49 protein-coding genes, 1 tRNA gene, 2 pseudogenes and 1 riboswitch (2 of these 53 running past the window's edge) are annotated in these 56,271 nt (G+C 62.9%); of the genes and pseudogenes, 30 read left to right on the top strand and 22 right to left on the bottom strand.

The genetic code is table 11. The annotated features are described in order from the left end of the window. A riboswitch (SAM riboswitch) is annotated at positions 1-73 on the bottom strand; it reaches 7 nt to the left of the window's first position. 99 nt (positions 74-172) lie between these two features. Next, a complete protein-coding gene (locus tag ASC80_RS14560) occupies positions 173-1,279 on the top strand; it encodes a 2'-deoxycytidine 5'-triphosphate deaminase (protein WP_056298346.1) in 1,107 nt (368 codons plus the stop codon). 133 nt (positions 1,280-1,412) lie between these two features. Continuing rightward, positions 1,413-2,849, top strand: a complete 1,437-nt coding sequence (locus tag ASC80_RS14555) for an MATE family efflux transporter (protein ID WP_056298343.1) — start codon at positions 1,413-1,415, stop codon at positions 2,847-2,849. A 13-nt stretch (positions 2,850-2,862) separates the two neighbouring features. Here the strand turns inward: ASC80_RS14555 and ASC80_RS14550 are convergent, their stop codons facing one another. From ASC80_RS14550 to ASC80_RS14525, 6 genes and pseudogenes are all read right to left on the bottom strand, one after another. Further along, positions 2,863-4,074, bottom strand: a complete 1,212-nt coding sequence (locus ASC80_RS14550; RefSeq protein ID WP_056298342.1) for an EAL domain-containing response regulator — start codon at positions 4,072-4,074, stop codon at positions 2,863-2,865. Between the two features lie 303 nt (positions 4,075-4,377). After that, positions 4,378-4,785 carry an SRPBCC family protein gene (locus ASC80_RS14545; RefSeq protein ID WP_056298339.1) on the bottom strand — a complete coding sequence of 136 codons (408 nt, stop codon included), beginning with the start codon at positions 4,783-4,785 and terminating at the stop codon, positions 4,378-4,380. Between the two features lie 191 nt (positions 4,786-4,976). After that, positions 4,977-5,336, bottom strand: a complete 360-nt coding sequence (locus ASC80_RS14540; RefSeq protein WP_056298336.1) for a VOC family protein — start codon at positions 5,334-5,336, stop codon at positions 4,977-4,979. A 22-nt stretch (positions 5,337-5,358) separates the two neighbouring features. Then, positions 5,359-5,721, bottom strand: a pseudogene (locus tag ASC80_RS14535) (helix-turn-helix transcriptional regulator); the annotation flags it as partial. An 80-nt stretch (positions 5,722-5,801) separates the two neighbouring features. Then, on the bottom strand, positions 5,802-6,389 hold the full coding sequence (locus ASC80_RS14530) for a methylated-DNA--[protein]-cysteine S-methyltransferase (RefSeq protein ID WP_056298335.1): 588 nt from the start codon (positions 6,387-6,389) through the stop codon (positions 5,802-5,804). Positions 6,390-6,460: 71 nt separating this feature from the next. Beyond that, positions 6,461-6,736 carry a hypothetical protein gene (locus tag ASC80_RS14525; RefSeq protein WP_502690969.1) on the bottom strand — a complete coding sequence of 92 codons (276 nt, stop codon included), beginning with the start codon at positions 6,734-6,736 and terminating at the stop codon, positions 6,461-6,463. A 128-nt stretch (positions 6,737-6,864) separates the two neighbouring features. Here ASC80_RS14525 and ASC80_RS14520 point away from each other — a divergent pair. The 4 genes from ASC80_RS14520 to ASC80_RS14505 all read left to right on the top strand — a co-directional run bounded on the left by ASC80_RS14520 (position 6,865) and on the right by ASC80_RS14505 (position 9,784). Beyond that, a tRNA-Gly gene (locus ASC80_RS14520) sits at positions 6,865-6,938 on the top strand. Between the two features lie 59 nt (positions 6,939-6,997). After that, positions 6,998-8,182 carry an NADH:flavin oxidoreductase/NADH oxidase gene (locus tag ASC80_RS14515; RefSeq protein WP_056298332.1) on the top strand — a complete coding sequence of 395 codons (1,185 nt, stop codon included), beginning with the start codon at positions 6,998-7,000 and terminating at the stop codon, positions 8,180-8,182. Between the two features lie 52 nt (positions 8,183-8,234). Next, the gene (locus tag ASC80_RS14510; RefSeq protein WP_056298328.1) at positions 8,235-9,242 is read left to right on the top strand and encodes a 2-dehydropantoate 2-reductase; all 1,008 of its coding nucleotides are present in this window, start codon (positions 8,235-8,237) and stop codon (positions 9,240-9,242) included. A gap of 179 nt (positions 9,243-9,421) precedes the next feature. Beyond that, on the top strand, positions 9,422-9,784 hold the full coding sequence (locus tag ASC80_RS14505) for a PRC-barrel domain-containing protein (RefSeq protein WP_056298326.1): 363 nt from the start codon (positions 9,422-9,424) through the stop codon (positions 9,782-9,784). 25 nt (positions 9,785-9,809) lie between these two features. Here ASC80_RS14505 and ASC80_RS14500 read toward each other — a convergent pair whose 3' ends face one another. Then, a complete protein-coding gene (locus ASC80_RS14500; RefSeq protein ID WP_056298323.1) occupies positions 9,810-11,468 on the bottom strand; it encodes an FAD-binding dehydrogenase in 1,659 nt (552 codons plus the stop codon). Positions 11,469-11,746: 278 nt separating this feature from the next. Here ASC80_RS14500 and ASC80_RS14495 point away from each other — a divergent pair, with 278 nt between their 5' ends. Beyond that, on the top strand, positions 11,747-12,202 hold the full coding sequence (locus ASC80_RS14495; protein ID WP_056298322.1) for a hypothetical protein: 456 nt from the start codon (positions 11,747-11,749) through the stop codon (positions 12,200-12,202). Between the two features lie 154 nt (positions 12,203-12,356). After that, the gene (locus ASC80_RS14490) at positions 12,357-12,947 is read left to right on the top strand and encodes an SCO family protein (RefSeq protein WP_056298319.1); all 591 of its coding nucleotides are present in this window, start codon (positions 12,357-12,359) and stop codon (positions 12,945-12,947) included. On the opposite strand, the gene ASC80_RS14485 is transcribed toward ASC80_RS14490, so the two are convergent. Then, positions 12,944-15,010 carry a glycosyltransferase gene (locus ASC80_RS14485; protein WP_082512579.1) on the bottom strand — a complete coding sequence of 689 codons (2,067 nt, stop codon included), beginning with the start codon at positions 15,008-15,010 and terminating at the stop codon, positions 12,944-12,946. The genes ASC80_RS14490 and ASC80_RS14485 overlap by 4 nt on opposite strands. An 81-nt stretch (positions 15,011-15,091) precedes the next feature. Between ASC80_RS14485 and ASC80_RS14480 the strand changes: the two genes are divergently transcribed. The 4 genes from ASC80_RS14480 to ASC80_RS14465 are packed head-to-tail and all read left to right on the top strand — an operon-like array spanning position 15,092 to position 18,743. Continuing rightward, entirely contained in the window at positions 15,092-16,024 is a 933-nt protein-coding gene (locus tag ASC80_RS14480) for a transporter substrate-binding domain-containing protein (protein WP_056299000.1), read from the top strand. Between the two features lie 7 nt (positions 16,025-16,031). Next, positions 16,032-16,685 (top strand): Pr6Pr family membrane protein, encoded by a 654-nt coding sequence (locus tag ASC80_RS14475; protein WP_056298316.1) that lies wholly within the window; start codon positions 16,032-16,034, stop codon positions 16,683-16,685. Positions 16,686-16,737: 52 nt separating this feature from the next. Then, the gene (locus ASC80_RS14470) at positions 16,738-18,384 is read left to right on the top strand and encodes a lysine--tRNA ligase (protein ID WP_056298313.1); all 1,647 of its coding nucleotides are present in this window, start codon (positions 16,738-16,740) and stop codon (positions 18,382-18,384) included. Between the two features lie 35 nt (positions 18,385-18,419). Continuing rightward, positions 18,420-18,743 carry a YbaK/EbsC family protein gene (locus ASC80_RS14465; protein ID WP_056298310.1) on the top strand — a complete coding sequence of 108 codons (324 nt, stop codon included), beginning with the start codon at positions 18,420-18,422 and terminating at the stop codon, positions 18,741-18,743. Positions 18,744-18,752: 9 nt separating this feature from the next. Here ASC80_RS14465 and ASC80_RS14460 read toward each other — a convergent pair whose 3' ends face one another. Beyond that, on the bottom strand, positions 18,753-19,379 hold the full coding sequence (locus tag ASC80_RS14460; RefSeq protein ID WP_056298307.1) for a LexA family transcriptional regulator: 627 nt from the start codon (positions 19,377-19,379) through the stop codon (positions 18,753-18,755). Positions 19,380-19,583: 204 nt separating this feature from the next. Here ASC80_RS14460 and ASC80_RS14455 point away from each other — a divergent pair, with 204 nt between their 5' ends. Further along, a complete protein-coding gene (locus ASC80_RS14455; RefSeq protein WP_056298303.1) occupies positions 19,584-19,928 on the top strand; it encodes a DUF952 domain-containing protein in 345 nt (114 codons plus the stop codon). After that, complete coding sequence (locus ASC80_RS14450) at positions 19,925-21,019, top strand: quinone-dependent dihydroorotate dehydrogenase (RefSeq protein WP_056298300.1); 1,095 nt, start codon at positions 19,925-19,927, stop codon at positions 21,017-21,019. The genes ASC80_RS14455 and ASC80_RS14450 overlap by 4 nt, the downstream gene beginning before the upstream one ends. A gap of 16 nt (positions 21,020-21,035) precedes the next feature. Here ASC80_RS14450 and ASC80_RS14445 read toward each other — a convergent pair whose 3' ends face one another. Together ASC80_RS14445 and ASC80_RS14440 are read right to left on the bottom strand one after the other, a co-directional pair. Then, positions 21,036-22,292, bottom strand: coding sequence for an MATE family efflux transporter (locus tag ASC80_RS14445; RefSeq protein ID WP_056298998.1), 1,257 nt, complete (start codon positions 22,290-22,292; stop codon positions 21,036-21,038). Positions 22,293-22,349: 57 nt separating this feature from the next. Continuing rightward, the gene (locus ASC80_RS14440) at positions 22,350-22,652 is read right to left on the bottom strand and encodes a DUF6460 domain-containing protein (RefSeq protein ID WP_056298296.1); all 303 of its coding nucleotides are present in this window, start codon (positions 22,650-22,652) and stop codon (positions 22,350-22,352) included. A gap of 190 nt (positions 22,653-22,842) precedes the next feature. Here ASC80_RS14440 and ltnD point away from each other — a divergent pair, with 190 nt between their 5' ends. The 4 genes from ltnD to otnC are packed head-to-tail and all read left to right on the top strand — an operon-like array spanning position 22,843 to position 26,497. Continuing rightward, positions 22,843-23,766 (top strand): L-threonate dehydrogenase, encoded by a 924-nt coding sequence (gene ltnD / locus ASC80_RS14435; protein WP_056298294.1) that lies wholly within the window; start codon positions 22,843-22,845, stop codon positions 23,764-23,766. Between the two features lie 44 nt (positions 23,767-23,810). Continuing rightward, positions 23,811-24,584, top strand: coding sequence for a 2-oxo-tetronate isomerase (gene otnI, locus ASC80_RS14430; RefSeq protein WP_056298291.1), 774 nt, complete (start codon positions 23,811-23,813; stop codon positions 24,582-24,584). Between the two features lies 1 nt (position 24,585). Further along, positions 24,586-25,851 (top strand): 3-oxo-tetronate kinase, encoded by a 1,266-nt coding sequence (gene otnK, locus ASC80_RS14425; protein WP_056298287.1) that lies wholly within the window; start codon positions 24,586-24,588, stop codon positions 25,849-25,851. Positions 25,852-25,858: 7 nt separating this feature from the next. Beyond that, the gene (otnC, locus tag ASC80_RS14420; protein WP_056298285.1) at positions 25,859-26,497 is read left to right on the top strand and encodes a 3-oxo-tetronate 4-phosphate decarboxylase; all 639 of its coding nucleotides are present in this window, start codon (positions 25,859-25,861) and stop codon (positions 26,495-26,497) included. 214 nt (positions 26,498-26,711) lie between these two features. Here otnC and ASC80_RS14415 read toward each other — a convergent pair whose 3' ends face one another. Both ASC80_RS14415 and ASC80_RS14410 read right to left on the bottom strand, forming a co-directional pair. After that, complete coding sequence (locus ASC80_RS14415; protein WP_056298283.1) at positions 26,712-28,391, bottom strand: cisplatin damage response ATP-dependent DNA ligase; 1,680 nt, start codon at positions 28,389-28,391, stop codon at positions 26,712-26,714. Continuing rightward, positions 28,388-29,422 carry a ligase-associated DNA damage response exonuclease gene (locus ASC80_RS14410; protein ID WP_056298282.1) on the bottom strand — a complete coding sequence of 345 codons (1,035 nt, stop codon included), beginning with the start codon at positions 29,420-29,422 and terminating at the stop codon, positions 28,388-28,390. The genes ASC80_RS14415 and ASC80_RS14410 overlap by 4 nt, the downstream gene beginning before the upstream one ends. A 43-nt stretch (positions 29,423-29,465) precedes the next feature. On the opposite strand from ASC80_RS14410, the gene ASC80_RS14405 reads away from it, so the two are divergent. From ASC80_RS14405 to pdeM, 3 genes are all read left to right on the top strand, one after another. After that, positions 29,466-30,389: a class I SAM-dependent DNA methyltransferase gene (locus ASC80_RS14405; RefSeq protein WP_056298279.1), complete on the top strand. Its 924-nt coding sequence runs from the start codon at positions 29,466-29,468 to the stop codon at positions 30,387-30,389. Between the two features lie 63 nt (positions 30,390-30,452). After that, on the top strand, positions 30,453-32,999 hold the full coding sequence (locus ASC80_RS14400; RefSeq protein WP_056298997.1) for a ligase-associated DNA damage response DEXH box helicase: 2,547 nt from the start codon (positions 30,453-30,455) through the stop codon (positions 32,997-32,999). A gap of 115 nt (positions 33,000-33,114) precedes the next feature. Continuing rightward, a complete protein-coding gene (gene pdeM, locus ASC80_RS14395; RefSeq protein WP_056298994.1) occupies positions 33,115-33,813 on the top strand; it encodes a ligase-associated DNA damage response endonuclease PdeM in 699 nt (232 codons plus the stop codon). Between the two features lie 148 nt (positions 33,814-33,961). On the opposite strand, the gene ASC80_RS14390 is transcribed toward pdeM, so the two are convergent. Further along, complete coding sequence (locus tag ASC80_RS14390; protein ID WP_056298278.1) at positions 33,962-34,825, bottom strand: LysR substrate-binding domain-containing protein; 864 nt, start codon at positions 34,823-34,825, stop codon at positions 33,962-33,964. 97 nt (positions 34,826-34,922) lie between these two features. Here ASC80_RS14390 and ASC80_RS14385 point away from each other — a divergent pair, with 97 nt between their 5' ends. Beyond that, entirely contained in the window at positions 34,923-35,843 is a 921-nt protein-coding gene (locus ASC80_RS14385) for a DMT family transporter (RefSeq protein WP_056298275.1), read from the top strand. Positions 35,844-35,846: 3 nt separating this feature from the next. On the opposite strand, the gene ASC80_RS14380 is transcribed toward ASC80_RS14385, so the two are convergent. The 3 genes from ASC80_RS14380 to ASC80_RS14370 all read right to left on the bottom strand — a co-directional run bounded on the left by ASC80_RS14380 (position 35,847) and on the right by ASC80_RS14370 (position 40,948). Next, a complete protein-coding gene (locus ASC80_RS14380; protein WP_056298270.1) occupies positions 35,847-36,632 on the bottom strand; it encodes a TIGR02186 family protein in 786 nt (261 codons plus the stop codon). Then, entirely contained in the window at positions 36,629-37,555 is a 927-nt protein-coding gene (locus ASC80_RS14375) for a sulfite exporter TauE/SafE family protein (RefSeq protein WP_056298268.1), read from the bottom strand. The genes ASC80_RS14380 and ASC80_RS14375 overlap by 4 nt, the downstream gene beginning before the upstream one ends. Before the next feature lie 198 nt (positions 37,556-37,753). Continuing rightward, positions 37,754-40,948 (bottom strand): SEL1-like repeat protein, encoded by a 3,195-nt coding sequence (locus ASC80_RS14370; RefSeq protein ID WP_056298265.1) that lies wholly within the window; start codon positions 40,946-40,948, stop codon positions 37,754-37,756. A gap of 353 nt (positions 40,949-41,301) precedes the next feature. Here ASC80_RS14370 and ASC80_RS14365 point away from each other — a divergent pair, with 353 nt between their 5' ends. The 3 genes from ASC80_RS14365 to ASC80_RS14355 all read left to right on the top strand — a co-directional run bounded on the left by ASC80_RS14365 (position 41,302) and on the right by ASC80_RS14355 (position 46,598). After that, positions 41,302-43,092 carry an acyl-CoA dehydrogenase C-terminal domain-containing protein gene (locus ASC80_RS14365; RefSeq protein WP_056298262.1) on the top strand — a complete coding sequence of 597 codons (1,791 nt, stop codon included), beginning with the start codon at positions 41,302-41,304 and terminating at the stop codon, positions 43,090-43,092. Positions 43,093-43,165: 73 nt separating this feature from the next. Beyond that, positions 43,166-44,374, top strand: a complete 1,209-nt coding sequence (locus ASC80_RS14360) for an acetyl-CoA C-acetyltransferase (RefSeq protein WP_056298261.1) — start codon at positions 43,166-43,168, stop codon at positions 44,372-44,374. A 10-nt stretch (positions 44,375-44,384) separates the two neighbouring features. Beyond that, positions 44,385-46,598 (top strand): 3-hydroxyacyl-CoA dehydrogenase NAD-binding domain-containing protein, encoded by a 2,214-nt coding sequence (locus ASC80_RS14355; RefSeq protein WP_056298258.1) that lies wholly within the window; start codon positions 44,385-44,387, stop codon positions 46,596-46,598. A gap of 202 nt (positions 46,599-46,800) precedes the next feature. Here the strand turns inward: ASC80_RS14355 and gstA are convergent, their stop codons facing one another. Beyond that, positions 46,801-47,415: a glutathione transferase GstA gene (gstA, locus tag ASC80_RS14350; RefSeq protein ID WP_056298255.1), complete on the bottom strand. Its 615-nt coding sequence runs from the start codon at positions 47,413-47,415 to the stop codon at positions 46,801-46,803. Between the two features lie 141 nt (positions 47,416-47,556). On the opposite strand from gstA, the gene ASC80_RS14345 reads away from it, so the two are divergent. From ASC80_RS14345 to ASC80_RS14335, 3 genes are all read left to right on the top strand, one after another. Beyond that, positions 47,557-48,045, top strand: a complete 489-nt coding sequence (locus ASC80_RS14345; protein ID WP_056298253.1) for a MarR family winged helix-turn-helix transcriptional regulator — start codon at positions 47,557-47,559, stop codon at positions 48,043-48,045. Between the two features lie 90 nt (positions 48,046-48,135). Next, positions 48,136-49,506, top strand: a complete 1,371-nt coding sequence (locus tag ASC80_RS14340; RefSeq protein WP_056298249.1) for a glutamate--cysteine ligase — start codon at positions 48,136-48,138, stop codon at positions 49,504-49,506. Positions 49,507-49,652: 146 nt separating this feature from the next. After that, entirely contained in the window at positions 49,653-50,228 is a 576-nt protein-coding gene (locus ASC80_RS14335; RefSeq protein WP_056298246.1) for a PAN domain-containing protein, read from the top strand. 28 nt (positions 50,229-50,256) lie between these two features. Here ASC80_RS14335 and ASC80_RS14330 read toward each other — a convergent pair. The 4 genes and pseudogenes from ASC80_RS14330 to ASC80_RS14315 form a co-directional block, all read right to left on the bottom strand. Next, a pseudogene (locus ASC80_RS14330) lies at positions 50,257-50,591 on the bottom strand (MmcQ/YjbR family DNA-binding protein). 11 nt (positions 50,592-50,602) lie between these two features. After that, complete coding sequence (gene lepB, locus ASC80_RS14325; RefSeq protein ID WP_056298243.1) at positions 50,603-51,370, bottom strand: signal peptidase I; 768 nt, start codon at positions 51,368-51,370, stop codon at positions 50,603-50,605. Beyond that, complete coding sequence (tldD, locus tag ASC80_RS14320; protein WP_056298240.1) at positions 51,367-52,809, bottom strand: metalloprotease TldD; 1,443 nt, start codon at positions 52,807-52,809, stop codon at positions 51,367-51,369. Before tldD ends, lepB begins: the two co-directional genes overlap by 4 nt. Positions 52,810-52,990: 181 nt before the next feature. Beyond that, positions 52,991-53,551 (bottom strand): invasion associated locus B family protein, encoded by a 561-nt coding sequence (locus ASC80_RS14315; protein WP_056298237.1) that lies wholly within the window; start codon positions 53,549-53,551, stop codon positions 52,991-52,993. Positions 53,552-53,945: 394 nt separating this feature from the next. Between ASC80_RS14315 and coxB the strand changes: the two genes are divergently transcribed. Both coxB and ctaD read left to right on the top strand, forming a co-directional pair. Then, the gene (gene coxB, locus ASC80_RS14310) at positions 53,946-54,785 is read left to right on the top strand and encodes a cytochrome c oxidase subunit II (protein ID WP_056298234.1); all 840 of its coding nucleotides are present in this window, start codon (positions 53,946-53,948) and stop codon (positions 54,783-54,785) included. Positions 54,786-54,850: 65 nt separating this feature from the next. After that, a protein-coding gene (gene ctaD, locus ASC80_RS14305; protein ID WP_056298231.1) for a cytochrome c oxidase subunit I crosses the window boundary here: on the top strand, positions 54,851-56,271 show its 5' portion. It continues 205 nt past the right edge of the window; 1,421 of the gene's 1,626 nt are visible here — the first part of the coding sequence; it begins with the start codon at positions 54,851-54,853; the stop codon falls past the right edge of the window.

The following is a 56,271-nucleotide window of genomic DNA, read 5'->3' as shown; positions in this document are numbered from 1 at the left end:
TGTCCCCGGCCTGTTTAGCGACTTATTTTACGTGGCTGCAAGCCGGCCGGCTCAAATCACCACGGGATAAGTCGTAGCCATAATCCGCCATGGTCTTTCCGTCAAGCGACCCATCGGATAACCGGTTAGGGGATTGTCCTGCGCCAGGCGCGGGACGTATGAGGATCCACACGTGACTTTCTCGATCGCGCCGGATGCACGGGGAATTCTGCCGGACCGCATGATCGCGGCGATGGCCGACGCCGGTTTTATCCTGCCGGCCTATCCGTTCGTGGAGAGCCAGATCCAGCCTGCCAGCCTCGACCTGCGGCTGGGAGACATTGCCTATCGCGTTCGCGCCAGTTTCCTGCCCGGCCCCGACACCACGGTGGCGGAGCGTATCGACGAACTGAAGCTGCACGAAATCGATCTGTCCGATGGCGCGGTGCTGGAAACCAATTGCGTCTACATCGTACCGCTGCTGGAGAGCCTCGCGCTGCCGCCGTCGATTGCCGCCGCCGCCAATCCCAAAAGCTCGACCGGCCGCCTCGATGTGTTCACCCGCGTCATCGCTGACGGTACACGTCGCTTCGACATGATCGACGCGGGCTATCATGGGCCGCTCTACGCCGAAATCAGTCCCAAGACATTTCCGGTGTTGCTGCGCGAGGGATCGCGATTGTCGCAGATCCGTTTTCGTGTCGGCCATGCGTTGCTCGACGACGCGGCCTTGATCGACCTGCATGCGCGGGAGCGGCTGGTGGACAGTGACGCGGCCGATCTCACCAGCGGCGTCGCGCTTAGCGTCGATCTGTCGGGCGAGGGCTCCGATGGGTTTGTCGGCTATCGCGCCAAACGTCACACCGGCGTGGTCGACATCGACCGGCGCAGCGGCTATTCCGCCGGCGAATTCTGGGAGCCGATCCGTGCGCGGCCCGACCGCAGCCTAATCCTCGATCCCGGCGAGTTTTATATTCTGGCGTCGAAGGAGGCGGTGCAGGTGCCGCCGGATTTCGCCGCCGAGATGGTGCCGTTCGATCCGCTGGTCGGCGAATTCCGGGTCCACTATGCGGGCTTTTTCGATCCGGGCTTCGGATATGCCGGCGCGGGCGGGCAAGGCTCACGCGCGGTGCTGGAGGTGCGTTCGCGCGAAGTGCCGTTCATTCTCGAGCACGGCCAGATCGTCGGACGCCTGGTCTATGAGAAAATGCTGTCGCCGCCGGATTCGCTTTATGGGGTCCGTATTGCCTCGAACTATCAGGGCCAGGGCCTGAAGCTGTCGAAGCATTTCCGGCTCTGACCGCTCTGCGGAACGTTCAGCCAATTTCGCCGTGAGCCCATGCGCAGCGCAGGTCTGGCGTGCGCTTTGGGCAATGCTAGTGTCGCCCGAGGCGCGCTCCTGAGAGCCGGAAATTGCCGCGCCGGGGAGACGCATGTCCGAGGTTGGTGTCGCAGAAATTCCCGTGGTTCAGGGCGGACCGCCACCGCTGCCACGAATCGATGCGTCTGTGAAAAATCCACTGCTCGATGGCCGAATTCTGCCGACGCTTCTGAAACTCTCGGCGCCGAACGTGGTCGCGCTCAGTGCCGGCACCTGCGTGGCGATCGCGGAGACATCCTATATCGGCCGTCTCGGCACCGAACCGCTGGCAGCGATGGCGCTGGTTTTCCCGCTTGTCATCCTGACCATGACCATGTCCGGCGGTGCGATGGGTGGCGGTGTCGCCTCGGCGATTGCGCGCTCGCTCGGCGCGGGCGATGTGCAGCGCGCCTCGACGCTGGCGATTCATGCGCTGATGATCGGCTTTTGTTTCGGCCTGTTCTTCACGGCCGGTATCCTGATTTTTGGTCCGTATCTGCTGGCATTGCTCGGCGGACGGGGCCGCGTGCTGACCGAGGCGGTCGGCTACAGCGAGATTTTCTTCGGCGGTGCGACAATCCCGTGGCTGATGAACACCATGGCGGCGGTGTTGCGCGGCACCGGAAACATGAAGCTTCCGTCGGCAATCGTGCTGTGGGCGGCATTCTGCCAGATCGTGCTCGGCGGCATTCTCGGTCTGGGTCTCGGGCCGATTCCGCAATTCGGGATGCGCGGCGTTGCCGCCGGAACGTTGGTTGCATTCGCCAGCGGTCTTTTGATCATGAGCTGGTACGTGTTGTCGGGACGCAGCCGCCTGACCCTCGAACTCAAGGGCTTCCGGTTTCGCGGCGCGATGTTCTCCGACATCCTCAAGGTCGGTGCAGTGTCGTGCTTTTCTCCCCTGCAAGTTGTGCTGACCGTGACCATCTTCACTCATATGCTCGCCCAGTTCGGCAATGAAGTGCTTGCCGGTTACGGCATCGGCGCCCGGCTTGAATTCATGCTGACCTCGCTGGCCTTCGCGGTCGGCATCGCTTCGGTGCCGATGATCGGCATGGCGATCGGCGCGGGACGTATTGCGCGCGCGCGGCGGATCAACTGGATCGCAAGCGGCGTCTCGTTCGGCGCGGTGGGGCTGGTCGGCGGCTTCATCGCGATCTTTCCGGACCTCTGGGTCAATCTCTTTACCGACGATCCCGGTGTGCGCGACGCCAGCCGCCGCTATCTCTCGACCGCCGCGCCGATGTTCGCCTTCATCGGCGTATCGATTTCGCTGTACTTCTCGTCGCAGGGCGCCGCCAAGGTGCTGGGACCTGTGCTGGCGCAGTCCGCGCGGCTGGTGTTCGTGATCGCCGGCGGCTGGGTGCTGACGAAGCAGGGCGCATCGAGCCAGAGTTTCTTCTGGCTGGCGGCGATTTCGATGATCGTGCTCGGAGTGCTGGCGGCAGCGGCGGTTAAGCTGACCCGATGGGCGCCGAAAGCGGCGGTGCTGACCGTCCCCGCCGCGTGAAGGCAACGATGCGTTACTGCGGCATCGACACCGGGCGGGCGAGCGTGGAGCGCGCGAATTTCTTCACACCGGCCGGCTTGCCGAACAGGTAGCCCTGGGCGAGATCGAAGCCCATCTCGAGCGCAGCCAGGAAATCGGTTCTCGATTCCACTCCCTTTGCCACAGTGCGGGCGCCATAGCTGTTGGCGAGGTCGACGATCCGTCCGCAGACTGATCGCTTGAGCCGGTTGTCGGCGCAGTCGGTGACGAATTCGCGATCGACCTTGATTTCGACGAACGGAAAGACCGGAAGGTCCATCAGCGCCGGCCAGTCCACGCCGAGATCGTCGATTGCCAGTGCGATGTTGTGGAAGCGCACCCGTTTGGCGACATCGATCGCGAAATCGAGATTCTGGATAATCTCGGTGCTTTTTATTTCGACAATCAATCCGCCGAAAGCGGGGTGGTCCGGAATCTGCCGGCACAGATCGCTCACCGCGGCCGGATCTTCCAGATAGGACAGCGGCAGATTGATCGAGATATCGACAGGACCGTGCTGACTGACGAAGTAGCGCCAATCGTCAAGCGTACGGCCGACTACGAATTCCGACAGTTGCCGGAAGTGCGGGTCCTTGATGTCGGGAATGAATGATGACGGCGGTACGACGCCCCATGCCGGATGGCGCATCCGCACCAGTGCCTCGGCGCCGCGCGGCGCCAGCGTGCGAATGTCGATCTTCTGCTGATACCAGAGCTCGAGCCAGCCGGCCTTGAGTGCCTCGGCGACGTCGACCGCCGGACTCGGCGGAGCCTCAGCCGGAAGCAGCATGGCGAGGCTGGCGCGCAGGCCGTCCGCGCTGAAAGGCGTGGCCAGGGGCGGCAACATCGGGATGCCGAATTCGTCTCCAAGCTGCCTGACGGCGGCGACCAGGATCGAATCCCGGGGGCCGATCAGCAGCACCTTTCCGTTGAATTTTTTCTCGGCAAGAACCTTCAGATTCTTCCCGACCTCGACGCCGTCGCTGGACAGGCCAAGAATCACCAGATCGGGAACCTGAAAGTCGAGAATCGGACCCAGGTCGCTGGACGATGACGATTCTGCCGTAATGAATCCAAGCTCATCAAGAGCGTCCACCAGGAACATCCGGATGTGTTTCTTGCCGTCGGCGATGCACGCGCGCGGCGCGATTTTCCGTTGGCCGAAAGTTGTAACATGGTCGGCTTCCGCCAGCTTCGCTTTGATCATTCTCACCTCCGAATAGTCGAGGCGGAGTCTTAGCTTTGTGACGTGGATGCAAATAAGGAATCTTTGAAACATCCAAGTGGAAGGTCAGGTAAGGTTAAAGCGGCGAAATTTCATAAAACTTGAAGGAGTTTTGCTGACGACTTGCTGTTATCCAATCGACGGCGCCAGTTGCTTCTTTCATAACCGGAAAACTCTCCCGAGACGCTCGCCGATCAGGTCGGCGTTGTGACGCGATTGCAAATTTACCCGACGGAGTGTTTCGCATCATGTCCCGTTTTTGACGGTTGTACACAGAGGGGACGATCAATTGTTCGTTGTTGATAACGCGAACGTCTTTGTCATCGCCGTTGCTGCGGCATCCATCTGATTCCCGATGTAGGGCGCGATCTCGTTCGGCAGCACATCGACGATCCAGACCAGTTCGCTTCGTCCCTTGCCGTTGGCAAACACCTGCACGGAGGCGCTGTAGTGTTTGACCCGCTCGCTGATCACTGCATAGACCAGCCTCCTCGCGTCATCGTTGCAATCGACCAATAACTCGCGGGCAACGGTCTCGTTTGCAAACGTCACGATGCGCGCATCGCCGTCCATTTTCACGTCAAGGACGAAGCCGGGAACCAGCCGCTGATGGACGGCGCCGAAATCGCGCACCGCGTCCCAGACGTGTTCGGCAGGTGCGTCGAGAGGAATTCGTCGTGTAAGCGAAGCCATGATGGTTCTCCCTCGGGGCCTGAGAACTGGTCTGCTGGTGTGTTGGTTCGAAAATTCGTTTCATTGCGACCGCGTGTTTATCATGCGAATTTCCGAACCCGAACCACGCCAGAACTGTAAGTTACTGGTGTCCCTTCGATCCGAAGTTCGCTGTGGAAGGTGCAAAATGAGCGAACTCCGGATTCGGGACACTAGGTGCAGACCGCCTCGATGTTGTTGCCATCGGGGTCGATCAGAAACGCCGCGTAGTAGCTCGGGCTGTAATCGGCGCGCGGGCCGGCGCCGCCATTGTCGCGGCCGCCTGCTTTCAGTCCAGCAGTGTGAAATGCCTTGATGGCGGCATGGTCGGGGGCCCGGAAGGCGATGTGTGCACCGTCACGCTGTCCGTCCTGCACCGGATATAGCCAGAGTGCGGGGGCGTCCTTCGGGCCAAAGCCTGCACTGCTGTCGTCGCGCGAGCATAGCACGTGGCCGAGCGGCGCGAGCGCCGCAGTATAGAAACGCACGGCGGCATCGAGGTCTTTTACGCGTAGTCCGATATGGTCGTACATGGGGTCTCTCCTTGATGGAGGATCACCCTACGCGGCCGATCATTAGCCGATCTTGGAGAATCTTGCGGTCGCCCTTGGCCGCCGCCCGGAAATGGCGTGGCGACACGCCGGCGGCGCGATGGAAGGTGCGGACGAAGTTCGATAGGTCGCCGAACCCGACGTCGAATGCGACATCTGTAATTGTCCGCGTGTCGTCGGCAAGCAGTCGTGCCGCGTGGCGCAATCGCGAGCGGACCAGATACTGGTGCGGCGTCGCGCCGAGGACCGCCGAGAACAGCCGCAGGAAATGAAACGGGCTCAGTCCGGTTTCACGCGCCGCATCCTCGAGCCTGATATCGTCATGCGCATTGGCCTCGATCCACAGCGCAGCCTCGACGGCGCGTCGTCCGGCCCCATGCTGCAGCGGTAGTCGATCACTGATAGCGCGTCGGACTGGAACACGACGGTTGCGGACATGACGGAATCCTAGCGACGGCGATGCGGTGGAGCGACAGAGAATTCCGGCTCGAACAGCATCGGTGAATCGTTGGTGTCGTGCCCGATCCGCGCCCGCTCGATGGTGAGCATCTTGAATTTGGTGGTCACGCCGCCATTGGCGGAGAAGCCGCCGGTCTTGCCGTTGGCCGCCAGCACGCGATGACACGGCACCACAATGGTGAAGGGATTTTGTCCGAGCGCCTGGCCGACGGCGCGCGACAGGGTCTTGTCGCCGAGGCGCTGCGCGATTTCGCCGTATGTCATCGTTTCGCCGGGCGCGATGGCGCGTGCGATGTCGTAAACGCGGCGGTTGAAATCGGGGACATCCCCCATGTCGAGCTCAATGTCGGCGAGGTCGTTCGGCTCGCCGTCGAGCAAGGCGATCATGGCTTCGCAAGCGCGCCGGACGGCCGGGGGCGGCGGCATCTCCTGTGCATCGGAATGTTTCCGCAGAAGCCGCGTTCGCGTCTTGCCGTCGTCAGACTCGGGCAGTTGAACGGCGACAATGCCGCGCTCGCCCCAGGCGATGGCGCAGCGCCCGATGGCGGTATCGAACAGCGAGAATCCGATGGTCATGAACGCAATATAGGCGTCATCGGCTGTCCGTGCACCGGTCCGATCGGAAATCGGGTGCCCGGGAGTAGCCGCTATTTCTCGCTCTCGTCCTGATCCTTGGGTTGATCCTTTGGCAAATCCTTGGGGCAGAACGAAATCGTGCTCACTGCAATTTTCGCGCTCTTTTTTGAGCTGTATGGCCCGTCGCCGAAAAAGATATCGCCATCGATCACCGGATTGCTGCGCACGATGTCGCAACGGCCGGTCTTGCGGTTGCCGACCACCCAGTAGTTCGCCAGCGAGGAGCCGGTCATCAGGATGAGGCCGAAAAGGGCCAGGCCAATGCGCATCATCGGATCGTCCTCCAATCCACGCCCATAAAGCCGATTATAGGGGTTGGTTCCGTCGCAGGCGTGTGATCTCGGCCGTGGTGGTTAACGGGTGGGGCCATCACGTTGCAAATTCGGGGCAATTGGGCGATGGTGCGCCACGGCGCGCGGGCGTAGTTCAATGGTAGAACGGCAGCTTCCCAAGCTGCATACGAGGGTTCGATTCCCTTCGCCCGCTCCAAGCCGTTCCGGACAAATTCGGACACCCGAAAGACCCCCAAAATTTCAAAATGAGGCCCGATGTCACAGCCCCGCCTGTCTTCGCCGATCACATTGCGCGGTGTCACCGCCAAGAACCGGATCGTGATTTCGCCGATGTGCCAGTATTCGGCGACCGACGGGCTGGCGGACGACTGGCATGTCGTTCATCTCGGCAAGTTCGCGCAGGGCGGCGCCGGCATCGTGATGACCGAGGCCACCGCAGTGACCGCCGAAGGCCGCATCACCCATGGCGATCTCGGTCTGTGGCATGACGGCCAGATCGCGCCGCTGGCGCGCATCGCCGCCTTTCTTCGTGCGCAGGGCTCGGTGCCCGCGATCCAGCTCGCCCATGCGGGACGCAAGGGCAGCATGCAGCGCCCATGGTTCGGCAACGCGGCGCTGACTGCCGAGGATCATGCGCGGGGCGATATACCGTGGCGGATCGTGGCGCCCAGCGCGATTCCGATGGAACAGGGCTGGCTGATGCCGCACGAGTTGAACGATGCGGACTTAAAGAAACTGCGCGAGGACTGGCGGCTTGCCACTTTGCGCGCGGTGAAAGCCGGCTTCGATGTGCTCGAGATTCACTGCGCGCACGGCTACTTGCTGCACGAATTTCTGTCGCCATTGTCCAACAAACGGACCGATAGCTATGGCGGCGATCGCGCCGGGCGGATGAAATATCCGCTCGAGATCATCGAAACCGTGCGGGCGGTGTGGCCGGAAGATCGGGCTTTGTTCGTGCGCATTTCGTCGGTGGACGGCGTCGACGGCGGTATCGACATTGCGGACTCGGTGGCGTTCGTGCGCGAAGCCAAGGCGCGTGGTGTTGACGTCATTGATTGCTCCTCGGGCGGACTGATGGGCTCAGCGACCGCGGCGCGAATTCCGCGTGGTTACAGTTTTCAGGTGCCGTTCGCCGAACAGATTCGCCGCGAAGCGGACGTCAAGACGATGGCGGTTGGACTGATCCTTCATCCGCAGCAGGCCGAGGATATTCTCGTCGAGGACAAGACCGATCTCGTCGCCATCGGCCGCGAGGCGCTGTTCGATCCGAACTGGCCATTGCACGCCGAAATGTCGCTGACCGGCAAGGCGGTCGCCAGCGAAGGTTTCGGCGACGTGTTCGATGCCTGGCCCAAGCAGTACGGCTGGTGGCTGGAACGCCGCGAGCCCGGCTTGCGTAAGCTCGACGGCCCGCCATTGCCATTCCGCAGGGCTTGAACGAAGCTCCTTCGCCACGTTTGTCCAACGAGAGCGCGAAGGGGAGCATCGGGTGTCCGGACCGTCCATTTGCATCGCCGGTGCCGGCTCCATTGGCTGTTTCGTCGGCGGCATGATGCGTGCGGCGGGCCGCCCGGTCTCGTTGCTGGCGCGGCCGGGCCTGATCGATGACATTCAGGCTCACGGCCTGAAGGTGACCGATTTCAGCGGAATCGAACATAAGCTGTCCGCCGGTGAGCTCATGCTCAGTGCCGATCCGTCGATTCTCGCGAGCGCCGATATCGTTCTGGTCACCGTCAAAAGCGATGACACGACGGCGATGGCCGATCTGATCGCGCGCCACGCGCAGCCGCATGTAACAATCGTCAGTCTGCAGAACGGCGTCGGCAACGTGCCGGTGCTGCGCGCGCGATTGCCGGGCCGCACGGTTCTTGCCGGTATGGTGCCGTTCAACGTGATCGCGCTTGGCGATGGCCATTTTCATCGGGCAACATCCGGCGACATTCTGATGGAGAAGGACAACAGCGGTGTCGCCGCGCGAATCTCGGTCCCCGGTCTGCAAATCAGGCCGACGGACAACATGATCGGAGTGCAGTGGGGCAAGCTGCTGCTCAACCTCAACAACGCGCTCAATGCATTATCGGGTCTGCCGCTGCGGGATCAGCTTGCGCAGCGCGCATGGCGCACGCTGTTCGCTGATCAGATGCGCGAAGCGCTGGCGGCGATCAGGGCGGAGGGTATCGTACCGGTGGCTTCGACGCCGTTGCCTGCGGGACTGACGCCTTACATTCTCAAGTTGCCGGATTTCGCTTTTCGCGTGGTGGCTGCACCGATGGTGAAAATCGATCCCAAGGCCCGGTCGTCGATGTGGGAGGACCTCCAGCGCGGTCGGCGCACCGAGATCGATCACCTGCAGGGGCTGATTGTCGCACTCGCGGACAAACACGGCCTGAAGGCGCCGCTGTCGGCGGCCACCGTTGCGCTGATCCGAAAGGCCGAGCAGGTTGGTGCCGGTTCGCCCGGTTTAACTCCGGACATGGTCCGCGCCGCCGTGACTTGAAGCCGCCTCCGGCGCGTATATATTTCAACAGTGCCAATGCTGTCGCCGGGTCTCGCCGGCATGAGTTGCGTTGAGCGAGCCGGCAAACCGGATTCTTGGCTGCGAGGGTGTGACGCCGTCGCTGGAACGATGCCGCGGCGAAACGCTTTCCAGACGAAATCCAAATTCTGGAGGCTCAGATGCATGCGGAGATGACCAACTTCAAACCTCACCGTCTGATCGCCAGCGACAGGGTGGAGGGAACACGCGTTTTCAATGCCGACGGCAAGAAGATCGGGTCGGTCAAGCGGTTGATGATCGACAAGGCCAGCGGAAACGTCGCTTACGCCGTGTTGTGTTTCGGTGGAATTCTCGGGATGGGCGAAACCTACCGGTCTCTGCCGTGGGCGAGCATGAAGTACAATCCGGAACTCGAAGCCTATGAACTCGTCACCCTGATGACCGACGAGGAGCTGCAGAGGGCGCCCGCCTATACGGCGGACGGCGACGTGGATTGGGGCTATCGGGAGCGCCCGTACGAGAATTACTGGATGGGCTTCTGAGGCCGGGGCTATACTTGTGTCGCTGCTAAATGACCGCCTTGGCGGCGGCGCGTCCGGCGTTGCGGCCGGAAAACAGGCAGCCTCCGAGGAATGTGCCTTCGAGCGCACGATAACCGTGGACGCCGCCGCCGCCGAAGCCCGCCGCTTCGCCGACGGCATAAAGCCCGGGAATGATGCGGCCGTCGGCGCCGAACACACGGGCATCGAGATCGGTTTCGAACCCGCCTAGCGTCTTGCGGGTCAGGATGTTGAGCCGCACGGCGATCAGCGGCCCGTGCGCGGGATCGAGAATCTTGTGCGGCTTGGCGGTGCGGATCAGTTTGTCGCCGATGTAGCGGCGGGCATTGTGGATGCCCATCACCTGCGTATCCTTGACATAAGGATTGTCGATTTCGCGGTCGCGCGCGGCGATCTGGCGCTCGATCTCCTCGGCGTCGAGCAAATTCTCGCCACTCAGGTTGTTCATGGCCGCGACGAGATCGTTCAGGTTGTCCCGGACGATGAAATCGACGCCGTGCTGCTTGAAGGCTTCGACCGGCGCGGGCGCGCCCTTGTTCAGCGCGCGGCGCAGGGTCATGCGCCAGCTCTTTCCGGTGAGGTCCGGATTTTGTTCGGAGCCTGAGAGCGCGAATTCCTTCTTGATGATGCTCTGGGTCAGGATGAACCACGAATAGTCGAAGCCGGTCTTCATGATGTAATCGAGCTGGCCGAGCGTGTCGTAACCGGGATAGAGCGGCGAGGGCAGGCGCTTGCCGGTTGCGTCGAACCACATCGACGACGGCGCGGGCAGGATGCGAATACCGTGACCGGGCCAGATCGGATCCCAGTTCTGTACGCCTTCGACATAATGCCACATGCGGTCGCGATTGATGACCCGTCCGCCGGCGGCTTCAGTGATGCCGATCATGCGGCCGTCGACATGCGCGGGCACGCCGCTGATCATTCGCTTCGGCGGGGTGCCGAGGCGGCTCGGCCAGTTCTGCCGGACCAGATCGTGATTACCGCCAATGCCGCCCGACGCCACGATCACGGCTTGAGCGTTGAAAGAAAAGCCGCCGATGACGGTGCGTGACGAGCTTTTGCCGCGTAATTCGGAGGAAGGTTCGAGAATTGCGCCGCTGACGCCGGTTGCCGCGCCTGCCGACATCGTCAGGGCGTCGACGCGGTGGCGGAATTTGAAGACGATCCGTCCAGTTTTGACCGCTTCACGCGCGCGGCGCTCGAACGGTTCGACCACGCCGGGTCCGGTGCCCCAGCTGACGTGGAAGCGCGGCACCGAATTGCCGTGCCCCATGGCGTCGTAACCGCCGCGCTCCGCCCAGCCGACCACCGGAAAGATCCGGTGCCCCATCGCCTGCAGCCATCCGCGCTTCTCGCCGGCGGCGAACGCGACATAGGCCTCGGCCCATTTGCGCGGCCAATGGTCTTCATCGCGATCGAATCCGGCGGTCCCCATCCAGTCCTGGAGCGCCAGATCGTGGGAATCCTTGATGCCGAGGCGGCGCTGCTCCGGCGTATCGACCAGAAATAATCCGCCGAGCGACCAGAAGGCCTGACCGCCGAGATTTTGCTCGCCTTCCTGCTCGACCACGATGACGTGCTTGCCGGCATCGGCGAGTTCGGTGGCTGCGACCAGACCGGCGAGTCCGGTGCCTACGACGATGACATCCGTATCTGCAGCCATGATTTGGTTTCCCCCACGATCATCGATTGAAGCGTGCGCGGTGAAGTGCGGTCAACGGCAAAATGTGGCGGGAGTTTGCGCCAACGGTGTCTTCGCCGATGCGTACACAGAGATTTGTTTCAGATCGGGAACGGATGCTCCGAAGTGCATCATGGCTGCAACACCGGTCGGGAAATTTTGCGGCGCAGCCGCCGACGATCTGGACAAAACGTCAGACTCGCAACACGCTGGCGATGCCCTGACAGACACACGCGTTGTCAGGGAAATGGGGCGGGGCAATGAAGGTTGTGACGGGATTTCTCGCAGCGGTGCTGCTTCTGGCAGGTATCGGCGTGAGTCACGCGGTGGTGAGGATTTCCGACGATCGCGGCGGGCGAATCGGGACCTATGTCGACAAATACGAGAGTCTCCGCAGTTCCGGCGAAACGGTTGTGATCGACGGGCTGTGCGCCTCGGCCTGCACCATCGTGCTGGGTGCCGTCCCCCACGACAAGATTTGCGTCACGTCCCGCGCCGCGCTCGGGTTTCATGCCGCATGGGATCCCGGCCGTGGCGGACGGCCGGTCACCAACCTCGAAGCGACCCACATGCTGTATGAAATGTACCCGGCATCCGTGCGGCGGTGGATTTCCCGGCATGGCGGGCTGAAGCCTCGGATGATCTTCCTGCGCGGTGCGCAACTGGCCGCCCTGTTCAGGCCCTGCTATCTCAATGCGCAGGCCAGGGCCCGCTAAACGCCGGCCTGTTCAGCACGACGTGATCGATCCGGGCCCTGTTCGGCTTGCCCGCGGGGTCTCCTGTCTTTATCTGGAACTGGATCATGCTCGGCCCGCCAGGGCCTGAGCCGCGCGTAATTGCCCCGAGCGGCACCTTCAAGGGACATCTCACATGGATCGGACCACCCGGCCGCTGGTGATCATTGCCGCGTTTGCGTCAAGCCTCGCCATCGGATTGCTGGTGACGTTGTGGCTGATGGGCGGCCTGCGCGGCATTACGCCGCCGGCTGCGATCGGCGGTTCGTTCCAACTGACCGATCAGGCCGGGCAGACCGTCACCGAGAAAAGTCTCCAGGGCCGTCCGACGTTGATCTTCTTCGGCTTTACTCATTGCCCGGATGTGTGTCCGACGGCGCTGTTTGAAATGTCCGAAGTGTTGCGTGCGATGGGTAAGGATGCCGATCGCGTCAACAGCTATTTCGTGTCGGTCGATCCTGAGCGCGATACACCGGACATCATCAAGACCTACCTGCAGAGCTTCGATCCGCACCTCAAAGGATTGACCGGCAGCGAGGCGCAGGTCGCCGCGATGATGTCGGCCTACCGGGTGTACGCCAAGAAGGTCCCGCTCAAGGACGGCGATTACACCATGGACCATACCGCGCTCATCTATCTGATGGACCGCGATGGAAAGTTCGTCGCACCGTTCAACCTCAAGCGAACGCCGGAAGAGGCTGCCGCCGATCTCAAGCGTTTCCTCTAGTAACGCTTGCGGTCAGCAGCAGGGGTGTGCGTTCGCTGGGAGATTCCGGCATAGAATGAAAGCAGGTTGCGCTCGACGGCCGGTCTGGCGATCGTCGCGTGAGTACGGCGCGCCGAGCCATGTTCGGTTTTCTCCCAGCGATAAGGGTCGGTCAGGAATTGGTAGAGCGCGCGCCATGCGGCGAGCGACAGGCAGAGCCAGTACAGCGGCGTCAGCAGCAAGACCCACGCCTCGCGCAGCAGGCGGCGGCGCGCCAGTCCCATCAGGCCGATGACAATCGTGGACAGATAGCCGGCCGCGATAGTGGCGACGTGAAGCTCGGCAAACTGGCTGGCGAGGAATGATGCCGCATTGCTGTCGACCGCGCGCATCGCGGTCTGGACGAGCATCTCGCCGATGAAGATCGGGTGCGCCAGTGCCGTCAGCACGTTGCCGCCGACGAGAAGGTTGAGCGCGAAGAATCCCTTGGCTCCAGATTCGCCCCACAGCCGCCGCGGCGCGCGCATATGCACGCTCCAGGTTTGCATCCATCCTTTCATCCAACGCGTCCGCTGGCGCAGCCATGCGCCGAACTGCGCCGGTGCCTCCTCCCAGGTGGCGGATGGAAACATCACCGAACGGTGGCCGAACCGGGCGAGCCGGAAGCCGAGATCGGCATCCTCGGTGACGTTGTAGGCATCCCATGCGCCGATCCGCCGCAACACATCGATCCGGAAATGGTTGGAGGAGCCGCCGAGCGGCAAGGGCATCTCGAAGGCTGAAAAGCCCTGCAGGAAGACGTCGAACTGACCGGCGTATTCGGTGGCAAACATGCGCGGCAGCCAACCGTCGGAACTGTTGTCGATACAAAGGCTCGCCTGAACGCAGGCCACGTCGTCGCCGTGAGCGCGGAATGCATCGAGTGCCGCGCGCAGCTGATTGGGATGCGGCCGATCCTCGGCATCAAACACCGTAACGAAGCTGCCGCGCGCGAACGTCAGCGCGTAGTTCAGTGCCTTCGGCTTCGTCCGGGGACCAAGGGCGGGGGCGATAATCACCTCGACATGAGGGCGGGGCCGTAGTCGTGCAATCGCAGCGCGGGTCGCGAGGTCGTCGGGCTCGAGGACGATTTTGACGTCGAGCTTCTCGTGCGGATAATCGAGCGCATCGATCGCCTGCAGCAACGGCCCGACGGAACGCGCTTCCCGATAGAGCGCCGCAACCACGGTATAGACTGGCAACTGGTCGTCCGGCAGGCGTGGCCTGAGCGTCGGAGCAGGCCGGGGTGCGAAGCCACCAGCGAGCCGCAGGCTGACGAACAGTAGAAACCAGATTGCGAGGACCGCGCCGGATAGCTGAATCAGAAACAACGGCGCGATGACGAATGGCACCGTCACGGCAGTCACGCGCATCACGTGCCGTATCGTTGATCGAGGCGTCGTTGCCATGGCAGGCGCGGCCGACATCTCCGGCGTTCGCCGGTTCAGGCCGTCGGCGGCTTCGCGACCGAGGACGTTTCCGGTGTGCTGTGCCAGAAACTGGTGCAGACTGTCATGGGACGCAAGTCGGATGCGGTGGCCGATGTCCGGGAACCGTGCCGCGAGATCGCTGATCCGGCGCGCCGTATAGCCTCTCGGCGTACAGACATATTCGAGCCGGCCACCGATCCGGATCGGCAGCATGTCGTGTTGTGCCGCATAGGCGAGTTGATCGTCGCTGAGCGGGCAGTCGTCTCGTGTGATGTTGGCGAAATTCTCAATCGCCATGCCGGTGTGGCGGGCGAGTTGCCGCAGATAGGCGTCTTCGCCGATCACCCCACCGTGGATCAGGATCCGGTCGGCGCCGACGCCGATTGCGCGGCCGCGCCGCTCGGCCTCCCGCAGGATCGCGAGCACTCCATGCAGGCAGGCGAGTTCGGAGGCAGGTTCAGAATAAGGCTGCGAGGCCTGATTTTCGCTCTCGGCGGGCGATGCCCGGAAAAAGCCGATGACATCCGCCAAATATCGCGAGACGGCGGCTCGGCTGCCGCGCAAGTTCGATTGCGCGCTCGTCCCACGCTCTGCGAGGCCCTCAGCCCAGGCCATGCAACGCCACCCCACCACTCAAACGCTACTCGCGTCTGCCTCCGGATGGTCTATAAGACGACCTCGCGGAAGCCCCTCATGATGCAACCACAGATAGCGCCCCCCAGCAATATCCGATCGTCCGGCCTCGCCCTTGCCCGTTTTTTCGGAGCCTTGTGCGCGGGCCTGCTGGTGGCCGGTGCGATCACGGCGGCGCGCGCGCAACCGGCTTCGGTCAAACCCGGTTCACAACCCGGCGCACAGGTTGCGCCGCAGGCGGTGCCAGGTTTCTGGGATCCGCGGCGGCGCCCCGATCGTCCCGATCTGTCGCGGCTGACCGGTATCCGCTTCATTACGGAGACCGACTATCCGCCGTTCAATTTTACCGGCCCCGACGGCAATCCCGCCGGGTTCAATGTCGATCTGGCACGGATGATCTGCGAGGAAATCAAGGTCACCTGCACTATCCAGATGCGGCGTTTCGAAACGCTGGTCGACGCGATCAATGCCAATCGCGGCGACGCGGTGATCGCATCGATGTCGGTGACGCCGCAGACGCGCGCCCGTCTCGATTTCACTGATCCTTACTATCGCGCGCCGGCGCGCTTCGTGTCCCGGCGCGATGCGGTGATGCCCGAGGTGCGGCCGGAATATCTGTCAGGCAAGAAGGTCGGTGCCGTCGCCGGGTCGGCCCATGAGGCCTATCTGAAATCGCAATTCACCGACGCGCAGGTCGTCAGTTTCCCCAACGACGAGGCGCTGCGTTCGGCGCTGCGGCGTGGTGAGGTCGATTTCATTTTCGGCGATGCGATCTCGCTAGCGTTCTGGATCAGCGGCACCGATTCCGGTGACTGCTGCGGGTTCAGCGGCGGGCCTTTCGTGGAAAGCCGCTATTTCGGCGAGGGCGTCGGCATCGGCGTCAAGCGCGGCAATGACATATTGCGGCAGGCCATCAACTGGGCGATGTTCAGGCTCTGGGAAAAAGGCCGCTATACCGACCTGTGGCTGCGCTATTTTTCCGTCAGCCCGTTCTGAACACATCATGAGCAGACCTGTCGGATCGGCGAGACTGAAAAGGGCTGGCGCCGCCGCGCTGGCGGCGGTCGGGTGGTGCGCATTGGTGCTGCAATATGTTCTGCTGATCCGCACGGCCGATGGCAGTTCCGGCCTGTCGCTGGCTGAAGCCAACGTGCGCTTCTTCTCGTACTTCACCATTCAGACCAACATTCTTGCGAGCCTTGTGCTGACGGCGTTTGCAATCAAGCGCCCGCTGGACGAGTGGCTGGTGCATCCGTTCGTGCGTTCCGCGGTCGCAGTTTATATCGCGATGGTCGGCCTCACTTATTTCACCCTGCTGCGCCATCTATGGGCGCCGCAAGGCGCTCAGTGGATCGCCGACACCACGCTTCATTATGTGATGCCGGTGGGGTATCTGGTGTTCTGGCTGACCTGCGTGCGCAAGGCCGGCCTGCGGTGGTACGATCCCCTGCTGTGGCTGATCTATCCGCTGATCTACCTGCTGCTGGTCCTTGTGCGGGGTAAAGTCTCCGGATTTTATCCTTATCCCTTCATCGATGCCGGGACGCTGGGATACGCCAAGGTGGCGATGAATGCCGGTGGCCTCGTGATCGTTTGTGCGGTTCTGGGTGCTGCGATTGTTGCGGCCGGTTGGCGGCTTGCGCGGCGAACTGCGTAGTCTGCGCAGACTTATGTGAGAAAGGGCGCCGGGAAACGGCGCGGAGATTTTGATGTCGACTGAAACGTCCCTGAGCCTGAACGACATGAGCGCAAGCGATCTTCGTGCGCTCGCCGAGCAATCCAACGCGTGGCCGTTCGAGCAGGCCAAACAGATTGTCGCGCGGCTCAAGAAAAAGCCGAAGGACGAGGTGCTGTTCGAAACCGGCTACGGTCCGTCGGGCCTGCCGCATATCGGCACGTTCGGCGAGGTGGCGCGCACCACCATGGTGCGTCACGCGTTTCGCGTGCTGACCGAGGACAAGATCAAGACCAGGCTGCTGGCGTTCTCCGACGACATGGACGGCTTGCGCAAGGTGCCGGACAACGTGCCCAACAAGGAAATGCTGGAGCAGGATCTCGGCAAGCCGCTGACGCAGGTCCGCGATCCGTTCGGAACGCATTCCAGTTTCGGCGCGCACAACAACGCGCGGCTGCGTGCGTTTCTCGATACGTTCGGCTTCGATTATGAGTTCGCGTCCTCGACCGAGTACTACAAGGCCGGCCGTTTCGACGCGACGCTGCTGAAGATGCTGGCGAACATTGAAAAGGTGATGGCGATCATGCTGCCGTCGCTGCGCGAGGAGCGTGCCGCGACCTATTCGCCGTTCCTGCCGGTTTCGCCGCGCACGGGCGTGGTGCTGCAGGTGCCGATCGTCGCGCATGACGCCAAGGCCGGCACGGTCTCCTATGACGATCCTGACACCGGAGAACGGATCACCGTTCCGGTCACCGGCGGTCATTGCAAGCTGCAGTGGAAGCCGGATTGGGCGATGCGCTGGGTCGCGCTTGGCGTCGACTACGAAATGGCAGGCAAGGACCTGATCGATTCCGTCAAGCTGTCGGGCAAGATCTGCTCGGCGCTCGGCGGCACACCACCGGAAGGCTTCAACTACGAGTTGTTCCTCGACGACAAGGGCCAGAAGATTTCCAAGTCGAAGGGCAATGGCCTGACCATCGACGAATGGCTGCGTTACGCCTCGCCGGAATCGTTGTCGTTGTTCATGTATCGCGAGCCGAAATCCGCCAAGCGGCTGTATTTCGATGTCATCCCGCGCAATGTCGACGACTATCAGCAGTTCCTCGACGGCTATCCGCGCCAGGACGGCAAGCAGCGCCTGAGCAATCCGGTGTGGCACATCCATGCCGGACATCCGCCGAAGGCCGACATGCCGGTGACGTTCCAGTTGCTGTTGACGCTGGTGTCGTCATCGAACGCGGAAAATGCGGAGACGCTGTGGGGGTTCATCGGACGGTATCGCCCCGGCGTCACGCCGCAAACCCATCCGAAGCTCGACGCGCTGGTCGGCTACGCGATCAACTATTATCGCGACTTCGTGGCGCCTACGAAGACGTTCCGCGAGCCGACGGAGGGCGAACGCGTGGCGCTGCAGGACTTGCGCGATGCGTTGTCGCGATTGCCGAACGATGCCTCGGCCGAAGACATCCAGAACGTGGTCTATGAAATCGGCCGCCGCGAACCGTTCCTCGATCACAAGAAGGCGGGCAAGGATGGCCGGCCCGGCGTGTCGCTCGACTGGTTCAACATGCTCTATCAGGTGCTGCTCGGGCAGGAGAAAGGCCCGCGCTTCGGTTCGTTCGTCGCCGTCTATGGCGTGCCGAATGCGGTCGCGATGATCGACGGCGCGCTGAAGCGCTAGGTTCAGGTCTGGCGCTGCGGGCGGGGAACATCCGCATGTCCAAGGTGACGCGCGCGACGAAGATGCTGGAGCAGGCGGGTATCGCCTTCTCGGTGCATAGCTACGCGTATGACGGCAATGCCGACCGGATCGGCCTGCAGGCGGCCGAAGCACTCGGCGAGGCACCCTCGCGTGTGCTGAAGTCGCTGATGGCGCTGGTCGATGGCAAGCCGGTCTGCGTGATCGTTCCCTCTGACTGCGAAGTGTCGATGAAGAAGCTCGCGGCGGCCAATGGCGGGCAGCGTGGATTGCAGGTGCGGCTCGATCCGCGCGAGGCGGCCAAGGTGCTGAACGCGGTTGTCGTGTCGCTGGTGGCTTGACGCGGCGCGTTACTGGCTCGCCCACACGATGCGCGCGATCCATTCCACCTCGGCGGTCGGCAGCGTTCGATCGGTATGGGCGGGATTGAGCGATTGCAGTTCGATCACCTTCTGCGTCCGCCGCCGCAGTTCCTTGACCATCACTTCGCCGGCCTTGGTCTTGACGACGACGCGATCGCCGCGCCGGATCGGCGCACCGGGTGACACCACGATGACATCGCCGTCGCGATAGGTCGGCTTCATCGAGTCGCCGGAGATTTCCAGCGCATAGGCGTGCTCGTCGTTCACCGACGGCAGTCCGACTTCATCCCAGCCCTTGCCGACCGGAAAACCGCCATCGTCGAAATAGCCGCCGCTGCCGGCTTCCGCGAATCCGAGCAGCGGCACAGCCTGCACTGCGCGCGCCGAATTCTCGATGTACTGCACGAACGAGTCGATGCTGACGCCGGTGGCGGCCAGCGCCTTGGCGACCGACTCGGTCGAAGGCCAGCGTTCGCGTCCGTCGGACGTGATGCGCTTCGACTTGTTGAAGGTGGTGGGATCGAGCCCGGCGCGCTTGGCGAGCGCTGAGGGCGACAATCCGGCGCGGGCCGCGAGGCGGTCGAGCGCATTCCAGATCTGGTCATGTGTCAGCATGGGAGGCCGAAAGCTGGTCCGGCGACCGGCCGGGAGGTGAATTTTGTCAGCAAGCTAGGAATTATTACCTTGACGGGGCGATTTCCGCAATCGGCGCAATGGCCGCAAGCTCGCTCTTGAAGTGGACCGGGACCGCCGATACGGTTCGCCCGCGACGTTCCAAAAATCGCAACAAATCCAATAACTAGCGGGAATCGCCGGTCCGTGACCACGATTTACAAGATTTGCCCGGCCCCGGCCTGGCGCGAGGCCGAGCGACAGGGCGTGTACCGCGGCAGTGTCGACGATGCCCGTGACGGCTTCATTCATTTTTCCACGGCGGCGCAGGTGGCTGGCACCGCGGCGAAGCATTTCGCTGGCCAGACCGGACTGTTTCTGGTGGCGGTTGATGCGCAGGCCCTGGGCAAGGCACTGGTCTGGGAACCGTCGCGCGGCGGCGATCTGTTTCCGCATCTTTACGGCGATCTCGACCTTGGCGCGGTGACCGGCGTGACGGAACTGACCGCACACGCCGACGGGTCGCACGCGATTCCGGAGCTGGCGCCGTGATCCGGATGTTCGACGCTTTCACCTTGCCGCTGCTGCGGTGTTTCGATCCGGAAGATGCCCATCGGCTTGCGATCAACGGATTGCGGATGTTGCCGATGACGAAGGCGCGTCCCGACGATCCCAAACTCGCGGTCCGCGCTTTCGGGCTGAATTTTCCCAATCCGATCGGCATGGCCGCGGGTTTCGACAAGAGCGCCGAAGTGCCGGATGCGTTGCTGCGGCTGGGATTCGGCTTTGTCGAAATCGGATCGGTCACGCCGCTGCCGCAGGCCGGCAATCCGCGGCCGCGCCTGTTCCGGCTGGAGCAGGATTCCGGGATCATCAACCGGATGGGATTCAACAATGACGGCGGCGACGTGGTGCTGCGGCGGCTGGCGATGCGTGCGAATCTTGGTGGCATCGTCGGCGTCAACATCGGTGCCAACAAGGACTCAGCCGACCGGACGGCCGATTACGTCAAACTGATCGAACTGCTCGCTCCGGTGGCGAGCTATTTCACCGTCAATGTTTCGTCACCCAACACGCCGGGCCTGCGCAATTTGCAGCAGTCGGCGGCGCTCGACGATTTGTTGGCGCGAGTGATCGAGGCGCGTGAACGGGTCCGGGTTAATGCCGGCGATTCGCCGGTGCTGCTCAAGATCGCGCCGGATCTGACCTTGCAGGAGCTCGACGATGTGGTTCACGTCGCGCGCGCGCGCGGTGTCGACGGCATGATCGTCGCCAACACCACACTGGCGCGGCCGTCGACATTGCGTGAGCAGGCAAAAGCGAAGGAGCAGGGCGGGCTCTCCGGCCGGCCGCTGCTGCGGCTGTCGACCCGCATGGTGGCCGAAACCTATGTCCGCGCGGAGGGCAAGTTTCCGCTGATCGGCGTTGGCGGTATCGACACCGGAGGCGCGGCATTGATGAAAATCCGTGCCGGTGCCAGCCTGGTCCAGCTCTATTCGTCGCTGGTCTACAAGGGCCTCGGACTGGTCGACGACATCAAGGCGGATCTGGTGTCCACGCTGCTGCGGACCGGACGCGACTCGCTGTCGGAAATCGTCGGCGCGGATGCGGCGCAGATCACCGCGGAGGACTGGCCGGTCTGACCCGGCCCTGCGACGATCAGCGAAACGTCGCGCGCATCAATGCGGGGCAGCGCACGGCCTGCAACAGTCCGCGCGCTATCAGGAACGTCAGCAGCGCTGCCCACAGGCCGTTGTTGCCAAGCGGCTGCAACAGCCACCAGACGGCGAGATAGATCGCGAACGATGCGATCATCAGGTTGCGCATCGCCGCTGTCCACGTCGCGCCGATATAAATTCCGTCGTAACTATAGGCCATGACGCCGCACACCGGCGCCAGCGCGGCCAGCCACATGAAATCGCGCGCCGCGCTGCGAACCTCCGGACTGGTGGTGATGAGATCAATCAGCGGCGCACCGGCCAATGTCAGGATCAGTGTCACGGCAAGGCCGAATACGAATCCCCACGCGGTCACCAGCCGGACCGCCTGAAGGAAGCCGGTCTTGTCGCGCGCGCCGACACTGCGGCCGCAGAGCTGTTCGGCGGCCGTCGCAAGACCGTCGAGAAAGAACGAACCGATCAGAATGAAATTGTTCAGTACGGCATTGGCGGCGAGGACGTCGTCCCCGGCGCGTGCGCCTTGCGCGGTGAAGAACAGGAAGGCTGCGATCAGCGCCGCGGTCCGGATCATGATGTCGCGATTGACCGCGAGCATATGGAAAAGTTTTTCACGGTCGAACAGCAATGCGGCGGGGACGCCGATTCGGCCGCCGAGGTTGCGCCACGCCACGATCGCGCCGGCGGCAAAGCCCGTTGCTTCCGCCATCACGGCGGCGATCGCGGCACCGGCGATACCGAAGTCCGCTCCGAGCACCAGCCAGGCGGTCAGCGCCATGTTGGTGACATTGATGAGGACCTGGAGCGCGAGCGCGGTGGGGGTTCGCGCCTGGCCGATCAGCCAGCCGAGCATCACGTAGTTGGCCAGCACGAACGGCGCTGACCAGATGCGAATCGTGAAATAAGTCTGGGCCGCGCCGGTGACGGCGTCGCTACCGCCCATCAGAGCGAGGAGCCCCGATCCGAGCGGGACATGAACGGCGATGTTCGCAAGGCCGATGACCGCGGCGATCAGGACCGCGCGCGCCAGCGTCGCCCGTATCTCGACCGCGTCATGCGCGCCCACGGCCTGCGCGGTGAAGGCCACTGTGCCCATGCGCAGGAAGCCGAACAGCCAGAACACGCAGTCGAAAATGATCGAGGCGACCGCCACGCCGCCGAGCAGATGCGGTTCGCCCAGCCGGCCGACAGCCGCCGTCGCCACGATGCCGAGAAACGGTGTCGTGAGGTTGGCCAGCATCGCCGGGGCGGCGATGGCGAAAACCCGCCCCGTCGTCACTTCATAAGGTTTGCTCAATCAGCGCGGCCGGTTGGCGCCGAACAACCGCGAGATCAGCCAGATAGGCACCACGATGACGGCGCCGAGCAGGAAGTAGCGCCACAGGCCGTTAATGGCGTCGAAGCCCAGATTCCAGATCCATTCGAACAGCCGGCGGATGCTGGCGACGATGTTCCACGGGTCGAAGCCGATCGCGGCCAGCACGACGCCGACGAGGATCGACATCGCGATCAGGCGCAACAGCACGCCCATCGGCGAACCGCCGAGAAAACGGGACCACTGGTCGTCCCGCGCGGGCAATTCTCTCACGTCGTCCGGCATTCCCGTCTCCTGGCATTGGTGCGCTGCACGCACCCTATCACGCAAGTGGTGGGAAAACGAATAAACGTCAAGCATCGCACCAGCGCGGGCGGGGGATTTTGTCCGCTTTGCGCGGCGCTGGCATTGTCGTCGCGGGAGGAGTTAAACTGTCTCGCAACGTCCCTCCTTCTGCGCTGCGAGATTTCAGGAAATGGCCAGTTCTTCTCACGTTCCGCCGAAAATGGCGGTCATCGGGCTTGGTTCTATGGGGTACGGCATGGCCGTGTCCCTGCGGCGGAAAGGCTTTGACGTCGGCGCCTATGACGTGCGGCCGGAGGTGGCAGCGCGGTTCGCCGCCGAGCATGGCGGGCAGGCGGCGGCTTCGGCGCGGGAGGCTGTTAAAGGCGCCGACATCGTCGTGGTTGTGGTGGTCAACGCCGACCAGACCGAGCAGGTGCTGTTCGGAGCCGACGGCGTTGCGGAGGCGATGACGAAAGGCGCGGCGATCATGTCGTGCGCGACGATGGCGCCGGAACGTGCGCGTGCGCTGGCGGCATCTGCCGAGGCGAAGGGGCTTCTCTTTATTGACTCCCCGATCAGCGGCGGTGCGCAGCGCGCGGCCGAAGGCGCTCTGACGGTGCTGGCGTCGGGCGCACCAGCGGCAATGGCCAAGGTTGAGCCGGCACTCGCCGCGATGGCCGCGAACATCTATCGCCTCGGCGACGAGCCGGGCATCGGTGCGTCGTTCAAGATGGTCAATCAGCTGCTCGCCGGCGTGCACATCGCGGCAGCTTCCGAAGCGCTGGTGTTCGCCAAACGGCTCGGGCTCGATATCGCCAAGGTGTATGAGGTGATCACCGCATCGGCCGGTAATTCCTGGATGTTCGAAAACCGGATGCCGCACGTGCTGGACGGCGACTACGCTCCGCGCAGCGCTGTGGAAATCTTCACCAAGGATCTCGGCATCATCAATGACATGTCGCGGTCGCAGAAATTCCCGACGCCGATTGCCTCATCCGCGTTGCAGATGTTCCTGATGACGGCGGCGGCCGGCATGGCGAAGGACGACGATTCGTCGGTGGCGCGGCTTTACGCGCAAGTCACCGGCGTGGAGTTGCCCGCGAAAAAGAACTGAAAAGAAAAGCTCAATAATAAAAAGCCGAAGGAAGGATTCGCCAGATGCCGCGTTTTGCCGCCAATCTCTCGATGATGTTCACCGAGGTGCCGTTTCTCGATCGCTTCGGTGCTGCGGCGGACGCCGGCTTCGATGCTGTCGAGTTTCTGTTTCCCTACGATCACAAGCCGGACGAGATCGCGGCGCGGCTGAAGCAGCACAAGCTCGAACAGGCGCTGTTCAACTGCCCGCCCGGCAACTGGGAAGGCGGCGAGCGCGGACTGGCGGCGTTCCCGGCGCGGCGCGCCGAATTCGAGGCCTCGATCGATACCGCACTGGTGTATGCGAAAGCGACCGGCGTGAAGCGCCTGCATGTGATGGCCGGCATCGCGCAAGCCGGCGATCCGGCGGCGAAGTCGGCTTACGAGAGCGCGGTCCTGTTCGCCTGCGACAAGGCGCAGGCAGCGAGCCTCGATATCGTGATCGAGCCGATCAACCCGCGCGACGTGCCGGGATACTTCCTCAACAATTTCGACGTCGCTGCCGAGATCGTGAAGCGGCTCAATCGCCCCAATCTCAAACTGCAGTTCGATATCTATCATCGCCAGATCATTCATGGCGACGTAATTCGCGGACTGGAGGCAATGATGCCGATCATCGGTCATATTCAGACCGCCTCGGTGCCGGGCCGCAACGAGCCGGGCACCGGCGAACTGGACGACGCGCGTGTGTTCGCGACCCTTGATCGCCTCGGCTACAAAGGTTTTGTCGGCTGCGAGTACCGTCCTGCAGGGGAAACCAAAGCGGGGCTGACCTGGTTCACCCGCGCGAGGGCCTGACATGCTGCTCGGGTGCATTGCCGACGATCTCACCGGCGCGACCGATCTGGCGCTGATGCTGACGCGCGAAGGATTGCGCACGGTGCAATCCACCGGTCTGCCACCGGCAAATCTCGATGTGTCGGAGGTCGATGCCGTCGTGGTGGCGCTGAAATCGCGCACCATCGTTGCGGCGGACGCGGTGACGCAATCGCTCGATGCGGCAAAGGTGCTGCGCAAGCTCGGCGCGCAGCGGCTGTTCTTCAAATACTGCTCGACCTTCGATTCGACCGACAAGGGTAATATCGGGCCGGTGGCGGAGGCGTTGCTCGGCTTCGTCGGTGGCGGCGCGACCATTGCCTGCCCGGCATTTCCGAAAGCCGGCCGCACCATTTATGCCGGAAATCTGTTCGTCAACGGTGTGCCGCTCAACGAAAGTCCGATGAAGGATCATCCACTGACGCCGATGCGCGATGCCAATCTGGTGCGCGTGCTTCAGCGGCAGACGGCGCTGCCGGTCGGACTGCTGGCTTACGATGCGGTGGAGGCGGGTGCAGATACGCTGCGCGCGGCATTCGACCAAAAATCGTCGTCTGAAAAAATCTTCATCGTCGATGCGGTGGCGGACGTGCATCTGCGGACCATCGGCGCAGCGCTGGCGCATCTGCCGCTGATCACCGGCGGCTCCGGCGTCGCGATGGGACTGCCGGCGGCCTATCTTGACGCTAGCCTGATCGCGAAACTGACGCCGCCACCGACGCAGATGGCGGCGCCGAAAGGACGGCAGGCGATTCTGGCGGGCTCGTGCTCAGCGGCGACACGCGGGCAGGTGAAGGCAGCGATCGACGCCGGCGTACCGCATCTGCGGATCGATCCGCTGTCGGTCGCGGACGGTGTGCAAACCAAAGATCAGGCGCTGCAATGGATCGATGCGCAGCCAGAGGACAAGCCGTTTCTGGTTTATTCCAGCGACGATCCGGATGCGGTGCGCCAAGTGCAGGAACGTCTCGGCCGCGACAAGGCCGGCACACTGATTGAGCACCTGCTCGGCGAGATCGCGGCGGCGCTACCGGAACGTGGCGTGACGCGCCTGATCGTTGCGGGCGGCGAGACGTCGGGTGCGGTGGTGCAGGCACTGGGTGCCGACGTGCTGACGATTGGCCCGGAGATCGATCCCGGCGTGCCATGGACCCGCAGCATCGCCGGCATCGACATGGCGCTGGCATTGAAGTCTGGCAATTTTGGCGCGGAAGATTTCTTCCTGAAAGCATGGGATCGGCTATCGTGAGCGCACCATGACCGAGACTACAATCCGCGAAAAAATCTGCCGCACCGGCGCATCGCTATTCCAGCGCGGGCTGACTTTCGGCTCCACCGGCAACATTTCGGTGCGCCTGCCGGATGGCGGCTGGCTGATGACGCCGACCAACGCGTCGCTCGGCGATCTCGATCCGGCGAGGTTGTCGAAGCTCGATGCCGCGGGCAAACTCATGAGCGGCGATGCGCCGACCAAGGAAGCTTTCCTGCATCGTGCGATGTACGGCCAGCGCGACGAGGCCCGCGCGGTGGTGCATCTTCATTCGACCCACTCGGTGGCGGTGTCATGCTTGCACGGCATCGACCATCACGATTGTCTGCCGCCGCTTACCGCTTACTATGTGATGCGCGTCGGCCGCCTGCCGCTGGTGCCGTATTATCCGCCGGGCGACGATCAGCTCGCGCGCGGGGTCGAAAAGCTCGCTGGCGACCATCATGCGGTGCTGTTGTCCAATCATGGGCCGGTAGTCGCGGGTACCTCGCTCGAAAACGCGACCTACGCCACCGAAGAGCTCGAGGAAACCGCGCGGTTGTTTCTGCTGTTGCAGGACAAGAAGACGCGACCGCTGACGCCGGAGCAGGTCGAGGAATTGCGGGCCAGGCACAAACTGTGGTGATGCGTTCACTCGCTGTGAAAGTATATGTTTGTCGTGGACGGGCATAGCCGTTCGAAGAACGGCGTTGCTTTCGCTCGCCTATGTCCCGGCCATCCCGATTCGTGAGGCACACTGCGACCCCCAAGCGGGATGCCCGGCACAAGGCCGGGCATGACATTGTGCAAAAGCGCAAGCGCTTCCGTATGAGATATTTGTCGCCGTTGTGTCGGCGATCTCAATCCTTCGCGATCTCCAGTTCGCCGTCCGGCGTTTCGCTCTCTGCCTTCAGCATCCGTTCCAGCGTTTCCAGCCGGTCGGCCTCACCGGGCGGCTTGTCCCAGCGCAGGCGATTGATCCGCGGAAAGCGCATCGCGACGCCGGATTTATGCCGCGTCGAACGTGCTAATCCTTCGAAGGCCACTTCAAACACCAGTCCCTGATCCGGTTCGTGCACCACGTGGCGGACGGGTCCGAATTTCTCGCTGGTATTACGGCGGACGAAGCGGTCGATCTGGATCAGTTCGTCATCGGTAAATCCGAAATAAGCCTTGCCGACCGGCACGAGCTGGTCGCCGTCGTCGCCTGTCGTCCAGACGCCGAAAGTGTAATCGGAATAATATGACGAGCGCTTGCCGTGGCCGCGCTGCGCGTACATCAAAACCGCGTCGATGATGTGCGGATCGCGCTTCCACTTCCACCATTGGCCCTTCGGCCGGCCCGGCAGATAGGGCGTGTCACGGCGCTTCAGCATCACGCCTTCGACCGCCTCAGCGTCCTCGCCTGCACCGGCCTTCTTCGGGTCGGCGCGTGCGGCGGTTAAATCTGTCCACGTCGTGAACGGCACAGTGGGTGAAAGGTCGATACGCGGATCGTTGAGATTTGCGATGAACGTCTCGAGCCGCGCGCGGCGCTGCTCAAAGGGAAGCGTGCGCAAATCATCAGCGCCATCGTCAAGCAGATCGTAGGCGCGCAGATGGATCGGGTAGTCCTTCATCAGCTTCGGCGTCACGGTCTTGCGGTTGAGGCGCTGCTGCAGCACGTTGAAGGTTTGCACACGGCCGTCGCGCAGCACCAGCAATTCGCCGTCGATCGCGCCGGGCAGGCGTAGCGATGGCGCCAGATCGGGAAAGCTCTTGGTGATGTCCTCGCCGGTGCGTGAATAAAGCCGCGCGACGATGTCGCCATGCTCATTGCGGCCGCTGACCGCCTGCACGCGGATGCCGTCCCATTTCCATTCGGCGATGAAGTCCTTTGGATCGAGCGACGCGAAATCCGTTTCTTCGATGGCATGCGCGAGCATTACGGGGCGAAACGGCGCGGGATCAAGATTGACGGGCTGGTCGGCACGGCCTTCGAGCCAGGCGAACAGATCGAGATAGGGCGGCTTCAATCCCGGCCAGATCAGTTCGACGTCGTGGGCGTCCTTGCCGCCGAGCGCTGCTGCCGCCGTCTTGGCGAGCCGCGCCGAGACGCCGATGCGCAGACCGCCCGTGACGAGTTTGAGCAAGGCCCAGCGTCCGGTTTCATCAAGCTCGTCGAGCCAGCGCGCGAGCTGTGCCGGCATCTCGGTCTTGCCGAGTGTATTCAGCGTGATGACGACCTCGGTGAGGGTCGGAGGCGGTGGAGAGTTGGTTTTGCGTGCATCCGTCGGCCACATCAACGCGACGGTTTCCGACAGGTCGCCGACATAATCATAGGACAACGCAAACAACACCGGATCGGCGCGCGCGGCAATCAGATCGCGGATCAGTGCCGGCTTGGCGTGGCGGAACGACAGCGCCCCAGTCAGCGCCGCCAGCGCGTAACCGCGATCCGGGTCTTCGACCTCGCGAAAATAATTCACGATCAGCCGCAGCTTGTTGTTGCGGCCGGGTTCATACGCCAGACGATCGAGCAGTTGCGCGAAGCGGTTCATGCGCCGGTCTCACCCGGCGTCAGCGCGGCCTCATCTTCGTCGCCATACCCGACGAGGTCGAGCGGGCGCGCTTTAAGGCCCTTGCTCTGGCACCAATGGACCAGCGCGTCTTCCTGTCCGTGGGTGACCCAGATTTCTCCGGCGCCGGTTGCGTCGATGGTGGCGGTGAGCCCGTCCCAGTCGGCGTGGTCGGAAATCACCAGCGGCAGTTCGATTCCCTTCTGTCGCGCGCGGGCGCGGACCCGCATCCAGCCGGACGCGAAAGCTGCCACGGGATCGGGAAACCGCCGCGTCCAGATGTCGGTGATGGCGGCCGGAGGAGCAAGTGTGATGGTTCCGGCCAGATCGGCCTTTGTCATGCCTTTCGCCATCCGCAATTCGCCCAGCCTGATGCCGCAGGCCTCGTAGTAGCGGGTGATCTTCTCCATCGCGCCGTGAAGATAGATCGGTGCGTCGTATCCGGCAGCGCGGATCAGCGCGATGACGCGCTGCGCCTTTCCGAGCGAGTAAGCGCCGACCAGATGGGCGCGTTCGGGAAACAGCGCCACCGAATCGAGGAGCTTTGCGATCTCGCCGTCAGGGTCGCTGTGGCGGAACACCGGCAAGCCGAACGTCGCCTCGGTGATGAACACATCGCATGGCACCACTTCAAAGGGCGCGCAGGTCGGGTCCGGCGTGTCCTTGTAGTCGCCGGAGGCGACGATGCGGGTATTGCCGTTCGTCACTGCGATCTGCGCCGAGCCGAGCACGTGACCGGCCGGATGAAAGGTAGCGGTGACGTCGCCGAGCCTGACGGTTTCGCCATAGGCAACGGCCTGGGTGCTGCCGGCGAAATTGTCGCCGTAGCGCAACCGCATCATGTCCAGGGTTTCCTGGGTCGCCAGCACCGCGCCGTGGCCGGGCCGGGCATGATCGGAATGGCCATGGGTGATCAGCGCCCGCTCCACGGGGCGAACCGGGTCGATATGGAAGCCACCGGGCGGGCAACAAAGACCGGCCCCGACAGGTTTGAGGATGGCGTGCGGACGCATCTTCGCTATATAGGTGGGCGTTCACCTCATTCGAGCCCACCCCATGGCAGCCCCGCTATTCTTGTCGTCCGGCGATCTGATCGCAGACCGGCGTTACGACTTTGCGCGGGATTTTCAGCTTAGGGGCGATATCGCCGCCGCCGCCGATCTGATGGCGCAGGCGGTGGAGCTGGCGCCTCGCTTCGCGTCGGCTTGGTTCGCGCTCGGCGAACTGCGGGAAAAGCTCGGCGAGTGCAATGGCGCGATCGACGCCTATCGCTATGCCTGCGCGGCCGAACCGGAGGACCGGCATGGTGCCAAGCTGCGGCTGATGCGGCTCGGTGCGCTGGAACTCTCGGAGATGCCGCCGGACTATGTGCGGACGCTGTTCGACCAGTATGCGCCCCGCTTCGACAAGGCGCTGATCGGCGAACTGAACTATCGCGGCCCGGAGATATTGCTGAAGGCGGTGCTCAGCATCTTCCATGGCACTGGCCGCCCGGCTTCCTTCAAGCGGGCGGCTGACCTCGGATGTGGAACGGGCCTCGCGGCCCGCGAATTCGTCGCGAATGTCGACGAGTTCATCGGCGTCGATCTGTCGCCGGGAATGATTGAAGAAGCACGCACCACCGGCCTTTATACAAGGCTCGATGTTGCCGACATGGTGCAGGGATTGCGCGCCGAGCCGAACGCCAGTGTCGATCTTGTCCTTGCCGCCGATGCGGTGAACTACCTGCGCGATCTTGCGCCGCTCATGACGGAAGCCGCGCGCGTCCTGCGGCCCGGCGGCATTTTCGCCTTCACCACGGAAACCCATGGCGGCTCCGGTGTCATTCTGGGTGCCGGTCTGCGCTATTGCCATGCCCCGGATTATCTCCGCGACCAGATTGCGGCGGCGGGTCTTGAGCTATGCAGCCTGTCTGCGGCCTCAACCCGCACCGAACATCACGAGCCGGTTCCCGGCCTAGTGGTGGTGGCACGCAGGTAAGGCCTCGACCTCTTCGATCACACACCCTACCTTCGCGATGTGGATGCGACCGACCAACTGATCATGCCCTCGCAATTGCCCGAGAGTTTCGCGCGCTGGTTTGCGGCGCGCGGCTGGGCGCCGCGCGTGCACCAGCTCGAACTGTTGCAAAAGGCCCGTGACAATCGCTCGGCGTTGCTGATCGCGCCGACCGGCGCGGGCAAGACGCTGGCCGGATTTCTGCCGACGCTGGTGGAATTGGGGTTTCCGCCCAAAGCGGGCACCGCGAAAACTAAAACGCTTCTGTCGACTGGCCGGGGCGTGACGCAGGCGCGCGGTCTCCACACTCTCTACATCTCGCCCTTGAAGGCGCTCGCGGTCGATATTGCCCGCAACCTTGAGCGGCCGATCACCGACATGAATCTGCCGATCCGGGTCGAAACCCGCACCGGCGATACCCCGGCGTCTCGGCGGCAACGCCAGCGTCGCTATCCGCCGGACATCATGCTGACCACGCCGGAGCAACTCGCGCTGCTGCTGTCCTCTGACGATGCGCCATTCATGTTTTCGTCTCTCAAACGGATTGTACTCGACGAACTGCACGCGCTGGTGACGTCGAAGCGTGGCGATCTGCTCGCGCTGGGACTGGCGCGGTTGTGGAAGCTGGCGCCGCAGGTGACGACAATCGGACTGTCCGCGACCGTCGCTGAACCGGCCGATCTGCGGCGCTATTTGGTGCCGCAAACTCAAGACAGCATCAGTATGGCCGATCTCGTGGTGGCCGACGCCGGCGCGGCGCCGATCGTGGAGATGCTTGATACCCGCGAGCGGCTGCCGTGGGCAGGACATATGGCGCGCCATGCGCTCGGTGAAATCTACGATCTGATCAAGCGAAACAAGACCTCGCTGATTTTCGTCAACACCCGCGCGCAGGCGGAAATGCTGTTTCAGGACCTGTGGCGCATGAACGACTACGGCCTTGCCATCGCCCTGCATCACGGCTCGCTCGATGTCGCGCAGCGGCGCAAGGTCGAAGATGCGATGGCGGCGGGAAAACTGCGCGGCGTGGTCTGCACCTCATCGCTCGATCTCGGCATCGACTGGGGCGATATCGATCTCGTTATCAATGTCGGGGCGCCGAAAGGCGCCTCGCGCATGATGCAACGGATCGGCCGCGCCAATCATCGGCTGGACGAGCCGTCGCGTGCGGTGATGGTCCCGGCCAACCGTTTCGAAGTTCTGGAATGCCGCGCCGCGATCGACGCTGTTGCGGAGAACGCGCAGGATACGCCGCCGCTGCGCACCGGCGCGCTCGACGTGCTGGCACAGCACGTGCTGGGCTGCGCCTGCGGCGCGCCGTTCCTCGCCGACGAACTTTACGATGAAGTGCGCACCGCTGCGCCTTACACGGACCTGCCGCGCACCGATTTCGATGACGTGATCGATTTCGTCGCCACCGGCGGCTATGCGTTGAAAAGTTACGAACGGTTTGCACGTATCAAGCAGGACAAGAATGGCCGCTGGCGGGTAGCGAATCCGAAAGTGCGCCAGAGTTATCGTCTCAACGTCGGCACCATCGTCGAGGAGCCGATGCTCAAGGTGAAGCTGGTCCGCTCGCGGCGCAGCGGTTCGGGCTCGACCGGCGCATTGGCGCGAGGCGGCCGAATGCTCGGCCAGATCGAGGAGTACTTTATCGAAGGACTGGTGGTCGGCGACACGTTCGTGTTCGGCGGCGAAGTGGTGCGCTACGAGGCACTGGCCGAGGATCAGGTTTATGTGTCGCGTGCCAACAATGCGGATGCCAAGGTGCCGTCCTATATGGGCGGCAAGTTTCCGCTCTCGACCTATCTGGCCGAGCGCGTGCGTCTGATGCTGGCGGATCGTCGCGCATGGCAAGGGTTGCCCGATCAGGTTCGCGAATGGCTGTCGCTGCAGGCGCATTTTTCACGGATACCGGGTCCGCGTGAACTTGTGGTCGAAACCTTTCCGCGCGCCAATAAGCATTATCTCGTCTGCTATCCGTTCGAAGGGCGCCTTGCGCATCAGACGCTCGGTATGCTGCTGACCCGGCGGCTCGAGCGTGCCGGGGCGCGGCCGCTGGGATTTGTCGCCAACGAATATGCGCTGGCGGTGTGGAGCCTCGGCGACATGTCATCGATGATCCGGCAAGGGCGGCTCAATCTCGACGCGTTGTTCGATCCCGACATGCTGGGCGACGATCTTGAGGCGTGGCTCGCCGAGTCGGCGCTGATGAAGCGCACGTTCCGCACCTGCGCCGTCATCTCCGGCCTGATTGCCCGGCGATTCACCGGCGAGGAAAAGTCGCGGCGGCAGGTGCTGTTCTCCACCGATCTTATTTACGACGTTCTGCACAAGCACCAGCCGGATCACGTGCTGTTGCGCGCCGCGCGTGCCGACGCCGCCACCGGACTGCTGGATTTGCGGCGGCTCAGCGATATGCTGGTGCGAATCAAGTCCCATGTGATGCATCGGGAACTCGATCACGTCTCACCGCTGGCGGTGCCGGTGATGCTGGAAATCGGCCGCGAACAGGTTTATGGCGAGGCCTCGGACGAGTTGCTGGCGGAAGCTGCTGAGGAACTTGTGCAAGAGGCGATGACGCGAGACTAGAGATGCATTGGGCTTGCTCTGAATCTCCTGTGTGGTCATGGCCGGGATTGTCCCGGCCGTCCACGTCTTGTCGTTATTTACAAGGAAGACGTGGATGCCCGGCACGAGGCCGGGCATGACGGATACAGTGCTAGCCGCACGTCATGAGACACGCCTTCTGTCGGTCGCAGGCGTCGATTTTGTCGTCGATCTGTCCGGCGCATTCTACTGGCACGACGAACACCTGCTGATCGTCTCCGACCTGCATCTCGAAAAGGGATCGAGTTTTGCCATGCGGGGCGTGCTGCTGCCGCCGTTCGACACCGCGGCGACGCTGACGCGCCTCGGTGCCGCGATCGCGCGCCACAACCCGCGCCGTGTGATTGCGCTTGGCGACAGCTTTCACGATGGCGATGCCCATCAGCGGCTTTCACCACAGGATCGCGGTACGTTGTCCGCCCTTCAGGCGGGCCGCGACTGGATCTGGATTTCCGGCAATCACGATCCGGCGCTGCCGCGCGAGATCGGAGGCACGGTTGCTGAGGACGTTGCCATCGGTCCCATTGTATTCCGCCACGAGCCGACCGGCGTGGCTGGTGAAATCGCCGGTCATCTTCATCCCAAGGCGCGGGTGACGACGCGTGGGCGTTCGGTCGAGCGGCGCTGTTTCGCCAGTGACGGCGAACGGGCCATCATGCCGGCATTCGGAGCTTACACCGGTGGTTTGAGTATTCGCGATGCAGCCTTCGCCGCCATTTTCCGGACGCTCGAATTCACCGCACATGTGCTCGGCGACCGGCGCGTGCATACGATTGCCGCCGCGCGGTGTTATTAGGCGCACATTGTAACCAGATCCTCATGGCGAGAAGGCGTTGGCGCCATCTCGAACCATGAGTCCCAATCCTCATCCTTCGAGACGCGACGAAGACGTCGCTCCTCAGGATGAGGATTGATTATGGTCTAACCGGTGCGGTTCTGGAGTCTTACGCTGCCTTCGCCTGCACTTCGTTACAGAATTCGGCCAACCGCTCAGCCAGCCGCAGTGTTGCCGGGCTGGCGCCGGGCGCCGCGACCAGCGCAACCTCGGTCCTGTCGATCGGCGCGAAGCCGTCCTTGGCCGTCAACGTGCGGTGATCATTCTGGATCGCAATGTCCGGCAGGATGCTGAGGCCCAGTCCCGCCGCGACGGCGGCCTGAATGCCCGACAGCGATGAACTCGTATAGGCCATGTGCCATGCACGGCCGGCCGATTCGATCGCGTGGATCGCGCGGGCGCGATAGAGACAGCCGGTCGGGAAGAAGATCAGCGGCACCGAATGGGCCTTGGTGTCGATCGGGTTGGTCTTGCTGGTGACCCAATGAACGCGCTCCGGCCACACCGCGATGCCGCCTTTTTCGCCGGCATCGCGCTTGAGCAGCGCGAGGTCGAGTTCGCCGCGCTCCAGATCGCGCCGCAAATATTTGCTCTGGTCGGCGCGAACGTCGAGGCGCAGGCCCGGCCGTGACCGGGCAAATCGTGCGAGCAGTTTGGTCAGGCGATAGGCGGCGAAATCTTCCGGAATGCCAAGCCGCACCGCGCCCTCGCTCGACGGCCGCGCCAGCACATCGCGTGCTTCTTCCGCCAGCGACAGAATCCGCCGTGCATAGGATAACAGCCGCTCGCCGTCCTCGGTCGGGGTGATGGTCTTGCCGTTGCGATTGAGAAGGACGCGACCGAAATCGTCTTCCAGTCGCTTGATCTGCTGGCTGACGGTCGATTGCGTGCGGTGAACGCGCTCGCTGGCACGGGTAAACCCGCCGGCATCGACCACGGCTACGAAACTGCGCAGCAAGTCGAGATCGAGCATTGCAGCACCTATTTACTTTTCCACTGAGTTTGATTTTATCATTTAATTTCCAAATAGCAAGGCGGGAGCCTAGATCAGGGGCGAAGGAGATCATCCCATGACCCTCGCTGTTCCCGTGGCCGCGCCTCGCGCCCGGACCAATCTCATGCCGCTGTATGTCGTGGCATTCTGTCTGATCTGGAGTGCGTGTTTCGTTGCCGGCAAGATCGGTGTCACCGATTGCCCGCCGCTGATCCTGCTCACCGCGCGCTTTCTGGTTGCGGGCGTGCTGATCCTCGGCTTTTGCGCATTCCGTCGCAGCGAATGGAATCTGTCGCGACGCGACGTCGCCGCTTTCGCGGTGATCGGCGTCGCCAACAATGCGCTTTATCTCGGGCTTGGCTATGTCGGCCTGCAAACGATTTCGGCCGGGCTGAACGCGCTGATCGTCAGCGCCAATCCGGTGTTCACCGCGGTGCTGGCGGCCGCGTTTCTTGGCGAGCAGATCACCTGGCGCAAGGTTTCCGGTCTGTTGCTCGGTGTTGCCGGTGTGGCATGGATCGTGGCCGACCGTATGGCGGCGGGCAGTGATAGTCCGGTCGGCATCGCGTTCTCGGTAGGTGCGCTGCTGTCGATCGTGGCGGGTACGATCCTGTTCAAGGTGCTGGCGCCGAAGGGCAGCCTTCTGATCGGCAGCGGCGTCCAGAGCATCGCCGGTGGTCTCGCGGTAGCGCCGTTCGCCTTTTTGCTCTCGAGCGTCAGCGACATCGTGCCGAGTGCACGGCTCGTGGGCGCGTTCCTGTTCCTGGTTATTCTGGGATCGATCGTCGCCTATGTGTTGTGGTTTCATCTGCTGACGGAGCTCGGTGCGACGGCCGCGAGTGCCTATCACTTCCTGATGCCGCCACTCGGCATGCTATTCGGATGGGCCATTCTCGGTGAGCATGTCGCCACGCGCGATCTGCTTGGCATCGTGCCGGTGGCGCTCGGGATCTATCTGGTGACGCGGTCGGCAAGGCCGAAATCGGTATTGCAATAGAAGTCAGTCGCGCCGGAACACCACCGAGCCGAGCCATCCGGTCATCAGCGCCATCATCGCCGTGGCGATGCCATAGAGCCAGCCATGGTGATGAGCGGAGTTGGCAATGAACTGCTCGAAGCCGACCTTGACGATCTCGAACGCGGTTTCCGTTTTCGCCACCAGAACGCCGCTGGCAAGCAGTTTGATGTCGACCTGATAGGTGCCGATGGGAACGGCTGCCGGAAGCGGAATTCCGGTACGGAACAGTGTCGGGGTCAGAAATGTCACCGCGCCCGGACTCTCGCGATAGAGAGCGTGCTCGGAACGCAGCCGGATGAATGCGCTGCGGAACGGATCGGTCGGCACCACGTCGGCGTAGTCGGGGCCGATGCGTTGTGTCAGCGTCACATTAAGGAGACCAAGCTGCAAACGCCGCAGGACATCGGGGCTCGCGATGGCACTGACCGGCCGGTTGGCGAAAATGCCGAGATAGGCCGGCACTTCGATGAAGTCGCGCGATTCCCGATTGACCCAGATGCCAAGAACGCGCTGCTTGCGGCGTGTCACCATGTTGGCGCGGGGGCCGCTCACTGTGACCACGATGTCGTAATTGGGCGGCGGGGTTTGCGCCGTCTTTCCATCGCGTTCGACCGAGCCGAACAGCACCAGCTCTTCACCGGAATAATTGGGCGTGACCGTCACACGGTGGTTCGACACCGAGACGATCAGCTTTTCGGCATGGGCAGCCGTCCAGGCCGCGGGTACGAGCAGGAGGCAGGCAAACAGCAGGACCAAGCGATACGTCATTGGCCTGCTCGCAGTTCACCGATCGAAAAAAGATCTGTCGGCTGGATCACCAGTTCCACGGCGAAACGGATGCCGACCGACAGGATCAGCAGCCCGAGCAACAACCGCAAATGTTCACCACGGATCCTCTGTCCCGCACGGGTCCCGAATTGCGCGCCCATGACGCCGCCGACCATCAGCACCAGCGCCAGCACAGCGTCCACCAACTGGTCGGTTATGGCATGCAGCAGGGTCGCAAACACCATCGTGAACAGCGTCAGCACCATCGCGGTACCGATCACGGTGCCGGTCGGAATGCGCAGCACATAGATCATGATCGGGATCAGCAGGAAGCTGCCGCCGACGCCCATAATGGCGCCGAGAAAACCGATGAACAGTCCGATGCCGACAACCGGAATCACGGACAGATACATCTTGGATCGCTTGAAGCGCATCTTCAGCGGCATGCTGAGGATCCAGCCTTGCGCGCGGGCACGGCGGGTCAGCGTCGTGGTCTTGCTCTTGAGGCGCAATATCGCGCGGGTGCCTTCCCAGAACATCAGGCTGCCGACCACGGTCAGCAGCACGACGTAGGAGAGCGCGATAATCAGGTCGAGTTGTCCGAGCGAGCGCAGAAGCGCGAACAGCCAGACGCCCGTTGCGGTGCCGATGATGCCGCCGCAGCCAAGGATCGCGGCCATCATCGGATCGATGGCGCGCCGCCGCCAATACGCCAGCGCGCCGGAGAACGACGATGCCGCCATGTGGCTCGGGACCGATGCGACCGCGACCGCCGGCGAGATGCCGATGAAGATCAACAGCGGCGTCATCAGGAAGCCGCCGCCGATTCCGAACATGCCGGACACGAATCCGACCGCAGCCCCGAGCGCGAGGATCAGGAAGACGTTGACTGGAATGTCGGCGATCGGAAGAAACAACTGCACGCGCGTCGACTTCTGTTCTTGCGCGAGACACAGAGCGCCCCTCGCGGCATGGGCATTGGCCGCGACGCTTGATCTGCGGGGGTCATGCGCCGCGCTTCTGCTTAGCCGAAATCGCCTGCGGGTGGGTTAAAGATTCGATGATCGCGCGGATTTTTGCCGTCTGCCGATCACGATGCGCGGAATGGTGAATGATTGTGCTTAACGCGCCGCGCTTTTCTTGGCTGAAGCGGGCTTTGCGGCGCTTTTGCGCGGCGAGGCATCCCAGCCGCCGGCCGGAGCCGAGACATTCACGGCATCGTCAGGCTGTTTCTCGGGTGTGAAGGTCTGGATCGCCAGCTTGGCGGCAGCGAGGGACTGGGAATCGAGTCGCTTTGCAACGTCATCGCGTTTGCGGCCGGCGTCGGTATCGCCATGGGCTGCGGCGAGGCTGAACCATTTGAAGGATTCGGCGAGGTTTTGTTCGACGCCGATGCCCCGGGCGTAGAGGATTCCAAGGTTGAACTGGCTGTCGGCGACACCGCGTTCGGCAGCCTTCCGGAACCATTCCGAGGCGGCCTTGTAGTTCGGGCCCCTGTTGCCGCCATCGGCCTCGATGACGGCCAGATTGTGCATCGCCTTGGCGTTGCCGCGCTCGGCAGCCTGCAGGTAGTAACGCTTGGCTGCAATCATGTCCTTGGTGGTGCCGAGGCCCTTTTCATGAAGGGTGCCGAGCCGGAACATCGCCGGCACGACGTCGCCCTGCGCCGCGCGGTCATACCATTTGGCGGCTTCGGTGTAATTTGCCGCGACACCTTTGCCATCGGCATAACGCAGTCCGATTTCGTAGGCAGCGCGCGGGTCGCCTTTCAGTGCCGCAGCGCGCAGCACCGGGCCGCCGATCGCCTCGGGCAACTGATCGGTCACGGCAGCCTGGGTCGATGCCGGCGAGGCTGGAGCGTCGCTGGAGGAGTTGTGCGGCGTTGTAATCGAGCCGGTCACGTCAGACAGGGCGGCGGGCGCCGAATCGGGCGGCGGCAGATAAGGCACCGGCGGGGCGGTCATCGATTGCTTGCCGATCGGCGTCGGCGAGGTCATCGACGGCGCTTCGGATCGCGGCTGTTGCGGCGTCTCGTCCTGCTTCGGCGCGTCGCTCTGCGGCGCGGGAGCACCAGCCGGCGGCTGCACGCTGGTTTCGACAGCGGGCTCCGACCTCATCGGATCGCCGCTGGCGAGCAGGTTCATTCCCATCTTCACAGTGCCGAGAACGATGACGACGACGCTTGCCCCAACCAGCAACGCGCGGATCTTCGAAGCGACCGGCGATGACGCGGTGGTGGGCGCCTTTGCGGCCGCGCGCGCGGCGTCGTTCAGCGCGGTCACCCGGTTCGGCTTGTCTGTGGCGGGCGCGGCTGCTGCGGCCTGGGCTGCGCGGCGTGCGGCCTGAATGAAATTCGTCGATGTGATCGGCTCGAGCGGCGGCGTCTTGATTTCGCTCAGCGCGATCTCGGAGGCGGCGATGCGCTCGGCCGGGCTCGGCCCGCCCCGGCCCTGCTGCAACCGGGTGCCCGGTTCGAGCGGATGATCGGGCGGCAGATCCGGATCGATCGGCAGCCGCGCCGCCGGTGCAGGGCGGGCAGCCGGGGCTGGGATTGCCGTGGCGTCGGTCGTGTCATAGCGAGCCGCCGGGATCACGACGTCTTTCATCGACGGCGTATCGGCAGCCGGGCGTTGTGTCGGAAAAACCTGAGCCTGCGCGGGATTCGGCAATTCAGGGCGTGGCTGCGGCGCCATTGCGCGCGGCGCGGCTTGAGGGCGCGATGCTGCGGGTGGGGGCGAGGCCGGACGCATGGCTTCGGACGGAGCCTGCGAGGCGCGTGCGGTTCGCAGGTCGCCTTCGATATGGGCAAGGCGATCGACCACGTGACCGAGCGTGTTGTGAACGACTTCGAGCGAGTCCTGGGTGCGGCGATCGGTTTCCGACTGGCTGTAGCGCAGGTCGGACAGCTCCCGCTTGATGGTGTCGACAAGAGCCGGGTCCATCATCGCCGGGCCGGGCGACATGGCTTGGGCATCGGACGCGCGCTGCTCCTGCAGCAGGCGCAACACCTCCGACAAACCTTGTTCGATCTGTCCGAGATTTCCGGGCCGCGCCTCGGTCATCTCGAGGCGTTCGAGCAGATGAGCGACGCGCTGTTCGACATGGCTGAAGGTCGCGGCACTGTCATTGCCGACCTGCAGATTGTCGAGGCGGTCGGAAATGGTCCGCACCGCGTTGTCGAAATAGCTGGAATCTCCGGCCGGTTGCCGCTCGCGCTGTTCGAGCGCGGAGGTCAGCACCGCAATGCGCTGCTCGAGCGCCGACAGGATGTCGGCGTTGCCCGCGGACTGCGAAAGCTGGTCGACCTTGGCGGAGAGCGCGCGCACGTCACCGGCAAGCTGCCCCAGCGCCTCGTTCGAGGCGACGTTGGCGACGATGGCGCGCAGGGCCGCAATCGCTTCTTCGAGCTGATTGATAGTGCCGGGATCGCTGCTCGAACGCACGATCGAGTCGATCTTGCCGCCGAGATTGCGGATTGCCTCGTCGAAGCCAGCCAGCTGTTCGGCCGGCGTCAGCGTGCGCAGCGCGCCGTAGATTTCACTCAGCGCACGCTCGATTCCGGCCAGCGCGTTGCTGTCGATGCCGGTATGGCGGGTCTCATCGATCCTGCGGCCGAGCGAGCGGATTTCACCTTCGAGCGATTCGATCGCCTGCCGCGGCAGCGCTTCGGTGATGGCCTGACGGATTTTAGCGAGTTCGCTGCGGAAGGCCTCAATGGATTGCTCGATGCCGTCGGGACGGCGCAACGTCTGGATCTGGCTGGTGATGTCCGAGAGCTGGCGTTCCAGGCCGGAAAAATCCACCGCCAGCGCGGCCGGGGTGTCGATCGGGGCGACAAAGCTCGGTGGCGGCATCTGGGCTGTGGCGCGTTGCGAAGCCGCGCCATTCAGTTCGCCCTGTCGCGCGATGATCTCGGCGATCGAGAATTCCATCTGCGGGTTTTGCGGCGGACTGAGCGGCGGCGACGCCTGCCACGTGGGCTCGCGCGATGGCTGGACCGGGCGTTGATTCGTGATCTGCGACAGCCGGGCGTCGAGCCGGGAAATCGCGTCATTGAGCTGCCGGGCGACGCCGGGCTCGTTACGCGGCGCGTTGGTCATGGGCTGCGAAATCAGCTCGACCTGCCGGGCGATGGCGTCCAGCCGGCTATGGATTTCAGCGACGTCCTGAGCCTCCCGGGGCGCCGGATCGCGGCCACCAACGGCAGAATTCATCCAATCATTCAATGACATACCGGAACGGCGCGCGGCGGCTTCCGCCCTTTCCCGGACAGACGGTTCGATTCCGTCAACGCTCCACTGTCCGTGCGATGTCATGCTTTGGTCCGGTTTGGCGACCGGCTCTTTGCCGGACGCTTCAGCCGCCCGCGTCTCGTTGAAGAGACAAACAAATTTCCACGCGGGTCGTCTGGTTACGGCCCTGACTTTTCAATGTTACGGTAAACAACGGGTTAAGGCGGCCCGGCGCGCGGCCGAAAAGTTAATGCCGGGACATTTTATTTCGCCCCCGCCTGAAGCTGCTCAATTTTTCGCGCGCGGGCCGGTCATGTTGCCGCACTTGCTGCCCGACGATGGCTTTTGGTCGTAAGCTCCGGCCGAACGGAATTGCCGCACCGCAAAAAAGTCTCTAGTGAGGTTCCGCTTTCTGTTCCGCCAGCCGAGAGGACGTCATGCCGATCTATAAAGCGCCTGTGGAAGACATCACCTTCCTGCTCAACGACGTTTTCCAGATCGACCGCTACGACAATCTGCCCGGCTTCAGCGACGCCTCGGCCGATGTGCGCGAGGCGATTTTGCAAGAAGCCGCAAAGTTCAGCGAGCAAGTGCTTCAGCCGCTGAACCACACCGGCGACCTCGAAGGCTGCACCCGCCACGACGACGGCCGGGTCACCACGCCGAAAGGTTTCAGGGACGCATTCAAGCAACTGGCCGAAGGCGGCTGGCTCGGCCTGTCGGGGCCGCAGGAATTTGGCGGTCAGGGACTGCCGGTGACATTGTCGCAGTCGGTCAACGAGTTTCTGATCTCCGCCAACATGGCGTTCTCGATGTACGGCGGGCTCACCATGGGCGCGATGGCGGCGCTGCTGGTTCACGGCTCCGACGAGCAGAAGAAGACGTTCGTGCCGCGCATGATGACCGGCGAGTGGGCCGGCACCATGAACCTGACCGAGCCGCATTGCGGCACCGATCTTGGTCTGATGCGCACCAAGGCGGTGAAGGAGGCCGACGGCACCTACAAGATTTCCGGCACCAAGATCTTCATCTCCGGCGGCGAGCAGGATCTCACTGAAAACATTGTGCATCTGGTTTTGGCGCACATCGAAGGCGCACCGGCCGGCATCAAGGGCGTGTCGCTGTTCGTGGTGCCGAAGCGGACGATCAATGCCGATGGATCGCCCGGTGCGCCGAACGGCGTGTCGTGCGGTTCGATTGAGCACAAGATGGGCATTCACGGCAATTCGACCTGCGTGATGAATTTCGACAACGCAGTCGGCACGCTGGTCGGCGAAGAAAACAAGGGCATGGCGGCGATGTTCGTCATGATGAACGAAGCGCGGCTCGGCGTTGGCGTGCAGGGCCTCGCGCAATCGGAAGTCGCTTATCAGAACGCCGCGGCCTATGCGAAGGAGCGCCTGCAGGGCCGCGCACTGACCGGGTCGGTCGCCAAGGACAAGCCGGCCGACCCGATCATCGTGCATCCGGACGTGCGGCGCACGCTGCTGTCGATCCGCGCCTTCAATGAAGCGGCGCGCGCGCTGGTGGTGTGGACGTCGTTGAAAAGTGATCTCGCGCATCGCTCCGACGATCCGAAGGAACGTGCGGCCGCAGACGACCACATGGGCCTGCTGACGCCGGTGATCAAAGGCGTGCTGACCGACATGGGTTTTGCCAATGCGGTTTCGGCGCAGCAGATGTTCGGCGGTCATGGCTACATCGTCGAGACGGGCGCTGAGCAGTTCGTTCGCGATGCGCGCATTGCGATGATTTATGAAGGCGCCAATGGCATTCAGGCGCTCGATCTGGTCGGCCGCAAGCTCGCGCGCGATGGCGGCCGGGCGCTGACCTCCTTCTTCAACGAGGTCGCGGCCTTCGCCAAGGACAATGCGGCGGACGAGGCGATGAAGCCTTATCTCGCGCCGCTGGATGTAGCGGTGAAGCATTTGCAGCAGGCGACGATGTGGCTGATGCAGAATGCGATGGCCAAGCCGGACAACGCCGGCGCGGCATCCACCGATTACATGCATCTCTTCGGTCTGGTCGCGCTCGGCTACATGTGGGCGCGGATGGCGAAAGTCGCGCAGGACAAGATTGCGAGCGCGGGCGAGCAGCCCTACCTCAAGGCCAAGCTCGTCACTGGAAAATTCTTCATGGAGCGGATGCTGCCGGAGACCGCGCTGCGCCTGTCGCGGATTCAGGCCGGTGCCGGCTCGGTCATGGAGCTGCCGGCCGAGGCTTTCTAGATTTTCTGATTAACGAACCATGCCCGCGACCGGCAGCGGCGCGGCTATCAATATACGATCGAGGGAGAGCACCATGCCTGAGGCATTTATCTACGATCACGTTCGAACCCCGCGCGGCAAGGGCAAGGCCGACGGCTCGCTTCATGAGGTGACGGCGCTGGCGCTTGCCACCACGCCGCTGAAGGCGCTCAAGGACCGCAACAATCTCGCCGCGAACAGCATCGACGACGTGGTGCTCGGCGTGGTCGATCCGGTCGGCGAGGCCGGCGGCGATATTGCGCGCTTCGCGGCGATGAATGCCGGGTTTGATACCTCGGTGCCGGGTATACAGATCAACCGCTTTTGCGCCTCGGGCCTCGATGCGGTGAATTTCGCCGCCGCGCAGGTGATGTCGGGCCAGCACGAACTGACCATCGGCGGCGGCGCGGAATCGATGAGCCGCGTCGGCATCATGTCGTCGGGTGCGGCGTGGCCGATGGACCCGTCGATGGCGGTGCCGAGCTACTTCATGCCGCAGGGGGTGGCAGCGGATCTGATCGCGACCAAATACGGTTTCTCGCGCGACGATGTCGATGCCTATGCGGTGCAGAGCCAGCAGCGCGCCGATACCTCGTGGAAGGAAGGCCGCTTCAGCAAGTCGGTCATTCCGGTGAAGGACGTCAACGGCATCACCATCCTCGACAAGGACGAGCATATGCGTCCCGGCACCACGATGCAGTCGCTGGCGCAGTTGCAGCCGTCGTTCGCGGCGATGGGCGCGATGGGCGGCTTCGACGCGGTGGCGATCCAGTCGCATCCGGAAATCGAGGCGGTGAACTACGTGCATCATGCCGGCAATTCGTCCGGCATCGTCGACGGCGCTGGCGCGGTGCTGCTCGGCAGCAAGGAAGCCGGTGCCAAGCACGGCCTGAAAGCGCGCGCGAAGATCCGCGCCTTCGCCAATATCGGCTCGGAGCCTGCGATGATGCTGACCGGCCCGGTCGACGTCACCAAGAAGGTGCTTGAACGTTCCGGCATGAAGCTGTCCGACATCGATCTGTTCGAACTCAACGAGGCGTTCGCCTCGGTGGTGCTGCGCTTCATTCAGGCATTCGAGATCGACAACGCGAAGATCAACGTCAATGGCGGCGCGATCGCACTCGGCCATCCGCTCGGCGCGACCGGGGCGATGATCCTCGGCACGGTGCTCGACGAACTCGAGCGTACCAATAAATCGACCGCGCTGGTCACGCTGTGCATCGGCGGCGGCATGGGCACGGCAACGATCATCGAGCGGGTTTGAGGAGCACCACATGACCTATAAAAACTTCAAGGTCGAGACCGACGCTGACGGCATCGCGCTGGTGACATGGGATATTCCCGGCAAGTCGATGAACGTGGTCGACGAAACCACCGGCACCGAACTCGCGGCCATCGTCGAGCAGGTCACCAAGGACCCGGCGATCAAGGGTGTGGTTGTCACCTCCGGCAAGGACGCATTCTCGGGCGGCGCCGATCTCGGCATGCTGGAAGGCATCAACCGCGCTTACGTCGAGATGTTCAAGAGCAAGGGCGAGGAAGCCGCGAACAAATACGTGTTCGATGAGAGCCGCAAGCTGTCGCTGACGCTGCGCGCCATTGAGACCGGCGGCAAGCCGTGGGTCGCGGCGATCAACGGTCTCGCGCTCGGCGGCGCGTTCGAGCTGACGCTGGCGTGTCACTACCGTGTCGCGTCGGAAAATCCGAAAACCCGTCTCGGTCTGCCGGAGATCAAGGTCGGCCTGTTCCCCGGCGGCGGCGGCACGCAACGTCTGCCGCGCATGATCCAGCCGATGGACGCGCTGCAGATGCTGCTCAAGGGCGAGACGATCGATCTCGCCAAGGCCAAGGCGTCCGGCATTGTCGGCGCGGTTGTGCCTGCGGCCGATCTGATCAAGACCGCGAAGGACTGGATCAAGAATGGCGGCAAGGCGGTCGCGCCGTGGGACGAGAAGGGCTTCAAGCTGCCCGGCGGTCCGGTCTATTCCAAGGCCGGGATGCAGTTTTTCCCCCCCGCGAATGCGATCTATCGCCGCGAGACCTATGACAACTATCCGGCTGCGCGCGCGGTGATGCAGGTGGTCTATGAAGGCCTGCAATTGCCGATGGATGCGGCGCTGCGCGTCGAGTCGCGTTATTTCGCCAAAATCCTGCGCTCGAAGGAAGCGGCGGCGATGATCCGCTCGCTGTTCGTATCGATGCAGGAACTGAACAAAGGTGCGCGGCGTCCGCAAAACGTGCCGCCGACCAAGGTGAAGAAGCTTGCCGTGATCGGCGCCGGTTTCATGGGCGCCAGCGTCGGCTACGTCTCGGCGCAGGCCGGGATTGAGGTGGTGCTGATCGACCGCGATCAGGAGAGTGCGGACAAGGGCAAGGCCCACGCCGAGGCTGCGGTCGATGCGCAGGTCGCCAGGAAGCGGATGCAGCAGGCCGAGGGCGACGCGATCCTCGCGCGCATTTCCGCGACCGCCGACTACAACGCCATCAAGGATTGCGATCTCGTCATCGAAGCCGTGTTCGAGGACCGCAAGGTCAAGGCCGAGACTTACGCCAAGGCGCAGCCGCTGCTGCGCTCGGACGCGATCTTCGCTTCCAACACCTCGACGCTGCCGATCAATTCGCTGGCCGAGGAGTTCAAGGATCAGGCGAAGTTCATCGGCGTCCATTTCTTCTCGCCGGTCGAGAAGATGATGCTGGTGGAAATCATTGTCGGCAAGAACACCGGTGAGGTCGCGCTGGCCACCGCGCTCGATTACGTGCGCCAGATCAAGAAGACGCCGATTGTCGTGAATGACTCGCGCGGCTTCTTCGCAAATCGCTGCGTGCTGCGCTATATCGCCGAAGGCTACGAGATGCTGCTCGAAGGCGTGCCGCCGGCGATGATCGAGAATGCCGGCAAGATGGCCGGCATGCCGGTCGGCCCGTTGTCGCTCAACGACGAGATCGCCATCGATCTCGCACTGAAGATCATCAAGGCAACCGAAGCCGATCTTGGCCCCCAGGCGATCGAACAGGCGCAGAAGAACCTTCTGATCGAGATGGTGGAAAAACGCGGACGTCTCGGCCGCAAGAACGGCAAGGGCTTCTACGATTATCCGGAAAAGGGCAAGGGCCAGAAGCGGCTGTGGCCGGAGTTGAAGACGCTGCAGCCCAAGCACCTCGATCCCGACACTATCGATGTCAACGAACTAAAGCAGCGCTTCCTCGCGGTGCAGGCGGTCGAAGCCGCACGCACGGTTGAGGATCACGTCATTACCGATCCGCGCGAGGCCGATGTCGGTTCGATCCTCGGCTTCGGCTTTGCACCGTTCACCGGGGGCACGCTGTCCTACATCGATTTCATGGGCACCAAGGTGTTCGTCGAACTGTGCCAGAAGCTCGAGAAGAAATTCGGTTCGCGGTTCACCCCGCCGAAGCTGCTGCTCGACATGGCGGCCAAGGGCGAGACGTTCTACGTCCGCTTCGCGCCGAAGAAGCTGGCCGCATGACAACCAACAGGCATTGAGAACGAAATGAGATGTCATGGCCGGGCTTGTCCCGGCCATCCCGAACAGCTGGGCACCGCGTTCCATGAATCGGGATCACCGGGACAAGCCCGATGATGACGATCTGAGATCGTCTTCGCAAAATAAAAAGGCCGGATCGTCGATCCGGCCTTTTTGTTATGGGGCGATTATCCCAACGTTGGCGTTACGATGCCTTCAGCAGGCCTTCAGCCTTCAGCGCGTCCTGCACCTTCGGCCGCGCGGCGACGCGGGCCTTGTAGGCTATCAGGTTGGTCAGCCCGGACAGATCCATCTTCATCCGGTCGGCCCACGATAGCATCGTGAACATGTAGGCGTCGGGCATGGTGAAGTGATCGCCCATCAGATAGTTGCGGCCGGCGAGCGCCTGGTCGGTGTACTTGAACTTGCCCATGATGCGATCGGCGAAGAACTTCTTCACGTCGTCAGGAATGACGGGCTGGAATAGCGGGCTGAAGTTCTTGTGCAGTTCGCTGGCGATGAAGTTCAGCCATTCCTGCAGCTTGTAGCGCTCGCTGGTGCCGTTCGCGGGCGCGAGGTTCTTCGCGGGCACCTTGTCGGCAATCGCCTGAACGATCACGGCGCCCTCGGTCAGCAAATCACCATTGTCGAGGCCGAGTGCCGGCACCTGACCCTTGGGGTTGATCTTGGTGTAGTCGGTGCCGTCCTCGAGCTTTTTGGCTTTCAGGTCGACCCGGACCAGGTCGAAGGGCAGACCGGCTTCCTGGAGGGCAATATGGGGGGAAAGCGAGCAGGCGCCCGGCGAATAATACAATTTCATGGTGATTCCTCTCTGGGGCGTGCGTTTTGTCGGTCTTGGCAACGCACGGCGGGCCCATTAAATGCATGTGCATGGAACAGTCAACGTTGATGCAATTGCATTTAGTGAGCTACACTCGTTTTTGATGTCACGGGCCATACCATGAAGCGCAAACCTTCCACCGAGGCGACCGAAGCCTGGATCCGGCTGATGCGGGTGCAGAGCCGGGTGCTGGATGCTGTCGAGCAGGATCTGAAAAAGGCGGGATTCCCGCCGCTGGCCTGGTACGACGCGCTGCTCGAACTGTCGCGAGCGCCGGGCGGCGAGTTGCGCCCGGTTGAACTCGAAAAGCAGATGCTGCTTCCGCAGTACTCGACGTCGCGGTTGATCGACCGGCTTGTCGACGAGGGGCTAGCGGTGCGGCGTGAGTGCAAGATGGACAAACGCGGCCTGTTCGTCGAAATCACCGAGGCCGGGCGCGAACTGCAGAAGAAGATGTGGGGGTCCTACTCAGCGGCGATCGAGCGGCATATCGGCTCGAAATTGTCGGATGCGGATGCCGTGAAGTTGAGCGGGTTGCTAGATAGGCTCGGCTGTTCGTGTACTGGTACGGGTCAGACTTTCACCAAAGAAGCTGCGCCCGCACGATGACCTTTTCTTCATTTCTGGGAGTTACGGGTCTTCGCACCCGTTGCGGTCGGCAATATGCGTGTGTGAGCGCGCTTTACATCCGGATGTTTCATGGCGCGTGACCAGATCGATATGACCCCGCTGCAGTCGCGCGATGAACTCGTTGCGTGGCTCGAAGCGGGTGTGAAGCCGAAGTCCGAATTTCGCATCGGCACCGAACACGAGAAGACGCCGTTCACGCTGGAAGGGCATAATCCCGTTCCTTATGAAGGTCCTCGCGGCATCGGTGCACTGCTCGAAGGCATGAAGCTCCTGCTTGGCTGGGAGCCGATCATGGAGAACGGCAATATCATCGGCCTGCACGATGTGACCGGCGGCGGCGCCATCTCGCTGGAGCCCGGAGGGCAGTTCGAACTGTCCGGCGCGCCGGTGGAAACGGTGCATCAGACCGCATCGGAACTGATGGCTCATCTGGCTCAGGTGCGCGAGATCGCGACACCTCTCGGCATCGGTTTTCTCGGGCTCGGCATGACGCCGTCATGGTCGCGCGCGCAGATTCCGACCATGCCGAAGGGTCGTTATCGCATCATGACCAATTACATGCCCAAGGTCGGGCAGTACGGTCTCGATATGATGTATCGCACCTGCACGGTGCAGACCAATCTCGATTTCTGTTCGGAAGCAGACATGGTGCGCAAGTTGCGGGTGTCGGTGGCGTTGCAGCCGGTCGCAACCGCGTTGTTCGCCAATTCGCCGTTCACCGAAGGCAAGGCCAACGGCTACCTGTCGTTTCGCTCGGAAATCTGGCGCGACACCGACAACGCGCGCGCCGGCATGATCCCGTGGGCGTTCGAGGACGGCATGGGATTCGAGCGCTGGGTCGACTACGCGCTCGACGTGCCGATGTATTTCGTCAAGCGCGGCGATTCCTATATCGACGTTGCCGGGTCCTCATTCCGCAAATTTTTCGAGGGCAAGAACGAGAAGCTGGCCGGTGAACGGCCGACACTGTCGGACTGGGCCAACCATCTCTCGACGATCTTCCCTGAGGTTCGGCTCAAGCGCTATCTCGAGATGCGCGGCTCCGACGGCGTGCCGTGGGGTCAATTGCCGTCGCTGCCTGCTTTCTGGGCCGGTCTTCTGTACGACGACGACAGCATGGAGGCGGCGTGGGACATTGCCAAGCGCTGGAATGCGCACGAACGTCAGGCTCTGCGCGATGATGTGCCGAAACTCGGCTTCAAGGCCAAGATCGGCAATCGCTATTTGTTCGAGATCGCGAAGGAATGTCTTCTGCTGGCTCATGCCGGGCTGCGTCGCCGCGGACACATCGATCATCTCGGCCGCGACGAGACACACTATCTCGAACCGCTCGACCGGATCATCGAAGCCGGACGGACGCCGGCCGAGAACATGCTGACGAAGTTCAACGGTGTCTGGGGCGGGTCGGTCGAACCAGTCTATCAGGAATATGCGTTTTAGGTCAGTTGCTTGATCCCGTTCAAGCAATCTTGTCTCGCATTTATCCGCCGTTCATGTGCCATACATGAGCCGAACTGTTGAATCGTTGCTTCCCGTTCGCCGGCGCGATGCGAAGTAGTTGCCGGTTATTCGATCGAAAAATTGTAATGCATCGACGAGCCTGCTCCGTGACAACATGCTTCCGCGCATCGTTTGTTTTCGCCGCGTTGATTCTTGCGACGCTGCTTGCCGGTATTTGTCCGCTCGCGGCGCAGGTGAATTTCGATCGTCCCGGCAATGATTATGCGCGAACCGCCGTGCCGTCCGGAGATCCCGCGGTGTGTGCGCTGGCCTGCGAGCGCGATCGCAAATGCCGGGCATGGAGTTTCAGCTATCCGACCGCCAATTCGCATGGCGCGGTGTGCCGGTTGAAGAGCGCGGTACCGCCGCGTATCGAAAGCAATTGCTGCGTGTCCGGCGTGCGCGGCGCCGGCGTGATCGAGCCGCGTAACAGCCGCCTCGAGAATGCAACGGACCGCCTCGGCGGGGATTACCGCAACCTGCCGGTGAACGCTGATCCGCATGGCGAGGCGTGCAAGGCGGCTTGCGAGGCGGATCATAAATGCCGCGCATGGACCTATGCCCAGCCTGGCTACATCGGCAAGGATGCGCGGTGTTACCTGAAGGATCGGGTGAAACCGCCGCGCCGCAAGCCCGGGTTCATTTCCGGCGTCGTGCGCTAGGCCGCGGTCACGGCCGTTCAACCGCTTCTCAAAGTCCGCTGGCGGTCAGCATGGACTTCGACGCCAGTGTTTTCCATTGCTGCAATAGCAACGCTTCGACGGTTTGTTTGCGTGCCTTTGGCAGCCGGATCAGCACGATCGGCCAGTCGCGATAATGATCGGTGACGTAAAACGCTTGGGGCTGGGTTTCGACCAGCATGTCGCGTTCATCCCGTCCGACCCCAGGCATACCAGAGTCTCGCCGTCCTCTTTCAAGCGCGCCAGAAGCTTCTTGCGCACTTTCAGCGCCGGCGTTCCATAAGATGTGCCGGTTTCGACGCCGGGCCACTTCAACGCGATGGCTTCGACATCGTCGAACGTCATCGCATCCCCGGTCAGTGGACCGCTGTGAACGATCGCGCCAGACGCAGGCCCGAGAGCCAGTCCCAGATCGGCCGGTGTTTCGCCGCGACATCCCACGAGCCGACGATCGCATCGACACGGCCGACCAGATTGTCGACCGGCAGCAGGCCGACGCCGCCAGCGGCGACCGGCACACGGCTGTCGGCGGAGTTGTCGCGGTTGTCCCCCATCACGAACAGGTGGCCTTCGGGCACCACGACGTCCGGTGTGTCGTCAAGCGCACCGTGGGTCCGCAGCTTGAAGATGGTGTGGTCGTGTCCGCCGGGCAGCGTTTCGACATAGCGCGCCGCCGGAAAGCCCGAGCCTTCCTCATCCTCGGCGCGGCCGATGCCGTCGTCGCGCAGGCCCACAGCCTGCCCATTGATCCACAGGCGGCCGTGACGCATCTGGACATGATCGCCTGGCAGTCCGACCACACGCTTGACCCAGACCTGCGATTTGTCACCGGGCCAGCGGAACACCACCACGTCGCCACGGTCGGGCAGCGCGCCAAACAGGCGGCCGGTCGCGGGCAGGGACACGTTCAGCGGAATCGACGCGGCGCTGTAGCCATAGGGGTATTTCGAAGCCACCAGCGCATCGCCGATCAGGAGCGTCGGCTCCATCGACCCGGAGGGGACATAAAAGGGCTCGGCGATCGCACCTTTCGCCGCCATCACGATCAGGAAAGCAGCGGCGATCTCCACGATGGATTTCGACCAGTGCCGCGCCGGCTTCACGCTTGAATTGGCCTCGCTCATGCGCCCGTTCCGCCGACTGTGATCTTGTCCATGCGCAAGGTCGGCTGGCCGACTCCGACCGGCACGCCCTGTCCGTTCTTGCCGCAGGTGCCGATGCCATCGTCAAGCTGCAAGTCATTTCCGACCATCGAGATGCGGTGCAGGTCGGTCGGGCCGTTGCCGATCAGCATCGCGCCCTTGAGCGGTGCGCCGAGCTTGCCGTTCTCGATCTTGTAGGCTTCGGTGCACTGGAAGACGTATTTGCCCGACGTGATATCGACCTGACCGCCGCCGAAATTTGCCGCGAAGATTCCGTTCTTCACTGAGGCAAGAATTTCCGCAGGATCACGTCCGCCCGCCAGCATGTAGGTATTGGTCATGCGCGGCATCGGCACGTGAGCGTAACTTTCGCGCCGCCCGTTGCCGGTCGGCTTCATGTTCATCAGCCGCGCGTTCTGACGGTCCTGCATGTAGCCGACCAGAATGCCGTCCTCGATCAGCACCGTCTTGTTGGTCGGCGTGCCCTCATCGTCGATCGACAGCGAACCGCGCCTTGAGGAGATGGTGCCGTCATCGACCACGGTGACGCCCTTGGCCGCGACCTGTTGCCCCATCAATCCTGCAAAGGCCGAGGTCTGCTTGCGGTTGAAGTCACCCTCCAGCCCGTGGCCGACGGCTTCGTGCAGCATCACCCCCGGCCAGCCGGGACCGAGCACGACATCCATTTCCCCGGCGGGAGCGGGGACCGATTCGAGATTGACCATCGCCTGACGGATCGCGCCGTCGGCGGCCGAGCGCCACGCCTTGGTTTCAATGAAGCGCGCATAACCCTCGCGGCCGCCATAACCATGACTGCCGGTTTCCTGTCGGTCGCCGGATCCGGCAACGACCGAAATATTGACGCGGACCAGCGGCCGGATGTCGCGATAGCTCTCGCCGTCAGGACGCAGGATTTCGACCACCTGCCAGGTTGCGCCGAGGCTGACCGAGACCTGCCGCACACGCGGATCTTTTTCGCGGACATAGGCATCGATTTCGGCGAGCAGCTTGACCTTGGATTCGAACGCCTGGCCGTCGAGCGGATTTTCGTCGCCGTAAAGGCGCACATTGGTGTGCGGCGGCGGCGCGGCGAAGGTCCCGGAATAGCCGCCGCGCACCGCATGGACGGCGTCGGCCGCCCGAATCAGCGCCGGCAGTGAAACGTCGGAGGAGTGGGCGTAGCCGACCGAATCGTTCTTGACGGCGCGCAGGCCAAATCCTTGTGCGGTGTCGTAGGTCGCCTGTTTGAGACGGCCATTGTCGAACATCAGCCCTTCCGATTGGCGATATTCCATGAAGAGTTCGCCGTCATCGGCGCCGGTCAGTCCGCGGATAACCTCCTTGCGCACATCGTCGCGGTCGAGACCGGCGCGATCGATCAAGGAAGTCGTGACGGAAAAATCTGACGAAGGGTTGTTCATGCAAACTCCGGGACAATTCCCGAGGGTCGATCAGGACTCCGGGATCGGGACGTTCGAGCATGATCTTGTCCGAAAACGGGCGTTTGTCGCCAGGATCATGCGCCGAAGGACGTGGTTATTGTGCCGAAGATAGGCACGATCGCCGCAAAGGGCGAGGGTCGACATTCGCCTATTGCCTCTACTACGGCAGCTTGTCGTAGCCTTCGGGGAGGCCCTTGAGGCTCAGCGGGAAGCCGATGCCTTCCTCCGGTGTCTCGAAAATAATGAAAGTCGCGGTTTTCGCGGTCTTGAGTTGATTCAGCAGATTGTCGTCCATCACGACTTCGGCAACGCAGCCATTCGGCAGGCAGCGGACGAATCCGGCGCGGCCGACATCCTTGTCGTCGAGCTTAAGGCCAAGTCCGGAGGGCAGCAGGACGCCAAGCGGGGCCACCACCCGCATCAGCTTGCTTTTCTGGTCGGCGGTCTTGAGGATAATGACGGTCAGACCGGCATTAGAACGGTCCTCCGCTACCACGCTTTGGATCAGGGCGCATTGCTCAGCCTTGGCGCCGGCCGGGGTATCACAGCGGATCTGCCAGTCGCCGTGAACCGATTTGACCGCGCCCTGGGCGCTGGCCGCGGCGACGGTCCCCAACAGCAGGGCAGCCGCGAAAAATGCGCTCCAGGCCGGCCTGCGCGGACCACGGACGTATCCGGCCGCACCGCCATGGTTCCGGTCTAGATACTTAGAAGGGTGCATCGGGGTCGATCCCTCGGGCTCTGTCCGTTCAAAAGTGGACTGATACGGCAATGACGGCGTCTTGAGGGCAGCCTCGCGACATGGTGGGGCTGCGGGCGGACGCGAATCAAGCATCTGCCGTAGGCATCGCCCTGTGCCTACAACGGGTAATCCAAGTGTCAAGCGCGGCCGCTCCCTGAATGTTTGTTTTATCGCAATTTCGCGAGGGATTCCGAATAACTGCGCACCTTATTACGTGCATTGCGGTAGGCAGCGAATTATGGTTTGAGAAGCGGGAAATTCGACGCGTTCTAATCGCCGGGCCGACGGCTCATGACGGGATCGCTGAGGAATAAAAGCAGGTTTTGCCGATCGGCGAAATCGCTTGGATGCGCAAGACAGGAGCGAGAGCGGCATGAAGATGTCGAGGGGCTGCATGAGCCGCCGGATTTTGGGGTTTGCGGCAGGTGCTGCCGCCATGATGGCGGCGGGAGCCGCCTTTGCCGGGATGGGTGAGCCGACTCCGTGGGAGTACACCCTCCAGCACGCGGCTTCGCCCGTGATGGAAAACGTTGTCTGGTTCCACAACTTCCTGCTGTGGATCATCACCGGCATCACGCTGCTCGTTCTGGCCCTGCTGATCGTCGTGATGTTCAAGTTCAACGCCCGGAAAAATCCGGTGCCGTCGCGGACCACTCACAACACCTTGATCGAAGTGGTCTGGACCATCGTTCCGGTGCTGATCCTGGTCGGCATCGCGGTGCCGTCATTCCGTCTGCTGTTCGAGCAGCTCGATATTCCGAAGGCGGACCTGACCATCAAGGCGACCGGCAAGCAGTGGTACTGGAGCTACGCCTATCCCGATAACGGCAAGTTCGAATTCGACTCGATCATGGCCCAGAACAAGGCGCCACGGTTGCTGGCGGTCGACAACGAGGTCGTCGTGCCGGTCAACAAGGTAATCCGCGTTCAGGTCACCGGCGCCGACGTCATCCATTCATTCGCGGTGCCGTCCTTCGGCATCAAGATCGACGCGATTCCGGGTCGCCTCAACGAGACCTGGTTCAAGGCCACCAAGACCGGCATGTTCTACGGCCAGTGCTCCGAGCTGTGCGGCAAGGACCACGCCTTCATGCCGATCGCCGTTCGCGTCGTGAGCGATCAGGAATTCGCCGCATGGGTTGAAGACGCAAAGAAGAAGTTCGCGTCCGCGCCGTCCAACTCATTCGCTTCACTTGAGCAGGCCACGCAATAGCGAGCGGTGCGCGCTGCGCGAAAAACCGGAAGGTTAGGACTGCGAAAGTTCAAAGGATCTAGAAAATGGCTACCAACGCTGCGACCAATTCCCATACCGATCACGGACATGCCGATCATGCGCATGATCATCCGACGGGCTGGCGCCGTTATCTGTATTCGACGAACCATAAGGACATCGGCACGATGTACCTTATCTTCGCGTTGATCGCGGGCATCGTCGGCGGCCTGATGTCGGTCGCTATCCGTATCGAGTTGATGTATCCGGGCGTCCAGCTGTTCCACGAGTCTCACACCTACAACGTGTTCGTGTCGAACCACGGACTCATCATGATCTTCTTCATGGTGATGCCGGCGATGATCGGAGGCTTCGGCAACTGGTTCGTGCCGCTGATGATCGGCGCGCCGGACATGGCCTTCCCGCGCATGAACAACGTCTCGTTCTGGCTGCTGCCGGCGGCCTTCTCGCTGCTCATCATCTCGAGCTTCGTCGAGGGCGAGCCGGGTGGTCTCGGTGCCGGTACCGGATGGACGATGTATGCGCCGCTGTCGACCACCGGGCATCCCGGTCCGGCGGTGGACTTCGTGATCCTGTCGATGCATCTCGCCGGTGCGTCCTCGATCCTGGGCGCGATCAACTTCATCACCACCATCTTCAACATGCGCGCGCCGGGCATGACCCTGCACAAGATGCCGCTGTTCGTGTGGTCGATCCTCGTCACCGTGTTCCTGCTGCTGCTGGCGCTGCCCGTTCTGGCCGGTGCCATCACCATGCTGCTGACCGACCGTAACTTCGGCACCGCCTTCTTCTCGGCAGAGGGCGGCGGCGATCCGGTGCTGTTCCAGCACTTGTTCTGGTTCTTCGGTCACCCCGAGGTGTACATCCTGATTCTGCCGGGCTTCGGCATGATCAGCCAGATCGTCTCGACCTTCTCGAAGAAGCCGGTGTTCGGCTATCTCGGCATGGCCTATGCGATGGTCGCTATCGGCGGCATCGGCTTCGTAGTGTGGGCGCACCACATGTACACGGTCGGCATGTCGTCGTCGGCGCAGGCCTACTTCGTCGCTGCGACCATGGTGATCGCGGTCCCGACCGGCGTGAAGATCTTCTCGTGGATCGCCACGATGTGGGGCGGTTCGATTGAGTTCCGCGCTCCGATGATCTGGGCGATCGGGTTCATCTTCGTGTTCACGGTCGGCGGCGTGACCGGCGTGGTGCTCGCCAACGCGGGCGTCGATCGCGTGCTGCAGGAAACCTATTACGTCATCGCGCACTTCCACTACGTGATGGGCGTAGCGGCGGTCTTCGCGATCTTCGCGGGCTGGTACTACTGGTTCCCGAAGATGTCCGGCTACATGTATTCGGAAGGCGTCGCCAAGCTGCACTTCTGGGTAATGTTCATCGGCGTCAACGTCCTGTTCTTCCCGCAGCATTTCCTCGGTCTGTCGGGTATGCCGCGCCGTTATGTCGATTATCCCGATGCGTT

This window comes from Afipia sp. Root123D2, assembly GCF_001425835.1.
Lineage (GTDB): Bacteria > Pseudomonadota > Alphaproteobacteria > Rhizobiales > Xanthobacteraceae > Afipia.
Note: the sequence above shows the minus strand (reverse complement) of the source record. Positions and strands in the feature narration are given on the sequence as shown.

What these genes read in the sequence shown, in the direction of transcription:
- ASC80_RS14355 (WP_056298258.1), top strand. Translation starts at nt 44,385, where the DNA reads ATGACCTATAAAAACTTCAAGGTCGAGACCGACGCTGACGGCATCGCG.
- ASC80_RS14415 (WP_056298283.1), bottom strand. Translation starts at nt 28,391, where the DNA reads ATGAACCGCTTCGCGCAACTGCTCGATCGTCTGGCGTATGAACCCGGC.
- ASC80_RS14410 (WP_056298282.1), bottom strand. Translation starts at nt 29,422, where the DNA reads ATGCGTCCGCACGCCATCCTCAAACCTGTCGGGGCCGGTCTTTGTTGC.
- ASC80_RS14540 (WP_056298336.1), bottom strand. Translation starts at nt 5,336, where the DNA reads ATGTACGACCATATCGGACTACGCGTAAAAGACCTCGATGCCGCCGTG.
- ASC80_RS14445 (WP_056298998.1), bottom strand. Translation starts at nt 22,292, where the DNA reads ATGCTGGCCAACCTCACGACACCGTTTCTCGGCATCGTGGCGACGGCG.
- ltnD (WP_056298294.1), top strand. Translation starts at nt 22,843, where the DNA reads ATGGCCAGTTCTTCTCACGTTCCGCCGAAAATGGCGGTCATCGGGCTT.
- ASC80_RS14440 (WP_056298296.1), bottom strand. Translation starts at nt 22,652, where the DNA reads ATGCCGGACGACGTGAGAGAATTGCCCGCGCGGGACGACCAGTGGTCC.
- ASC80_RS14530 (WP_056298335.1), bottom strand. Translation starts at nt 6,389, where the DNA reads ATGACCATCGGATTCTCGCTGTTCGATACCGCCATCGGGCGCTGCGCC.
- ASC80_RS14400 (WP_056298997.1), top strand. Translation starts at nt 30,453, where the DNA reads ATGCCCTCGCAATTGCCCGAGAGTTTCGCGCGCTGGTTTGCGGCGCGC.
- ASC80_RS14480 (WP_056299000.1), top strand. Translation starts at nt 15,092, where the DNA reads ATGCAACCACAGATAGCGCCCCCCAGCAATATCCGATCGTCCGGCCTC.
- ASC80_RS14515 (WP_056298332.1), top strand. Translation starts at nt 6,998, where the DNA reads ATGTCACAGCCCCGCCTGTCTTCGCCGATCACATTGCGCGGTGTCACC.
- ASC80_RS14405 (WP_056298279.1), top strand. Translation starts at nt 29,466, where the DNA reads ATGGCAGCCCCGCTATTCTTGTCGTCCGGCGATCTGATCGCAGACCGG.
- ASC80_RS14460 (WP_056298307.1), bottom strand. Translation starts at nt 19,379, where the DNA reads ATGCTGACACATGACCAGATCTGGAATGCGCTCGACCGCCTCGCGGCC.
- ASC80_RS14550 (WP_056298342.1), bottom strand. Translation starts at nt 4,074, where the DNA reads ATGATCAAAGCGAAGCTGGCGGAAGCCGACCATGTTACAACTTTCGGC.
- coxB (WP_056298234.1), top strand. Translation starts at nt 53,946, where the DNA reads ATGAAGATGTCGAGGGGCTGCATGAGCCGCCGGATTTTGGGGTTTGCG.
- ASC80_RS14345 (WP_056298253.1), top strand. Translation starts at nt 47,557, where the DNA reads ATGAAGCGCAAACCTTCCACCGAGGCGACCGAAGCCTGGATCCGGCTG.
- gstA (WP_056298255.1), bottom strand. Translation starts at nt 47,415, where the DNA reads ATGAAATTGTATTATTCGCCGGGCGCCTGCTCGCTTTCCCCCCATATT.
- ASC80_RS14465 (WP_056298310.1), top strand. Translation starts at nt 18,420, where the DNA reads ATGTCCAAGGTGACGCGCGCGACGAAGATGCTGGAGCAGGCGGGTATC.
- ASC80_RS14490 (WP_056298319.1), top strand. Translation starts at nt 12,357, where the DNA reads ATGGATCGGACCACCCGGCCGCTGGTGATCATTGCCGCGTTTGCGTCA.
- ASC80_RS14500 (WP_056298323.1), bottom strand. Translation starts at nt 11,468, where the DNA reads ATGGCTGCAGATACGGATGTCATCGTCGTAGGCACCGGACTCGCCGGT.
- lepB (WP_056298243.1), bottom strand. Translation starts at nt 51,370, where the DNA reads ATGAGCGAGGCCAATTCAAGCGTGAAGCCGGCGCGGCACTGGTCGAAA.
- ASC80_RS14380 (WP_056298270.1), bottom strand. Translation starts at nt 36,632, where the DNA reads ATGACGTATCGCTTGGTCCTGCTGTTTGCCTGCCTCCTGCTCGTACCC.
- ASC80_RS14485 (WP_082512579.1), bottom strand. Translation starts at nt 15,010, where the DNA reads ATGGCCTGGGCTGAGGGCCTCGCAGAGCGTGGGACGAGCGCGCAATCG.
- ASC80_RS14495 (WP_056298322.1), top strand. Translation starts at nt 11,747, where the DNA reads ATGAAGGTTGTGACGGGATTTCTCGCAGCGGTGCTGCTTCTGGCAGGT.
- otnK (WP_056298287.1), top strand. Translation starts at nt 24,586, where the DNA reads ATGCTGCTCGGGTGCATTGCCGACGATCTCACCGGCGCGACCGATCTG.
- otnI (WP_056298291.1), top strand. Translation starts at nt 23,811, where the DNA reads ATGCCGCGTTTTGCCGCCAATCTCTCGATGATGTTCACCGAGGTGCCG.
- ASC80_RS14335 (WP_056298246.1), top strand. Translation starts at nt 49,653, where the DNA reads ATGCATCGACGAGCCTGCTCCGTGACAACATGCTTCCGCGCATCGTTT.
- ASC80_RS14340 (WP_056298249.1), top strand. Translation starts at nt 48,136, where the DNA reads ATGGCGCGTGACCAGATCGATATGACCCCGCTGCAGTCGCGCGATGAA.
- ASC80_RS14545 (WP_056298339.1), bottom strand. Translation starts at nt 4,785, where the DNA reads ATGGCTTCGCTTACACGACGAATTCCTCTCGACGCACCTGCCGAACAC.
- ASC80_RS14370 (WP_056298265.1), bottom strand. Translation starts at nt 40,948, where the DNA reads ATGACATCGCACGGACAGTGGAGCGTTGACGGAATCGAACCGTCTGTC.
- ASC80_RS14555 (WP_056298343.1), top strand. Translation starts at nt 1,413, where the DNA reads ATGTCCGAGGTTGGTGTCGCAGAAATTCCCGTGGTTCAGGGCGGACCG.
- pdeM (WP_056298994.1), top strand. Translation starts at nt 33,115, where the DNA reads ATGACGGATACAGTGCTAGCCGCACGTCATGAGACACGCCTTCTGTCG.
- ASC80_RS14390 (WP_056298278.1), bottom strand. Translation starts at nt 34,825, where the DNA reads ATGCTCGATCTCGACTTGCTGCGCAGTTTCGTAGCCGTGGTCGATGCC.
- tldD (WP_056298240.1), bottom strand. Translation starts at nt 52,809, where the DNA reads ATGAACAACCCTTCGTCAGATTTTTCCGTCACGACTTCCTTGATCGAT.
- otnC (WP_056298285.1), top strand. Translation starts at nt 25,859, where the DNA reads ATGACCGAGACTACAATCCGCGAAAAAATCTGCCGCACCGGCGCATCG.
- ASC80_RS14470 (WP_056298313.1), top strand. Translation starts at nt 16,738, where the DNA reads ATGTCGACTGAAACGTCCCTGAGCCTGAACGACATGAGCGCAAGCGAT.
- ASC80_RS14365 (WP_056298262.1), top strand. Translation starts at nt 41,302, where the DNA reads ATGCCGATCTATAAAGCGCCTGTGGAAGACATCACCTTCCTGCTCAAC.
- ASC80_RS14385 (WP_056298275.1), top strand. Translation starts at nt 34,923, where the DNA reads ATGACCCTCGCTGTTCCCGTGGCCGCGCCTCGCGCCCGGACCAATCTC.
- ASC80_RS14315 (WP_056298237.1), bottom strand. Translation starts at nt 53,551, where the DNA reads ATGCACCCTTCTAAGTATCTAGACCGGAACCATGGCGGTGCGGCCGGA.
- ASC80_RS14475 (WP_056298316.1), top strand. Translation starts at nt 16,032, where the DNA reads ATGAGCAGACCTGTCGGATCGGCGAGACTGAAAAGGGCTGGCGCCGCC.
- ASC80_RS14360 (WP_056298261.1), top strand. Translation starts at nt 43,166, where the DNA reads ATGCCTGAGGCATTTATCTACGATCACGTTCGAACCCCGCGCGGCAAG.
- ASC80_RS14505 (WP_056298326.1), top strand. Translation starts at nt 9,422, where the DNA reads ATGCATGCGGAGATGACCAACTTCAAACCTCACCGTCTGATCGCCAGC.